Here is a 56347-nt window from a genome sequence, read left to right as displayed (position 1 = left end):
ACGACGACGACGGATGCGGTCTCCGGCGGCCATGCGGTGAGCCAGGAGCATCGCCTCGTCCAGGAGGATATCGAGCGCGACGATGCCGGCATGGCAACCTCCTGACAGCAGCTCATCCCGAACATCGTGGCATTCATTCGGGCCGCAGGAACTACCCGCATGTGCGGATCGTCCTCGAGGTCCCGCTCGGCGAATTGCCGAGGCCTTCGACAAGCTGGCAAAGCACGGACTACGGGAGAAGCCTGTTGCGCGATCGGCTCGGCATCCCGACGCCGAGCGGACCCGCTGCTGATCGGCGGCCGCGTAACCACACCAGCGGCAGATCCCGGAACGCCCGCCGAGCGCCGCAGCCGATCTCCGCCAACGCCCCTCACCGGCTCCGCCTCGGCACATGCGGCGGCCTCGCGACGAGTCGAATCCGACCACCGGCTGGAACGGGAAGCGGCCGACGCGATGGACGGCATGATCGGCGAGGTGCGCAAGGCGCTGATGCAGGCGGCCGATCTGCGCGATGCTGCGGCACGGCTTGCCTGGAATTGTCACCCGACGATCTCGCGGAAGCCATGGCGCGGCAGGCGCTTGCCCATCTGGCGGGCCAGGCGTCGCCATCGACGACCTCAAGGGGCGGTCATGAATAGCGGGCCGCTGGCGCTTCGCCGCGTCGAGGTAAGGCGAAGCGGGCAGGGCGCTAAATCGGCCCACGGCCTTGAAGCGGCTTCGAAATCGATTGCAGTCTGATCGGGAGGATGGCGGCAGCGGGTATCCGCTCGATCTGCCGTTCGACGAAGCTATAGCCTATTTCCGTCACGAAAGTCTCCATCCCGACGCAAAGCTGGCGGACGTCTGGGATGCGGCGCATTCCAAGATGTTCATGGTCGCCGGCGCCATCCGAGTGGCGCTCGTCGATGACTTCAGGGCATCGATCGAGAAGGCGACGCGCACGACGCTCGAGGAGTTTCACGGACTTCGACCAGATCGAAAACGCACGGCTGGTCCTACAAGGGCGAACTCGGCTGCACGCGAACGATCTTCGAACCAATCTTGCGACCGCCTATGCCGCCGGCCGCTATGCCCAGATGACCGAGCCGATACGCTCGCGACGTTATTGGCAATATCGCCATTCCGGCGCACTTCATCCGCGCCGCAGCACAAGGCATGGGACGAAAAGATCTATCCGGCCGACGATCCGTTCTGGGTGACGGCCTATCCGCCGAACGGGTTCCGGTGCGGCTGCCATCATTCCGATTTCTCGGGCGCGGTTGAAGCGCCTGGGCAAAACGGTCCCGATCGTGCGCCGGATCTCGACCAGCTGGGCACCGATCAGCCGCTCAGCGTCGATCCATCCTTCGCCTACAATCCCAGCATGGCCTGGCTGAAACAGACGGCGCCTGGTCCGAAGGCGGTTTCCGCAACCAGGCCAATGTTGCCGCCTTTGTCAGGTCGGCGCTGAAGGGCAAATGGCCCGGACCGGGTCCTGGACGCCGGTTGCCGTCGTCGAAGACGATCTCGACGCCTCAGTCAATGCCGGCGACGATTGCGCTGACAGCGGATCGTATCCGCACGGATGCGGACAAATCCGCGGCTGATGTTTTCGCCACGATCCGAGGCGGCTGCTGAAGAAGGGCGCCCGCATCCGGACAGCGGAGGATGGCAGGTGACTGTCACGGGTCGCGTCGATGGCGGTGCCCTGGACGATGGCAATGCGGCGATCCGGACGGTGATCGGCGCTGGCTCGTCTTATCTCCCTCAAGAAGGCGCGTCGATGAGTGGCGCTCCATTTCCGTCACGATCCAGGACCGCGCCGTCCAGGAGGCGTTCCGGACGCTTGCCTTCCATGGGCAATACAACCGGTCGTGGCGGCGATCGGAACGAACTGGTCGCCTCGACGCATAGCGCTCGTCACCCAGACCGATCCGGAGGGCAATGCCTGCCGACTTTGAACACCGCCTATGCTGCCACCAAGCGCAACACCCGCATCCACTGAAAGCGGGCGTCTGCGCGGCAGCATCAACGCCCAGGCAGGGCAGGACGAGGTGCGTGTCGGCACGAACGGTCATCTATGCTCGCGTCCACCAGGAAGGCGACGATCGTGCCGAAGAGGATGCCTCGGCGCTGGTCTTCTTCATCGGCGGCGATCTCATCGAAGGCCAAGAGCGTCACCTTGCCCGCCCGCCCCTACCTCGGGATATCTGCCGAGGACGAAACATCGGTCGCAGAGATCGTCTTCTCTTCGTCGAGCGCTATCTCCCCGCTGATACGACATGAGCCGCACATGCCGCCCGCCGTGGCGGGCTGATCTGATCACGCGGCGCATGGCACTTTCCGGCCATGCAAACAGCGATCAACTCCTTCCTCCTGCCGATGGGCGTCGACGAGGCCGAACAGGGACCGCCAGAATGGGTTCACCTCATTCCGGCAGGTGTATTCCTCCGGCTCGGACGGTCGCGGACCCTATGAGGTCACATCGCCGGCCGGTGTATCGCCGCCTCCATTCTGCCTGGTCGCCAGCTCCCGATCGACATCAACCACGCCATCGATCATCTGGCGCCGGAGGGAAACCAACACCGGCAGTTGCCTGGATCGTTGCGCTGAAGCGCCCGAGGATGGCATTTGGGGAAATGTCGAGTGGACACCGGAAGGCCGATGGATCGGATCTCCAAAAGCTACGGCTACCTGTCGCCGGTCTTCGTCCACCCAAGGATGCGCCACACCAGGTCATTCGGCTGCTGCGTGCCGCCGCACCAACAATCGGAACCTCACTCTCACCGCACTCCATAACCATAGCCAGGAGGCTGTAATGCTTGAACAGTTGCGGAGGCGCTTGGCCTTCCGGAAAGCGACGGAGGCCAGGTTCTGGCGGCCGTCGCATCCGCCCATCAGGCCCAGCAAGAACGCTCGGCACATACCGCCCTGATCGGCAAGATCGTTGAAGCCGTTGATCTGCCGACCGGCACGTCCGGCGACGCGCTTGTCACGGCGCTGCAGTCGCGCGGCAAGGTCACGGCTGCCGAGGCGGAAAACCCCGAGCTGAAGACGACGGTCACTTCGCTGCAGAGCCAGCTCACCACCCGAATCTCGACCCATGCCCGCGACAAGGCGGTCTCGGTGGTCGAGGAGGCCGTCAAGGCCGGCAAGATCGTGCCGGCGCTGAAGGATCACATGATCGCCCGCCACATGAAGGACCCGGCAGAGGTCGAGAAGGAGATCGCTCTCCTGCCGTCGATCAATGCCGGCGGCCTTGGCGGACATCGCGAGCCGGAAGCCGGCGCTGCATTGGCTGCCGAAGACAAGCAGATCGCCGCCATGATGGGCATCGACGAAAAAGACCTTCGCCGATCGCTCCAAGGCGCTCCACGGAAAGGATCTCTGACATGGCTGCGACCGACGACATCCGCTCGAAGAAGAAACCCGGCCTCGGCCGCCGTTATGGCTATCCGGTTCTCGGCGGCCAGAAGATCTACGGTGGCACCGCCGTGGGCATCACCGCCGACAAGTACGCCGTGCCAGCGGGCCATGCGTCTGCCGTCAAGCTGATCGGCTTTGCCGAGGAGCGAGCCGATAACAGCGGCGGCGCCACCGGCGACCTGTACGTGACCGTCGAGAAGGACGTCCGGCTGATCCCGCTCGCCGGTGCTGCCGTCTCGAATATCGGCGCCACCGTCTACGCCTCGGCCGACGACACCTTCACGCTGACGGCCGGCTCGCTTCTGGCACTCGGCACCATCGACGCCATCGACGCGGACGGCGTCTGGCTCGCAACCCTCTGAGGATTGACCATGGATATCAACGCCAGCACGCTGCGCGCCATCTATACCGGGCTTTCGACCGCCTTCAATCAGCGGTTCGCTTCGATCTCGCCGCTCTACACGATGGTGGCAATGCCCGTCCCCTCGACCTCGGCGATCAACGAATATCCGCGCCTGGACGATCTGCCCGGCTTCCGCGAATGGATCGGCGATCGCATGATCCATGATCTTGGCGCGCTGACTTACACCATCCGCAACAAGACCTTCGAGAAGACGATCGCCATCAAGCGTGAACAGATCGAGGATGATCAGCTTGGCATCTTCACGCCGGTCGCCGGACAGATGGGCCAGGATGCTGCCGAATTCCCGGATCTTCTCTGCTGGCCGCTCTTCAAGACCGGCGAGACGCTGAAGTGCTACGACGGCCAGTATTTCTTCGACACGGACCATCCCGGCTACAACGAGCAGGGCAATCAGATCTCTGTTGCCAACTTCACAGATGGCGCCGGTCCCGCCTGGTACCTGGTCGATGATGCTCAGGCAGTGAAGCCCTTGGTGTATCAGACCCGTCGTCCCTTCGTTCTTACCCCGATGCAGTCGCCTGACGATCCAAACGTCTTTTACCAGGGCAAATTCGTCTGGGGCGTCGATGGGCGCTCAAATGCCGGCCTCGGTCTCTGGCAGACCGCCTACAAATCGAAGGCGACGCTGAACGAAGCGAACCTCTCGGCGGCGCTGACTGCGATGAGCACGATCCGCCGCCGCTCCGGCCAGGTGCTGAACATCTCCGCCAAGAAGCTGCTCGTGCCGCCGGCGCTGGAAATCACCGCACGCAAACTGGTCGAAGCGGAACTGACCAATGGCGGCGAGACCAACGTCATGGCCCGCATGGTGTCGGTCGTGAAGGTTCCCTACCTCGCCTGACCTCCCCCAGGGGCAGGTCTCGCGTCCCCTTGCCGTCGCCGGCGCACCTCCCCGCCGGCGACGGGTCTCCGGAAAACGGCTGATCCGAGCCGCTTTCTCGAAACCCGAAAGGACGAAGCATGAGCGCGAAGAAATTCCAGATCATCTGCACCTCGCCTGGCATGCGCCGCAATGGCATCGCCCATCCGGCGACCGCCTTCTACGACGCCGGCCGCTGGAGCGAGGCCGAGATCAAGGCCTTCAATGCAGACCCGAACTTTACCGTGCGGGAACTCGAGGACGGCGAGAGCACCACGACCGAGGCGGACTTTGAGGCGCGCGTGAAGGCCGAGGTGGACAGTCGTCTCCAGGCCAAGGCCGAGGATCTGCAGAAGGCCTTTGATCAGGCTGTCAGCGACAAGGCGGCTGAAAAGGCGACCGAGCTGCAGGCGAAGATCGATGACCTGCAGGCCAAGCTCGACGCCGCCACGAAGGCCGCAGCCGAGAAGCCGGCCACGGAGAAGCCGGCGGCCAAGAAATAGGCCGCTTCGAACAAGGATCACAAATGTACGCCACCGTCACCGACATGATTGCCCGCTTCGGCGAGACGCACATGATCCGGCTCTCCCGGCCGGAGGACCGCACGGCCGAGACGGTGGACGCGGTGAAGATCGAGCAGGCACTCAGTGACGTCTCTGCTGTGATCGACGGCTATATCCGTGGCCGCTACCTGGTGCCGATCGCGACGCCGCCGGCGGAGATCGTCCGCGCTTCCTGTGTTCTGGCCCGCTACGAGCTGGCCCAGGGGGAGCACATGGAGCCCTCCGAAGAGATGAGCAAGGCGCGCAAGGAAACGATTACCTGGCTGGAGAACATCGCCAAGGAGCTGATCAATCTCGACGTGCCGGCGGCCCTGCCTGCCGGTCCGGCCGTCGGCTCCGGTCCCCGCATGTCCGATCGGTCGCGCATCATGTCGCTCGACAGCCTGCGAGGCTTCTGATGGCGCTGACCCTGCAACACACTAACATCCGCAAGATGGAGCCGCTGATCACCGAACGGCTGCGGCTCGCTTTCCCGGAAAAGACTTTTGCGATCGAGCGCGTGCCGCAGGTCATGACCGTCAAGGAATTCGAACGCCTGGCGCGTCTCTCCCCCTTCATCGGCATTGCCTGGGTGGGTTTCCGGGCCGATGCCAGCAGCGGCCGTCTGTTGGCCGGCCGGATGCTCTGGCGGCTGATCCTCATCTTCAAGGCTTCAAGCGGCCTTGAAACCCGCTTCAAAGGTGACGTGAAGGGGATCGGGCTGGACGCCATGGGCGACGTCGCGATTGCCCTCATGCATGGCTGGACACTACCCGACACGGGATCTGCATCGGTGACCGGCGCCAACAGCGTGATTGCCGACGGCTGGAGCGACGAGGCGGTCGTGATCGCCCAGGTGGATTTCGAGATCCAGTGCACGGCGCATCCGGGCAAGCTCGATCTGATCACGCCTGACGATTTCCGTGCGCTGTCGATCGACTGGATGGTCGAGCCCGATCCTGACGCCGTGCCCGTATCCGACACCCTCACCCTGGACGATGCCCCATGATGAAATTCCTCCAACCCGCACCGGGCCGCACAGTCCATCTGCCGGATGGGACCGAAATCCCGACAACCGGCATGGACATCGAGGACAGCCTGTTTCGCCGCCGGCGCCTGGCCGATGGCGATCTGATCGAGGCCGAACGGCCGACCGAAGCGCCGGCGCTTGAAGCCGAGCCGGACACCGAAACGGGCGAGGCCGAGGCCGTCGCCAAGACCAAGCCCAAAGGAGGCAAATGACAATGGATTTCGACGAAATCCCCTATGACTGGTTGGAGCCCGGCACCTTCCTGGAAGTGAAGCCGAACTACCGCAATGCCGGCGTCTTCGCCTGGCCGGAAAAGGCAATGATCGCTGGCCAGAAGCTGGCGGCCGGAACGCTTGCTCCCGGCCAGATCATCGAAGTGACACGCGCTGCCGAAGGCGACGTGCTCTTCGGCCGTGGCTCGGTCGGCGCCAAGATGGTGAAGGCCTTCCGCGACGCCAACAAGGTCACGCCGCTTTATGTTACGGCGCTTGCCGATGCCGAAGGCGCGGTCAAATCGACCGGCACCTTTACCTTCGTCGGAGCAGCCTCCTCGGCTGTCGTGCTGCGCTTCCGCATCGGTGGACGCCAGGTGCGCTTTACCGCGCTGACCTCCGACAACGTGACAGCGATGGCAACCAAGCTTGCCGCCGCGATCAACGCGGATCTCGACATGGAAGTGACCGCCGCGTCGGCTGCCGGCGTCGTTACCTGCACGGCGCGTCACGGTGGCGAGGTCGGCAACGAGATCGACCTGCGCGTCGATACCGACGTCCAGCCGGTGCCCTCGGGCCTCACGATCACCGTCGCCGCCATGGCGGGCGGCGCCGGCAATCCGTCGGTCCAGTCGGTGCTCGATCTGCTGACCAACACCTGGATCACCAAGCTTGTGACGCCCTGGGCGGATGCCACCAATCTCGGCCTGCTCGCGACCTGGTTGACCGCGCGCTACACGGCGATGTCGAAACTCGATTGCCATGGCTTCACCTTCAAGCGTGGTACGTTCGGGGAACTGTCCACCTTCGGCAATCTCACCAATTGCCCCTTCCTCACCTGCGGCGGCATGAAGGCTTCGCCGACGCCGGCCTATACGATTGCGGCGACCGCCATGGCGACTGCCGCCTTCCACCTCACCAACGATCCGGCGCGCCAGCTCCGGTCACTGGTGCTGCCGGGCGTGATGGCGCCGGCGGCGGCTGACCAGTTTACGGATGAAGAAAAGAACCTGCTGCTCAATCGCGGGATCTCGACCTTCGATCATCTGTCGGACGGCACGACCACGATCAGCCGCATGATCACGACCTACAAGACGTCCAACCTCGGCGCTGCCGATCGTGCCTGGCTCGACATCATGGTTCCGGCAACGCTGTCGCGCATCCGCTATGACTGGGCGCTCTACGTCTCGCTGATGTATCCGCGCTCCAAGCTGGTCGATGACGACGACGTCGCCGCCCTGGTGCGTCGTGATGACGACGACACCGATCCGGGCACAGCGGTCGTTACGCCCGGCCGCATGCATGCGTCCTGGGGCGCGCGCTGCAAGCTCTACGGCGAAAAGGTCTGGATCGAGGACGTCTCGCGCACCATCAAGGAAAGCGTTTTTGCGCGATCGGAGGACGACAGTAACCGGCTGGAAAGCCGCCAGCAGATCAAAGTTGTCGGCAACCTGATGGTGCTTGCCGGCTCGCTTGAATTCCAGGTCTAGGAGGTCTGACCCATGACACAGGTTCTGGGCATCATCGACATCGTCTGGCGCGGCCGGACGATCCCTGTCGAAAAAGGTGCCACCATCCGCCTCGGCGGCATCAAGAACACCGGCGTTACCTATGGACGCACGGTCGGCCGCGCCGGCGAATTCCAGGGTTCGGAAGTCAATGCGACGACCAACCTGCAGCGCGGCCAGCGGGCGACCGACCTCTTCGACGAGACGGAGGGCGAATTGCAGGTGCGCTGCGATACCGGCCAGACCTTCGTCATCAATGACGCCTTCCTGGAAGGCGATCGACCAGTGATCACCGGCGGCGAAGGCGGCAAGATCCCGCTCAAATGGATGGGCGGCGTGGCCGAGGAGATCCTCGCATGACGAAGATCGGGCGCACTACCCATATCGATCTGGACGAGGATGCCTTGGCCGAAATGTCCAAGGTCTCCAGCGACGATGACATCGTCAACGAGGATAATGAACTCGACGATGATGACGTCGTCGATGAAGATGCCGGCGACCTCGACAAACTGCCGAGACGCGCGACTGTCAACGCGGACGGCACGGTCACCCTGCCGCTCCTCTATCCGAAGATCGTCGCCAGCAGGAAGGACGGCAAGGTGCGCGAACGAGAGTTCAAGCAGCTCACCTTCCATCGACTGACCGGCGCCGATCAGCGGGCGATTGCCGCCGCCAGCGAGGAGATGATGAACGTGGTCGCCTTCGCGCAATCGACCAAGATCAGCCAGGCGGTGATGAACAAGCTGTTCGACAAGATGGACGCCGCCGACATCGCCGACTGCGGGCGGGTGCTGAATTCTTTTTTGACGAGTGGCCGCAAAACTGGCCGGTGATGATTGGCGCGCTCGCCGATGGTACCGGCTTCTCGGCCGCCGAGATCGACAGCTTCGACGCCCGCACGCTGACCTACTGGTGGAACATGGTGATGGCCTGGCGCCAGGAAGTGGCAAGGCTCAACACCCCCTGACGAGATCATGCCCGCCGATGCGGGCATGATCGTTTTTTCGCGCGCGCGATAGCTTGGCGGCTATCTTCGAACGAGGCGCGCCTATGTCCAATCGCAATATGGCCTTGGACGTCATCGTCCGGCTGAAGGATCTGCTCACAGGTCCGCTTCGCCGCCTGCGTTCGACGCTCGACGGCATAGCCGGCATGGCCCGCAAGATCGGTCTCGTCGGCGGCGCGGTTGCCGCCATCTCCTTCATGGGACCGATCCAGGAAGCGGCCGCGTTCCAGCAACAGCTCCTCGACATTGCCGGCACATCCAATCTCGTCGGCAAGGCGGCCTTCGATCTCGTCGAGAAATCGAAGGCGCAATACGAGGACCTCGCGCTCAAAGTTGGGCAGTATTCCGACGTGATTGCCAAAGGCGCGGGCCAGATGGTCGCCGCCGGGCTTGATCCTGGCTTGGTCGATGCATCGCTGTTGAGTATCGGGAAAGCGAGCAAGGCCGCCAATGCTGACTTCGGCGACATGGCCGCCGTCGCAACCTCCATGCTGCAGACGCTAAAGCTGCCGGCAGACCAGTTGGATGATGCTCTTGCCGGCCTCATTGTTGCCGGCAAGGAAGGCGCCTTCGAACTCAAGGACATGGCGAAGTACTTCCCGACGCTGACCGGCCAGATGGCAAAGCTGGGCGTGACGGGACGCGAGGCCGCAACGCAGCTCGGCACGATGCTGCAGATTGCCCGTAAGGGGACGGCAGATCCTGCCGAGGCTGCGAACAATCTCAACAACTTCCTGTCGAAGATCACCTCCCCTGAAACGGTGAAAAACTTCAAGAAGATGAATGTCGATATCCTGAAGGTCATGCAGAACGCAGCTATTCAGGGGATTAACCCGATCGAGGCGGTCGTCCAGAAGATTTCCAAGCTCACCGGTGTGTCCGGCAAAGAGATCGAGGGCATGCTCAAGAAGGCCGAGGCTAACGGGTTCAAGGGTGCTGACGCTCTCGAAGAAGTGCGAAAGCAGCTTGAGGCGATCTATGGTGCCGGCAAGCTGGGTGAGCTGTTCTCCGATATGCAGGTGATGGGTTTCCTGATCCCGATGCTCGCGAACATCGACGAGTACAAGCGGATCAAGGAAGAGGTCGCAAACGCCACGGGCGCGATGAGTGACGCAGACTTCGAAACCCAGATGAAGAGCTTGAACACGCAGCTTATCACCTTCAACGAGATCGGCACGCAGGCCGGACGCGAGGTCGGCTTTGCTTTCGGCTCCTGGCTCCCGATGATCAACGAAAACCTCTCCTCGCTTCTGAAGTGGCTGCGAGAAACCGACAAGGCAACCGGCGGCATGGTGCGCCAGGCGCTTTCACTCGCTGGTGCCGGCGTCATCGCCGCTGCCGGCATCGGTGCGCTTGGGCTGATCCTGCCGGTGATCGGCGCGGGTCTTTCGGCGCTGGCCGCCCTCGTCAGCCCGGTTGGCATCGCACTCGCGGCCATCGCAGCCGGAGCCTATCTCGTCTACCGCAACTGGTCGACCGTCAGCCCGCGTCTGTCGCGCATCTGGGACAGCATCAAGTCCGGTTTTTCCGCCTTTGGAGCCTTGGCCTTAGACATTGGCCGCCGCGTCGTGACCGCCGGCCAGGAGATGGTTGATCGCTACGGTCCTGCCGTCATGAATGGAATTGGCAAAGCCTGGGATTGGGCCTCCTCCGCGGCGGTTTCGGCATGGTCGGTTATTTCTGATACCGGCGCCAAATTGGTCACCGCCGGTCAGGAGGTGGCGGATCGTTATGGTCCTGCCGTCATGAATGGAATTGGCAAAGCCTGGGATTGGGCCTCTTCCGCAGCGGTTTCGGCATGGTCGGTTATTTCTGATACCGGCGCCAAGTTGATCACCGCCGGCCAGGAGATGGTGGGTCGTTATGGCCCTATCCTCAAGGAAGGCATGGGCGCGGCCCTAACGGACGTGTCTGCGGGGTGGGAGAACCTGAAGAAGCTGTTGAGCGGCTTCTCAGAAGGATTGGCCTTCGATGTCGATCTCTCCGGCCTGACGATCGACAGTGCCAAGATCGCTGCTTTCGAGGCCTTGGATGTCGCGCTTAAGGGGATCCGGGCAGGCTGGCAGGCGCTGAAGGATTTCGGGTCTGGTTTCGCGCCTTATCTGGCGCCGATCGGAGAAAACCTCGGCGGCTCCGTCAAGGCGATCATAGAGATCGGCAGCGGCATGCTGCGTCTTGCCCGCGCCCTCGGCTCACTCATCAACATTGACATGTCCAAGGCGGATGGCATCGCCAAGTGGATCGGTGGCTTCGCGGGAGGGACGATCGAGGTAGCAAGCTTCACCCTGCGCACCTTTTATGAAGCTCTTGCTGATCTGGTAACTGTTGTCGCTGACCTGGCCGAAGGCAAGCGCAGCCTCGAAAGCCTTGTTCCAAAAGGCATAGCCGATGCATGGCGAGACGGTTCACAAGCGGTCAATGACTTTCTGACGGCAATCCGGGCGATGCCGGCTGACTTCTATAACGCAGGCATCGACGCCGGTCAGAAGATGGTTGATGGCGTCAAGGGCAAGGTCGATGAACTCGTTGAATGGTTCAAGGCGCTTCCCACTCGCATCATCGGCGCGGTCGGAAAGATCGACTTTGGAAACCTGATCAGCTGGCCAAGTCTGCCCTCATGGCTCGGTGGCGGGACGCCGGGAGCGGCAAACGATAACGCGCGGGTGCCAAACGCTATCGCTGCGGCCCAGGCACCGATGCCGGCACAAGCCCCGCCGCAAACCCTCAACGTCAGCACACAGGCAACCGTCAAGGTCGAAGGTCCCGGCCGTGTGGTCGAGCAGGAGACGAACGTCTCCTCGCCGTCACCCAACGTCAACACGGGCCGTGTCATCGGGAGGAACTGATGATCCTCGACAGCCTCAATGCGCTGCCCGGTTGCCTTCCTGGCCGATATCGCGGCATCGAGATCGCGATCGTCGACACATCCTCCGAGGTCGGCCGTCGTGTCCTGGAATACCTGTTCCCCGGCGTCGATCAGGCGGCGTATGACGATTTCGGGGTGCTCCCCTCGATCGTCAGCATTGAGGCCTTCATCCTGGCCGATGATTACCGTGCAAAGGCAAAGCGCCTTCAAGCCGTCTTCGAAACGCCTGGCGCCGGGCTGCTGATCCATCCCTGGCTTGGCCCCATGTCGGTCATCCTGGAGGAACCGGCGCGGATATCGTTCTCATCGCGCGAGCTGCGCATGGTGCGCATCAGCGCCCGGTTCAAGCGGCGCGGTGTCTCGTTCGGCTCGCTGTCTGCCGGCGGATTTTCCGCTCTCCTGTCGGCTCTCTCCTCCATGATCGGTGCGACATCGTCACTGATCGCGGCTGTTCGATCAAACTCTGTTGCCGCATCGGTGCGCCGGTCGAGCCGGATTGCCACCTCGACCCTATCGTCGCTTCAGACACCGCGCGGTTCGGTCTCGGCCGTCAGCACCATGCGTGCAGGCCTTGCAGCCTCGGCGCCGGAAACACCGGCGGCGCTCGACACATGGTGGCTGACGGCAACGGCGGTCCTGCAAGTGGTGACAGAGGAACCAGCCGTCGCATCCGCTATCGCGGCACAAAGCAGCCCGTCGCCGCAAAGCCTCACAGAGATCGGCATGCTGCTTTCCGATCGGCTCCTGACCGAGGCGAACGCGGCGCCGGCACTTGCCGACAAAGTCCTGCTCGTTGGCATGGCCGCTCATGTGCTTGGCTCTGGCGGCTGGCAGATCCCTTACGCGGAATATGCCAGCAGCCAGGAGGCGCTGACCGTTCGTGCTGCAGTTTCGGATCGCGCCGGTCGTCTGGTCGAGCAGCTGGAAGAGATCGGCGAAACCAGCCTTCAGGCCGAGACCAGCGTGCTGATCCGTGCGGCAAACGATGCCACGGCCGCCGCCATGGCCTACCTCAACGAGGTCATCGGCGAGCTGCCGGCAGTGATGACGTTCCGCCCGGGCCGGCCGCTCGACGCCTGGGCTCTGGCGCAACACATTGCCGGCAATGATCCGGCGCGCCTGGAGGAGGTCTATGCCGATATCGTTGCGCGCAACAGTCCGCGCCATCCCTCCTATCTCGACACCGCTTCGATTGAAGTTCGGGAGCTGACCTGATGGCAAAAAGCATCCGCTTCTTCATCGAAGGCACGGAACACAATCAGTGGCTTTCCTGTGAGGTAAGCCGGGATCTGAAGGATTTTTCCGGCGCATTCTCCTTTACCTTTCGCGACGGTGCCCGCTCATCCTTATCCCTGCCATTCGCCACAGCCCCGCTGTTTTCGATTACCGGCCCTCTCCTGAAGCTCAGGCCGGGGCCAACCGTCACAATCAAGATCGGTCGCCGCACAGTGCTGAAAGGATGGATCGACAAGGTGGAGCCGGACATCGGTGACGGCCAAGCGAGCGTTACCATCTCCGGACGCGACGTGGCGAATGATTTGATCGATTGCGCCGCAATGGCCGATCAGGCCGAATATGCCAATGTAAAGCTGGAAGACGCCGTCGCACGGATAGCCAAACCCTATGGCCTGACAGTCCGCAGCGAGATCGATACCGGCGAGCCCTTCGCCCGCTATTCGATCGATCTGGCCGAGACGGCCTTTTCCGCCATCGAGAAGGGTGCGCGCTCCCGCCATGCGCTGGTGCTCTCGGATGGCATCGGCGGCATCGTCATCACCCAGACCGGCAAGACCAGAGCGCCAGCAGCCCTCACCCTGCCGGGCAACGTATTGCGGTCTCGCGGCACCTTCGATTACAGCGGCCGTCATTCGGACACCACCGTGCGAGGCCAATCGGAAGGCGCGGCGAAAGCCCGTGGTGAGGCCCGCCTCGACGCGACGGCAGAGCCGATCGGCGCCGAGGATCGACAGGACGGTGACGGCAGCGCCACGACGCGTGAGCGACGTGGCATCGCGGCAACGGGACGCGCGGTGGATGACGAGATCACCCGCCATCGCCCGGTCGTGCATCTGGCCCGCTCTCAGGCAGACGGCACCTCTACCCAGGCCGAGGCGGAACGGCGCATGCGCACGGCCCGCGGCGAAAGCGAGGAGTTCACACTGACCGTCAAAGGCCATGAGGTCGGCGGCCAGCTATGGACCGTCAATCAGCTGGTCGAGGTGAGCGATGCCTATCTCGATGTCTACCGCGACCTGTTGATCTCGCGTGTCGGCTGGATCGAGGACTATTCCGGCTGCGTCACGGATATCACCGTCTGCAGCCCGGAGGCCTTCGATGCCGAACCGGTCGGCAATCGTCGCAAGAACCGGAAGGGCAAGAAGGCTGGCAAGACACCGGCAACAACAACTCTTGACGGCACGGCGGAGGCCCTATGAGCAAGGAGATCTTCGACAAGCTGCGAGGCATGATCCGCCGCGTTTCCATCAAGTCGGTCGACGACAGCGGCGAGATGCAGACCGCAACCGTTGAAGTGGCGGACGGCATTGAGCGGAAAAATGTCGAAGTCTGGCAACCTTATGGCCTCGTCGGCGTGCCGGACACCGATGGCGCGATCAGTTTGGCCATCGCGATCGGTGGCGATGAAGGCGATATGTGGGTGCTGCCGCCTTCCAATCCATCGCAGCGCATGGGCGGACTAAGGAAGGGCGACGTCGGCGTCGCCAACAAGGCCGGAGACCGGGTCATCGTCGGCGCTGACGGCAAGATCGCGGTGAAGGCTGCCGTCGAGGCGGACATCTCGGTCGGCGGTGTATCGTTCAAGGTTGACGCGGCCGGCGTTCACGTCACCGGCGGCGGGATCTGGCACGATGGCGTGCGGATCGACAAGACGCATCGGCACGGGGCTGTGGTGCGCGGCGGCGAAGAGACCGATCCGCCGATCGAGTAGCGCCCGCGACGGCGGGCATGATCAGGTCCGCGCGCGCGCGATAGCGTGGCGCCCATGTTCATCGACCTTGGCCTCACCTTTGATCCACTCACCCGCCGTTGCGATCTCACGCTCGGCGAGGATTTTGACCTTGTGCTCGATACGTCGTCGGTCCCGGCGATGCTGGTGACGGCAGGTCTAGATCGGCGCGCCGATCCGGATGACGAACTGCCGGAGGGGCGCACGCAGTTTCTGGCGCCGGCGAGCTTCTCCGAGCGACGGGGCGGCATCATCGACGCGCTCTCGCCGATCGGCAGGCCCGGTGGATGCAAGATGTGGCTGCTCGACCGGGCAAAACAAACCGAGGCAACCCGCCAACTCGCCGAATACTGGCTGCAGGAAGGCTTCGCCTGGGTAGAACAAGAGACTGGCGAACCAGCGACGATCGAGGTGGATTGGGTCCGGGAGCACACGCTGGGCTACCGCATTCAGGTGGATGACGAGACGCTGTCTCTGACCAAGAGGGTGGCGGACTGATGCCCTGGCCAATCGATACCGCCTCGACCATTTTTGGACGCATGGCCTCGCGCGTCGAACAACGCATTCTAACGCTTGCCCAGGCGCGTGGCCTTGCCGTTACCCTTGCCAAGGTCTCGCTCGCTGTGCGCTCTGCCCAGGGTGTCATTGCCAATCTTTTGTCGCCGATCGCCGGCGAGATCCGCAACGTGCATGAACATCAGGCCTGGTGGGGGCGGCAGTACATGCCGGACAGCGCCGATGATGAGGAGATGATCCTCCGGCATGCCAACATCTGGGGCGTCGAGGGTCGTGCCGCCATCAAGGCGCTTGGCGATGTGATGTTCGAGGGCGCCGCAGGAACCGTCCTGGCCTCCGGCATTCCGTTGACGGCCGGCAATGGGCAGGCCTATGTGACGACGGCCGGCGGGACGATCCCAGGCGGTGGCGCGATCACCCTCTCGGCCGAGGCGGTAACGGCAGGTGCCGGGGGCAACCTGGCCGCCGGCATTGTGCTGTCAACGGATGCTGTAATCGACGGTGTGACCCGCGTCTCGGTCGCCAATCCGTTCTCGGGTGGCGCCGATGCGGAAACGCCGGCCGAGATCCAGGTCGCCTATTTACGCCGCATCCGCACGCCGCCGATGGGCGGTGCTGCACAGGACTATTCGGCATGGGTGGCTGAGGTGGCCGATGTCTATGCCGTGAAGCCCGTCGAGGACTGGATCGGTCGCGGATCCGTTGGCGTCGTGGTTGCGCTTGCCAATGCCGATGGGACGCCGCGCACTCCGACCACGCCGGAGCTTGAGACGATTGGCGCTCATCTGGGGCTGATCGGCAGTCAGACCGGTGTGAGGCCGGTGACAGCAAGGACGATCCCGGTTGCCGCAAGCCTTGCCGACATCCCGATTTCGGTCCGTCTGCGGCCGGACACGTCCGTCACAAGGGCGGCGGTCTCGGCAGCATATCAGCGCTTCATCCTGACCATTGGTGACGAGGACGATGATCAGAACACGTCGCCGATCGGTGCCTTGATCGAACCCTCGCGCATCTCCGAGGCGATCTCCTCATCGTCTGGCGAATATGCCCATGACCTGACGTCGCCAGCCGCACCCTTCACGCTCGACAGGGCCGCATGCCCGGTCGCCGGCGCCATCACCTGGCTGGATTGAGAGGGATTTGAAGCATGGCCAGAACTGTTTCGAATATCCTTCAAAGCCTGATCGGCAAGATTATGCCAGGCTGGGCGCTCGGCGTCCGCGACGGATTGATTGACGCCATTCTCGAAGGGGTCGCTGTTGCACTGAAGGAAGCGGAAGATCAGGCCGAGGCGCTGATGCGCGAGACCGATCCAAGATCCGCCAATAATCTGCTGACGGATTTTGAGCGGTGCTTAGGCCCGGACCCCTGCGGCCGTGACAAGGCGGCCCTGACCATCGAGCAGCGTCGGCGGTTGGCCCATCAGCGCTGGACGGCACGCGGCGGCCAGTCGATCCCCTTTTTCATTTCACTAGCACGCGCGCTCGGCGTCGAGATCACGATCGATGAGTTCTGGCCGTCCAGGGCGGGAGGTTTGCGAGCAGGCCAACGCCTGCGACCAGAGGGCTGCCAGTTCACCTGGCGGGTCAACATTCCGGGCCTCGTCACCGTGACGAATTTCCGCGCGGGCGTGTCCCGTGCCGGCCAGCGGCTCGGCACCTTCGAGCTGTCGTCGATCGAATGCGAGATCCGGCGCCTGAAGCCCGCCCACACACACGTTGTTTTCAATTACGGAGAGGCATGATGGATCGCGTCAACGGCGCAGGCACGGTTGATATCGGCGCTGGCCGCAGAGGCTTCCGCGACGAGGACCTCGAAACGGGCATCTTCGGAACGGAGGTGACGGCACTCTGGCTGAACAGCATCCAGGAAGAGATCCTGCGGATCGTCTCCGAAGCGGGCCTCGCCCCCAACGCCGGCGACTGGTCGCAGCTCTACCAGGCCCTGAAGATCCTCGGCCTTAACGGCGGCTCGCGCGCGCGCCGATGGATGGCGGTCAACTCCGTTTCGCTGTCCAGCGCGCCCGGTTCGCCGGCCGAGGGCGATGCCTATCTCATCCCCCCTGGTGCCACCGGCATTTGGGCCGGAAACGAGGGCAAGATCGCGGAATGGACAGGCGCATCCTGGTCCTATCTGACCACGCCAAACGGCCACGCCGTCAGCATTCCGGACGGCCGCGTCTTTGAGAAAGTCGGCGGCAGTTATGGTGAGATGCTGGCGACAGAAAGCCGCTCAGGTCTGGTCGAGCTGGCAACTGTCGCCGAGGCACTTGCAGGTGCCGACGTCTTGCGCGCCGTGACCTCGGCCGGACTGTCCGCAGCGATTGCGGCCATCATGCCGCCGCGCCCGAACCTCTGCCCCAATGGCGGCTTTGAGGATGGCCTGACTGGTATCAACATCCTCAAGTCCGGCGTTGGCGCCTGGAACGGACAGATCGTTGATAATGATTGGGGGCGGTCGATCTCTCTGACCGTTGGTTCCAGCGGCACCTATGTCGTTCTGTGGCCAAAGTTTCCGGTCAACGCCGGCATAACCTACACGGTCTCCGGAGACGCGGTTCTGCTCGCTGCTGGCGGCACGGTCGGATTTGATCTGGAGTGGACCGACGCGTCGAACACGGTCATCTCCTACGTTGCCCCGAAGCCGCGCGCTCCAGGTGATTTCGATGACAGTGCATCCGGCCGCCAAAGCATGGCGGTTTCCGGCATCGCGCCGGCCGGTGCGGTCTCGGCACGGGTGCGCTGTGTCTTCTTCGATGCGGTCGATCCCGTGGCGATGTATGCCCGCTACGCCAAGGTCGAGAGAGGAAATCTGCCGGCCACCGCATACACGTCGCGCGCCAAGCAATCTGCCATTGCCGGCAACGGATACATCGATTTTACCGGTGGTCTGACCATGCAGTGGGGGACAGGCTGGACGGCAGACGGCACGGCCCTCATCAGCTTTCCGAAGGCGTTTTCCGCCCAGCCCTACGTCTCCGTCGGCTGGGATATTGGCGCCAGCACCTGGACGACCGCGAACGCATCCTTCGTGGGTGCCGGTGACACCACGCCCACCACGGCGGTGATCCGATCGGTCAACTGGACCGGCTCGGCGATGCGACTGCACTCGGCCAACTTCTCCTTCATCGCACTTGGTCCGACCTGACAGAGGTAATCGGAATGTTGAACGATCCCGCAAAATTCTATTTCGCCCCCTCGACCCGGGGGTTTTACATCGACGCTCAGGCAAGTCCCGAGGATGCCGTCGAGATCACACAGGCGCAGCATGCGGAATTCCTCGGCGTCCTCAATGCCGGGGGCAGTGTGCAGACGATCGACGGCGAGCTCGTTGCCGTCCCACGCGGCGTGTCGTTTGCAGACCAGCAGGCCGACAAGCTCCGGCTGATCGAGGCCAAGGCGAACGATCTCCTGAACGGCGGCTATGCGACCGCCGGCCTGCACGTCGCTCTGACCGACGCCTCCCGTGCGGATCTGACCGCGATGGCGACCACGGCCGGCTTTGCGGTGTCCGGCGTGGTGCCCTGGCCGGAAAGCTATCAGCTGGGCTGGATCTCGATCGAGAACGTTAGAATTCCGCTGCCGACACCTGAGGAGGGCATCCTGCTCGCGGCCGCCATCGGTGATTTTTATGCGCGCATCAAGCAGCACGCCCGCTCGCTCAAGGATGCGGCCAACCTTGCTGAAGACGCAGACGACCTCGCTGAAATCGATATCGAAAGCGGATGGCCTGGGAGCGAACTTTAATGGCATTTCGTCCCAGATCAGCCCTGGCGTCCTGTCCGCTGTATGGCACATCAGCAGCGTTTCGCTTGACGAATCAGTCGTCCGGATGTTCGGGTGGTTTGGAACAGTTGTATTCACTACTCGTTAACTCACCCTGACTGATATTTGTGGCCAGTAGCACGTCAGGGACAAAAGAATGGAAAATCTGGTCGTGAACATCTTGTATTCGTCATTTTTGGCTTTGGTATGCTTCTTGTTCTTGGCCAACGTCATAATGCTGGCATTGCGGCTAACGCATCATGCGGATTTGGCGAGGAGGCTTGCAGAACGGCTTCGACCGTTTCTTGTCTATTTTCGTCTCGGCGGCCTACCGGACGATCACTTCTCTCCCAAAGCGTAGTTTCCCATTTCACACATCAGAGCATGAGAGAGCCCCGTGGCGTCAGTATTCCCGTTCGTCGGCGAACTAGGTCCGTATTGGCTCGGATTTCTGGGAAGCGTAGCGGTTGAAGTGAGCGCCGTTGCATCAGCATGCGGGCGATCTAACGGATCTCTTCCGAAACGGTATAAAAGTATCCCCTATATCGTGACGCGCACGCTGCTCGCATTCATTGCAGGAACCATACCCGTAATGCTGGAGGCCGCAAACGCGCTCAACGCGTTCATGCTGGGAGCTAGCGCGCCTCTGGTTATCGACAAAATGCAGCGGGGTGTGCTCCCATCATCTCCGTCCGACGGGGGAAGCTAGTCCCCGAACACCCTGCATGAACGCCCTAACGGGCTGCGAGGACGCTTCATCCTACCTTTGAATGCCGCTTGAGAGGTGTTTGAGACGTTCTCGAAGTTCGACATCAAGGAGGTGTACTGCAGCTACTCGATCCAGGGCGAAGGACGTGAAAGAGGCATAATAGCAGGCGGCAGAATGTGGATAGCATCCACATTTTTTTGACACGACCTCCGGAAAAGGAAAAATTCCGGATCTTGCTGTCAAAATTCCGGAAATCCGCGTCCGGCTACAATTGTGCCATTTTTATGTGTGGCTGAGTGGTAGCGGGGGGCGGACTTGAACCGCCGACCTTGGGGTTATGAATCCCACGCTCTAACCACCTGAGCTACCCCGCCACACCGCGCTTCGGTCCGCTTTCAAAAGCGTCTCCGTCCGGCGCGATGGGGGGCTTATAGAGTGATGCTCCGGCCAAAGTCAAGCACGCTTGCGTCAAAAAACTGTCGCTTTTCCGCAAGCTTGAACAGCACCGGTGTTACGCCGCGACCGGCGCCGACAGAAGCGCCTTCAGCGAGGCTTCCGCATCCGCTGCCCGTTCCGAGCGCTCGATGAAACCGCCGCCCCAGACGCGCGCATCCGCACCTTCCGCCGAATAGAGCACACAGGCTTGGCCCGGTGCCACGCCCGCTTCGCCGATCGCGAGATCGACATAGATGCCCTTCTCGTCGGCAAAAAGCGTCGCCGGTGTCGGCGGGCGGGTGGAACGAACCTTGGCGAAGCAAGCAAAACCTGCCGCCGCATCCTCACTGAGCGCCCGATCGCCGAGCCAGTTCATGTCGCGCAGGTAAACACGGTGCGTATCGAGCGCTTCCTTCGGCCCGACGATCACCCGGCGCGAGCGGGCGTCGAGATAGACGACATAAAGCGGCTCGCCGGTCGCAACCCCCAGCCCCTTCCGCTGGCCGATCGTGTAATGCACGATGCCTTCGTGGCGGCCAAGCACACGGCCATCCAGATGCACGATCTCGCCAGCGAGCGCCGCATTCGGCTTCACCTTGTTGATGATATCGGCATATTTGCCCTGCGGCACGAAACAGATGTCCTGGCTGTCGGCCTTCTTGGCCACGACGAGGCCCATCTCCTCGGCAAGCAGCCGCACCTCCGCCTTCGACATGCCGCCGAGCGGAAACCGCAGATAGTCGATCTGCTCCTGGGTGGTGGCGAACAAGAACCAGCTCTGGTCACGATCGGCATCGATCGGACGGTAGAGCGCGCGGCGGTTCGGATTGTCGGCGGACGGATTGCGGCTCGAGCGGATATAGTGGCCGGTCGCCAGCGCATCGGCGCCCAGCTCGCGGGCGGTTGCCAGAAGATCGGCGAACTTGACCGTCTGGTTGCAGGCAACACACGGCACCGGCGTTTCGCCCATGGCATAGGCTTCGGCAAAGGGATTGATCACCGTTTCGCGGAACCGCTTTTCGTAGTCCAGCACATAATGCGGGATGCCGAGCGTTTCCGAGACGCGGCGCGCATCCTCGATGTCCTGGCCGGCGCAGCAGGAGCCGGCGCGATGGACAGCCGCGCCATGATCGTAAAGCTGCAGGGTGATGCCGAGCACGTCATAACCCTGACGTTTCAGGAGCCCGGCCACGACGGAGGAATCCACGCCGCCCGACATGGCGACGACGATGCGCGTATCTTCCGGCTTCTTGTCAAAATCCAGCGTATTCACAGGAACTCTCTCGCTCGACATTGCCCTGGCGACAGATGGCGCCGGCTCAAGCTCATTCTCATCGGCGGGATCGTCCGCCCTTCATCTGAACCGGGGATATAGAAAGGACACGGCCAAAACGCAAGGTTTTCGGCGCCCCGCCCTTCGAGCGCTGATCACGACTGCATCACCCGCGCCGCGCCATCGCCGAGCGCTGCCGTGCGCACGTCCTGTCCCTCCGCGCTTTCCGCCCGCACCTTCGGCAGCGAGGCCGGGTAATCCTGCTGGATGAAGGCGATCAGTTTTTCGCGCACCTCGCAGCGCAGGTCAAACGCCTTGCCGGCATCGCTGGCGGAAACGAGAATGCGCACCTCCATGACGTTTTCGCGGAAATCGGTCACCGCGACATTGACGACCTGCCGATCCCAGAGCGAGGAAGCGGCGGCGATTTCCTCGACCTTGCGGCGGACATCTGCGACGGGAATGGTGTAATCCAGATAGATCATCACGGTTCCGATCAGGGCAGCCCCCTCGCGCGTCCAGTTCTGGAACGGCTTTTCGATGAAATAACCGAGCGGCAGGATGAGGCGGCGCCAGTCCCAGAGCTTCACCACCACATAGGTCGAGGTGATTTCCTCCACCTTGCCCCACTCGCCTTCCACCAAAAGCGCGTCATCGATGCGGATCGGCTGGGTGATCGCAAGCTGGATGCCGGCGAACAGGTTCTTCAAAACCGGTTGAAGTGCCAGACCGAGCACGATACCGGCGACACCGGCGGACGCCATCAGCGAAACGCCATACTGGCGCACCGCCGGAAAGGTCATCAGCGCCGCCGACAGCGTAAACGCGATGATCAGCGTTGCGGCCACCCGCTCCATGATCCGCGACTGCGTGACATGTTTGCGCGCCAAGAGATTGTCTTCCGCATCGAGCTTGAAACGCCTCAGATAGACGGTGGTCCAGATATGCAGCGTGGTGCGCGACATCCAGCCGATGAGCACGATGAAACAGAGCAGCAGGATGTGGCGCAGAATGCCGGTCTCGCTGTCGTTCAGCGGCGCAATGGAGACGGCCGGCACCATGACCCAGGTGACCACGGCCAGCCGGAGCGGCCGTTCCGTCCGCGACACCAGCGAGCGCCAGAAAAGATCGCGATTGGCCACGATGCGGGTCAGAAGCCGAAAGGCGAAGCGGTGGATCAGCCAGCCGACAAAAACGGCGGCAATGAGCGTCATCATGCTCAGCAGCCAATTGGGCAGCCAGCGGATCACCATCTCGATATAATATTCCAGAGGTTGTTCCATGCTGCAGCAGTTAGGGTGCGGTGCGGCAAGGAAAAGGGAAACCGGCTGACAAAAGGGTGAAGACGACAGCAACCGCCGCGCCAGAAGACCGTTTGGCAGGGCAAGGAGACCCACTTGATGACCGACGATACCCATGACCTCGCCCGCTTCCTCGCCGCCCAGCAGCCGGTTTACGATCAGGCGCTCCAGGAATTGCGCGATGGGCGAAAACGCTCCCACTGGATGTGGTTCATCTTTCCGCAAATCGAGGGGCTTGGCCATTCGGCGATGGCAGAGCGTTATGCGATCTCCGGTCGGGCGGAGGCGGAGGCCTACCTCGCCCACCCGCTGCTTGGGGCGCGGCTGAGGGACTGCACCGAGGCCATGCTGACCCACAAGGACCGCTCGGCCCATGCCATTCTGGGCTCGCCGGACGATCTGAAGTTCCGTTCTTCGATGACACTGTTCGACGCGGTCAGCAAAAAGGGCTCAGCCTTTGGCCAAGCCCTTCTGCAGTTTTATGACGGGGAACCGGACGACGCGACGCTCGCCCGGCTCGGATAACATCAATCGGTACCCTGGATGGCGGAGAGAATCCACTGACCGCCGGGATTGCGCACGAAGGTCCAGATCTCGGTGCTTTCGCTGGGGACCTCGGCATTGCCCTGCACCAGCTTGCCGGTATTGCGGTGGCGCATCACGTCGATGCTTTCGTAACGCAGCGCGACGGTGGCGAATTCCTTGCCGTCTTCACGCCAGGCTTCCGCCAGATCACCCTGCAGAAGCTTGACATCCTTCACGTCGTTGCGCAGGCCCTGGGTGGCGTTTTCGCCCAGTTCTTCCGCAAGATAGGACATGGCTTCCGGCGTGGCGAGAGCGCGCAGCTTGGCATAGTCCTCCGCGCCATAGGCGGTCTGCACTTCGGTCAGCAGGCGCTCGAAGGAATCAAGATCCGCCGAGGTGATGCCGATCTCGTCAGTCACGCCCGGCGCGCGCGGCTTGGACGCGGCGGCTGCCGCAGCACCCCCGGCCATCGACCCCATCTGCGGGATCTTGAAACCGGCGCCCTGTGCGTTCGGTGCCTGATAGGCATTGCGCCCCATACCGTTGGCCGACTGGGTTGCCGGCTGCGAACGACGAGCAAACAGGCGCATCAGCAGGAAGATGGCGCCGCCGATCAGAAGCATCTGGAACAACAGGCCAAACATGCCGGCAAGGCCGCCAAAGCCGTGGCCCATCAGCATGCCGAACAGGCCACCGAGAAAGAGGCCGCCGAGAATGCCGCCAGCAAGACCGCCGAACAGGCCGCGGCGCTGCTGCGGCTGGGCTGTCTGCGGACGCGCTGCGTTCTGCGCTGCCGGACTGGTCGCCTGGTTCGGCGTCATCGTGCGCTGGATCGGGGCCGCCGGAGCCGGCGCGGTGCTGGTGGCGGGCGGCGCGGAAAAGGTGCGCGTGCCACGGCTGCCGAAACCGCTTGAGCCGGCGCGGCGAGCCTCGGCAAAATCAACGGCAGCAAGAGACACGACCAAGCCGATGGCCAACACCGATGCGACGTGCTTGAAGCGCCGAAGCGTCGAAAACATTTCTTTCTCCTCACAGTTCCGCTTTTCGCGGGTTATGGCTCCCATATAGCGATCAACGGTTGACGCTTTTAGAGGTTCGACCCGATTTTTCGGTGTTATGAGAAAAATTGACCGGAAATGACGACATCCGACACGAAAAAGCCCGGTGCGAGGTCTCGCACCGGGCTTTTCTCTTGTCAGTCTTGGAAAATCAGGCTCAGTCGACGTTGAAGGTGAGCGGCTTTGCCTGCTTGATCGCCGGATTTGCGGTCAGCTGGTCGAGAACCGCCTTGTCCACCATGCCGTCGACGTAAAGCAGCGCGATCGCGTCGCCGCCTTCCTTTTCGCGGCCGAGCTGGAAGTTGGCGATGTTGACGCCGGCATTGCCGAGCGTGGTGCCCATGAAGCCGATCATGCCCGGAACGTCGGTGTTGGAGATGTAGATCATGTTCTGACCGACATCGGCATCCATGTTGATGCCCTTGATCTGGATGAAGCGCGGCTTGCCGTCGGAGAAGACGGTACCGGCCACCGAGCGCGTCTGCTTTTCGGTCGTCACCGTCAGCTTGATGTAGCCATCATAAACGCCGGTCTTGTCGCGCTTGACCTCGGAGAGCACGATGCCCTTTTCCTTGATCATGATCGGCGCGGAAACCATGTTCACATCCGACACCTGATTGCGGATGAGGCCGGCGAGCAGCGCCGAGGTGAGCGCCTTGGTGTTCATGGTGGCGGTGACGCCATCGTAAAGGATCTCGATCGCCTTGATCGGGTTCTCCGTCACCTGGCCGGCAAACGAGCCCAAAACATCCGCCAGACGGATGAACGGCTTCAGGATCGGCGCCTCTTCCGCGGTGATCGACGGCATGTTGATGGCGTTGGAAACGGCACCCTTGACGAGGTAGTCCGACATCTGCTCGGCCACCTGCAGCGCCACATTTTCCTGGGCTTCCGTGGTCGAAGCGCCAAGATGCGGGGTGCAGACGACGTTCGGCAGGCCGAAGAGCGGGCTTTCCTTGGCAGGCTCGACCTCGAACACGTCGAAACCGGCACCGGCCACATGGCCGGACTTGATGGCTTCGGCAAGCGCTGCCTCATCGACCAGACCGCCTCGGGCGCAGTTGATGATGCGCACGCCCGGCTTCGTCTTGGCAAGCGCTTCCTTGGAGAGGATGCCGCGCGTCTTGTCGGTCATCGGCACGTGCAGCGTGATGAAGTCGGCCTTCGCCAGCAGCTCGTCCAGCTCGACCTTGGTGACGCCCATTTCCTGGGCGCGCTCGGCCGAGAGGAAGGGGTCATAGGCCAGAACGTGCATCTTAAGCCCGATGGCGCGCGAGCAGACGATGGAGCCGATATTGCCGGCGCCAATGACGCCGAGCGTCTTGCCGGTGATTTCGACACCCATGAACTTCGACTTTTCCCACTTGCCGGCCTGGGTCGAGACGTCGGCTGCCGGGATCTGGCGGGCAACGGCAAACATCAGCGCGATGGCATGTTCGGCAGTCGTGATGGAATTGCCGAACGGCGTGTTCATCACGATGATACCGCGCTTCGACGCAGCCGGAATGTCGACATTGTCGACCCCGATGCCGGCGCGGCCGATCACCTTCAGGTTGGTGGCGGCAGCGATCAGCTTTTCCGTCGCCTTGGTGGCGGAGCGGATGGCAAGACCATCGTAATTGGCGATGATTTCGGCCAGCTTGTCCTTGTCCTTGCCAAGCTGCGGCTGGAAATCGACTTCAACACCGCGATCGCGGAAGATCTGGACGGCGGTTTCCGACAGTTCGTCGGACACGAGAACGCGAGGTGCCACGAGAGGCCTCCTTCAGAAGAGTTCAAGCAAAAAGGGTTCAGTCTGTATCGGGAAAGCGGCTTCGCCTGTCGGGGCGAAGCCGGACGCATCGGCGCTGTTTACGCGGCGGCCTTGGCGAGTGCTGCCTTCTGGGTCTCGAAAGCCCAGGTCAGCCACGGCATGACGGCCTGCATGTCGGCGGTCTCGATCGTTGCACCGGCCCAGATGCGAAGGCCGGACGGCGCATCGCGATAGGCGCCGATGTCGAGCGCAACATTTTCCTTTTCCAGAAGGGCAACGACGCCCTTGGCAAAGTTAGCCTGCGCATCCGCGTCCAGAGCCGTCACCTCGGGATCAACGATCTTCAGGCACACGGAGGTATTGGAGCGGGTGGCCGGATCGACCGCCAGGTTGGCGATCCAGTCATTGGCGTCGACGAAATCGAAGATGACCTTGGCATTGGCGTCAGCGCGGGCGATCAGGGCCTCAAGACCACCGATCGACTTTGCCCAGTTCAGCGCATCGATATAGTCCTCGACGCAGAGCATGGAGGGCGTATTGATGGTCTCGCCGACGAAGATGCCCTCGATCAGCTTGCCGCCAGAGGTCATGCGGAAAATCTTCGGCAGCGGCCAGGCCGGAACATAGGTCGTCAGGCGCTCGACGGCACGCGGGCTGAGGATGATCACGCCGTGACCGCCCTCACCGCCCAGAACCTTCTGCCAGGAGAAGGTGACGACGTCGAGCTTGGAGAAATCCATGTCCTGCGCGAAAGCGGCCGAGGTGGCGTCGCAGATCGTCAGGCCCTTGCGGTCGGCAGGGATGAAGTCAGCATTCGGCACCCGCACGCCAGAGGTGGTGCCGTTCCAGGTGAAGACGACGTCACGGTCGAAATCAACCTGGGTCAGGTCCGGCAGCAGGCCGTAATCGGCATTGAACTTGCGGACATCAGCAAGCTTCAGCTGCTTCACCACATCGGTGACCCAGCCGGCGCCAAAGCTTTCCCAGGAAAGCATGTCCACGCCACGTTCGCCGAGCAGCGACCACATGGCCATTTCCACGGCGCCCGTATCGGAGGCCGGCACGATGCCGATGCGGTAATCCGCCGGCACGTTCAGAATTTCGCGGGTAAGATCGATGGCCTGCTTCAGCTTCGTCTTGCCGACCTTGGCGCGGTGCGATCGACCGAGCGGGGCATCAGCAAGGGCGTCGAGCGTCCAACCGGGGCGCTTCGAGCAAGGGCCAGAAGAAAAATGGGTATTGTTCGGACGTACGTCCGGCTTCGCGATGGTCGCCATCTTGGCTATCCTTCCAGATAGAAAGCCCTTCGTTGGGGAAGGGTGTCCCGCCGTCGGTGTTAGTGGAACACGCCGATTTGGTCAAGTCGCAACTGGAACCGCAAATGTCTTTTTTGCGCGGCCCAGCAGGCGGAGAAAAACTTGACCTGAATCAACAACAATTGACGCCAGAATTCTATGATCAGGTATCGGCTGTGAGAACACCGAGCCCGGCACGACGCGCTGAAAGGATATCCCGGCAGCAGGCGACGTGCAGACGCAATCCCATGACGAAATGATTTCCAACGCACAAGGATAACCCACCATGGCCATGCACACCACATTCACCACAGAGCCGAAAACAACAGAAAACGGACGCCTCTACCTGCCGTTTCTTGCCGGTTTCTACGAGAAGTTCGCCCAGCCCTTCGCCTGGACTGCCTTTCGTGTCGCGATCGGCGGCATGCTGATGATCGAAGGCTATCCGAAGATCATGGCTCCGATGGCGCAGGTCGGTTTCGTCGAGAACCTTGGCTTCCATCCGGGCTGGCTGTGGTCGCCGACGCTGGCCGCCATGCAGTTTTTCGGCGGCGCCCTGATCGCGCTTGGCCTCTTCACCCGCCCGATTGCGCTGGCAAACGCTGTGATGCTGGCAATCACCTTGTGGTTCCACTTCGCCTTCCCTTATGGGCACGCTTTCCTGACCAATGAGGGCATTGCGGCACTGAAGGGCGGCAGTGAATTCTTCACCCCGGAAGCGACAAAACGCCTGATGGACGGCGGAACCAAGTTCCTGGAGCAGGTACAGACAAAAGCGGAACTGGCCTCGCTTTTCTGGTGCGGCGGCGCCTTCTTTTTCGCCGCTTTCGGCGGCGGTTACTGGTCGATGGACAAGCTTTTCATGAAACGCGAGTTCTGAACCGCTGACGCATCGACGACAAACGCAAAAGGCCGCCCGAAACACTCCGGGCGGCCTTTCTGCTGTCTGGCAGAATCTTACTTGTAGACGATCGGAGCCGGTGGCGGCTCTTCCGGAACGTAAGGGGTCGCGCAACCGCCGAAGCTGTAGCGGGCACCGATACGGGCCTCATGCACATCAAAGCCCTTGTCATAACCGGGGCCGCCGTTCTGGGCGTAACCGAACATGTCGCCGCCCTGGACGTGGCGATAACGGTAACCGACATCGGCCTTCAGATTGCAGGTCACGTCGATCGTCGCACCGGCCATCAAGGCATAGGTGAAACGCCAGCTGCCCTTGCCGTCATGCTCGACGGTGGCGTCGCAACCCGCGCCGCTGTCGGCGCAGGAGGTATTGCGCAGCTTGTCCCACTTGACATAGGTGCCGCCGATACCGCCGCCGACATAAGGCGTGACATAACCATAGGTGCCGAGATCGACATAAGCATTGGCCAGCAGGCTGTAGGCGCGCATGCTGGACGTATCGCGCGAGGTGCAGGGACCAACGCAAGCGCCGAACGAAGCGCCGCTGCCCTTGGTGGAGCCCTCGAAATCGGTCTTGTTCAGGTAGTCGAAGGTCAGGTCGGTGCGCAGGTAGCTGTTGACCTGGTAACCAACACCGACGCCGAGCGTCAGGCCGTCACGCAGCTTGGCGGTATGGAAATCCGTCTTGGAACCGGTGTAATTGCCCTGGTAAAAATTGGCGCCGTCAAAATCGGTAAATCCATAGCCGATATCGCCGCGCAGGTACCAGCCGCTCGACGACTGCTGGACAACCACTTCCGGGACATCGGTATAAACCGGTTCCGGCTGCGGCTGATATAAGTCTGCCGAGTGTGCCGCGCTTGCTGCCAATGCAATGGCAAGCGCGCCCATCAAGGTCTTTTTCATGGCTCCTACTCCAGGTTCGAAATGTGCGCGCACGTAGCGTCGGTCTTCCTTAAATCTGGACATGATCATTAACGATAAAGGTTAAGGAGCACTTAAGGATAACAACCCGTAAAGGTTGAATGACAACCTCTTCGACAGGCACAAAAAAGGCCCGCACGCAGCGGGCCTTGAGGAAGACTGAGGGTGTGGCCGAAAATCAGGCGGCGGTGCGCACATTCGAGATCGCACCGACGAGATCGCCGACGATGCGTTCGATCTGGGCGCGGTCATCGCCTTCCGCCATCACGCGGATGAGTGGCTCCGTGCCGGAAGGACGGATGACGAGGCGGCCCTTTGCGCCGAGTTCGGCTTCCGCGCTTTCGATCGCCTGTCGCACGATGATGTCTTCGAGCGGCTTGCCGCCACCGATCCGCACATTGCGCAGCAGCTGCGGCACAGGCTCGAACCGGCGGCACACTTCGCTGACGGAGAGCCCCAGCCGCTTGACGCGGGCGAGAATCTGCAGCGCCGCCACCAGGCCGTCACCCGTCGTGCCAAAATCGGACAGGACGATATGGCCGGACTGTTCGCCGCCGACGTTGAAATCGTGGTTGCGCATATGCTCGACCACATAACGGTCGCCAACCTTGGTGCGCGCCAAGCTCAAGCCCCTGCCCTGCAGGAAACGCTCGAGACCGAGATTGGACATGACGGTTGCGACAATGCCGCCACCGCGCAGCTTTTCATCCTCGGCCCAGCTTTCGGCAATCACCGCCATCAGCTGGTCGCCGTCGATGATGCTGCCGTTTTCGTCGACGATGATCACCCGGTCGGCGTCACCATCGAGCGCGATGCCGATATCGGCACGCACCTCGTGCACCTTGTTGCGCAGCGCCTCCGGGCTCGTCGAACCGCAGTCGAGATTGATGTTGGTGCCGTTTGGCGTGTTGCCGATGGTCACCACATCCGCGCCGAGTTCCCAGAGCGCTGCCGGCGCCACCTTGTAGGCCGCGCCATTGGCGCAATCGATGGCGATGCGCAGCCCGGACAGGGTGACGTCGCGCGGCAGTGTGCGCTTGACGAATTCGATGTAACGATAGATGTCGCCATCAACGCGCTTTGCCCGGCCGATCTCGCTCGGCTTGGCAAGCTGCGAATAAAGATCCTTGTCGAGCAGGTCCTCGATTTCCAGCTCCAGCTCGTCGGACAGCTTGTAGCCATCCGGGCCGAAAAGCTTGATGCCGTTATCGGCAAACGGATTGTGCGAGGCCGAGATCATCACGCCGATATCGGCGCGCAAAGACCGGGTCAACATGGCAACGGCAGGCGTCGGGATCGGGCCGAGCAGGAAAACGTCGAGCCCGGCAGCGGTGAAACCGGCCACCAGCGCATTTTCCAGCATGTAACCGGACAGGCGCGTATCCTTGCCGATGACGACGCGATGACGGTGGTTGCCGCGCCGGAAGATCGTCCCGACCGCGATCCCAACGCGCATGGCGAGATCCGGGGTCATGGGGAAAACGTTCGACTGTCCGCGAATGCCATCCGTGCCAAAGTAACGACGTGCCATACGTGCTCCTTGAGTGCTGCGCGCTCTTCATAGCGCGTCTTGTTTTGACGTCAGCCGGCAGTATCGCGCCAGCATCCATGCTCGCTCTTGCCACAGAAACTCCGGGCGAGCATCTAAATTACCGTCAAAATCGATTATATCCCGTTACCGAAGTCTCAATCTTTGCTGCGAATCGACAACGCTAAAGGCCGCCGGGTTTCCCCGACGGCCTTGTTATGGGTCCCTGAAAGGGCGATCTCAGTGCGGCTGCGGCTCAAGCCCGCTTTCCGGCTCACCGTCGCTCTTCGGCTCGTCCCGCTTCGGGCCGGCCTTCGGCACGGCGGAACCGCGCGCAGTCGGGGTGTCGTCGCCGGCATCGCGGGAGGGCTTTTCACCCCTCAGCAGCGCCTTGATCTCTTCGCCGGAGAGCGTCTCGTATTCGAGCAGGCCTTCGGCCAAGGTGACGAACTCGTCGTGCTTGTCGGTCAGGATCCGGCGCGCCTCGGTGTAGGCCTCATCGATCAGACGACGGACTTCCGTGTCGATCTTCTGGGCGGTCGCTTCCGACACGTTCTTCGACTGCGAGACAGAGTGTCCGAGGAAGACTTCCTGCTGGTTTTCACCATAGGCAACCTGGCCGAGGATGTCGGAGAAACCCCATTGGGTGACCATGGCACGGGCAAGCTTGGTGGCCTGCTCGATGTCCGAGGATGCACCGGACGTGATGTTCTCCTTGCCGAAGGTCAGCTCTTCGGCAACGCGGCCGCCCATCATGATGACGAGGCGGGACACCATCCACTTGTAGCTCATCGAATAGCGGTCGCCTTCCGGCAACTGCATGACCATGCCGAGCGCACGACCGCGCGGAATGATCGTCGCCTTGTGCAGAGGGTCGGCCACCGGCACGTTGAGCGCGGTGATGGCGTGACCGGCTTCGTGATAGGCGGTGAGCTTCTTTTCGGCCTCGGTCATGGCAGAGGAGCGGCGTTCCGCACCCATCATGATCTTGTCCTTGGCGTCTTCGAATTCCGCCATGGTGACAAGCCGCTTGTTGCGGCGCGCGGCCATCAGGGCGGCTTCGTTGACGAGGTTCATCAGGTCCGCACCGGAGAAACCGGGCGTTCCGCGTGCCAGAACCTTGAGATCGACATTCGGTGCCAGCGGCACGTTGCGCGCATGCACCTTGAGGATGCGTTCGCGGCCAACGATATCCGGGTTCGGAACGACGACCTGACGGTCGAAACGGCCGGGACGCAGGAGCGCCGGGTCGAGAACGTCCGGACGGTTCGTTGCGGCGATCAGGATGATGCCTTCATTCGCCTCGAAACCGTCCATCTCGACCAGCAGCTGGTTCAGCGTCTGTTCGCGCTCGTCATTGCCGCCGCCGAGACCGGCACCGCGGTGACGACCGACGGCATCGATTTCGTCGATGAAGATGATGCAGGGCGCGTTCTTCTTGGCCTGTTCGAACATGTCGCGGACGCGGCTTGCGCCGACACCGACGAACATTTCAACGAAGTCCGAACCGGAGATAGTGAAGAAGGGAACATTCGCTTCGCCAGCCACAGAGCGGGCGAGAAGCGTCTTACCGGTACCCGGAGGGCCGACGAGCAGCACACCGCGCGGAATGCGTCCGCCGAGCCGCTGGAACTTCTGCGGGTCGCGCAGGAATTCAACGATTTCTTCGAGGTCTTGCTTGGCTTCGTCGACGCCGGCGACGTCATCGAAAGTGACGCGGCCATGCGCTTCCGTCAGCAGCTTCGCCTTGGACTTGCCAAACCCCATCGCACCGCGCGAGCCGCCCTGCATCTGGCGCATGAAGAACAGCCAGACACCGAGGATGAGAAGCATCGGCAGAAGCGTGCCGATATAACTCAGGAACCCGGAGGAACCGTCGGTCTCCGGACGTGCGGCGATCGTCACGTTCTTCGACTGAAGACGGTCGATCAGACCGTCATCGATGACGGGCGAATAGGTCTGGAAGCCTGCTCCGCTGTCGGTATAGGTCCCCGTGACCCGGTTGCCGGTGACCATGACGTCACGCACCCGGCCGGAATCCACGTCGCGCAGGAACTGCGAATACGGGATTTCCCGTGAGCTCGTTTGTGTGGGCGCCGTCTGGAACATGCTGAACAGAGCGATCAGCAAGAGGGCGATTATCGCCCACAGGGCGAAATTACGAAAGTTTGGCTTCATCGAACTCCCCGGACAATGACGGCCTACTCTCCGGCAGCCGCCTTACTTGCCGTCTAACATAGGATTGAGGCACGGCCTTGCCAAGGCAACGCCGCACAGTCCTTATGTTTTACGCATGAAAACGTTAAGCGGCGATGGTGGAAATTCATCCAGTCCCGCTTGTTTTGCCAGTGATACCGCAAGTTTCAGATCGAATTGCGGCAGGAACCGGTCATAGGGCGCGAGAAGAGGCCGAACCCAGGTGCGTCCGTTTGCCGCCATTTCCTGCGGAATGATGTCCGGAAGCGAGCGATAGGCTTGCAGTGCCAGGCTTCCGGGAAGAGTTGGAAATGCGGCGCTCGCTGCTGCCCGATCCGCCGGGCACGGGCGTATGACGACCTCCCCGTCATTCACGTTCTCAAGGGAGAAGCGGCCGTCCCAGGCAACGGTCCCACCCGCCGCAATGGCAAGCTCGGGCAGGTTGCGGCTCTCGCGCACAAGATAAAGCCGGTCTCGGCGGCGATCGAACACGACCCGGCCCACCGTCATCCGCCCTGGCCTGCCGGTTGCGAGAAAGTCGGCGAGACGCGCCAAGCTGTCACGCGAGGGACCATAGGACCGTCCGCCGATGACCGAGGTAAGCGCGCTCAGCGCGTGCATCCACACGGCCTCGTCGGCCTGGAGCATGTCCGTGAAGAGTTCGGCCGCGACCCCGCGATGCAGCGTCAGATGCTGTTCAAACAGGTGCGCCGCGGCCATGCTCAGGCCTTCGCGCATGGCCGATGCCTTGGAAATCTGCGCGATGTGGCCGCGCACCGCCTCATCATCGAGTGTCAGGCCTGCCCGAATGCGGGCCCGTTCAAAGCGGGGGTCCGTATTGCTCGGGTCCTCGATCCAGCCGATGCCGGCGGTAGACAGGCAGTCCCGGATCGCCTGCCGGCGTGCGGAGAGCAAGGGACGGTGCAGCCAGATGGAACGGTTGACGAGTACAGAAGGCGCCATGCCGGCAAGCCCGATCGACCCCTCGCTGCCGGGTCTTCCGGCGCGCATCAGCACCGTTTCGATCTGGTCGTCCAGCGTATGGCCGGTGACGATGAGGCTCGCCTGCTCCGTCAGAGCGACACGGCAGAGGCGGTCGTAGCGGGCCTCCCGGGCGGCGGCAGAAAGGCCGCTGGCCGGTTTGACCCCCTCCCATCGATCGGTGATGTGACGGATGGCGAGGCTCTGGCAGATACGGGAGACCTCGCGGGCTTCCACCGCAGACTGCGGCCTCAGCGCATGGTCGATCGTCACCGCCAGCAGATCAACAGGAGTTTTGCAGGTCGCCGCGCAACGCTGCAGCAGAAAGAGAAGGCCAAGCGAATCGCTCCCGCCGGAGACGGCGACAAGAATGCGCGCGGGCTTGGCAAGATCCACCAGGAAGCGCTCGATGGCCTCAACCGGCGGAAGCGGCGACGGGGCGTGTGCCTGCGCCGGATCGATCACGTCAGCAGCTCAGCCGCTTTTGTTCGCTCGCAACCTTGCTCAGAACCGGTTTCGAGGCGTTGGGGTAACGTTTGCCCACCTCGCGCAGCGTGGCACAGGCGGTGTCGCGATTGTCCAGGGCGGCGAGCGACATGCCGAGCTTCAGCAACATTTCCGGCGCCTTCGGCGAGGTGCCATAAGCCTGGTGCGCGTTGAGGAAGGTTTTCGCGGCCTCGTTATATTTGCCTTGCGAATATTGCGCTTCGCCCAGCCAGAAATTTGCATCCGCCGCGCGGGCGCTTTTCGGGAAACTCTGCAGGTACTGGGTGAACTCGCTTTCGGCGAGCTTGTAGTCGCCCGAGAGCACATGATTGTAGGCGCCACGATAGGCGTCACTCTCATTGCCGAGAGATGCGGTCTGCTGTTCGGCCGGTTTGGCAGCCGGGCCGAGATCGACACCCGGCAGATCGGAAGAGTTGCGGGCACCGCGGTTGATGCTCGCACCCACCGGCTGGCCGCTCTTGTCGACCTCGAGCGAACCAAGCGTCGCCTGGCCCGGCGCGGTCTGGGTGGTGGACGAAGACGGACGAGAGGCGCTCGCCACCGGCGGCGCGCTCTCGATGATCGCTCCTACCTGGTCGCTACTGTTTTTTTTTGAGCCGGCTGCCGGAGCGGCAGCGACTGAGGGAGCCGAAGCGCTTCCCGTCTGGCTCTTTTCGAGCTCCTGGAAGCGGAATTCGTTATCCTCTTGGGTCTTGCGCATCTGCTCCTGCATCTGCAGCAGCTGGAAGCTCATTTCCTCGACGCGTCCGTTCAGCTGGCGGATTTCTTCCTGCAGCTGCTGAATGCGCACCGCATCACCGGCGCTTTGCGTGCGCACAACGGGCGCCTGCTGCTGCGCAACCGGCCGCTGGCCGCCCTGGAAGACGTCCGACAGGGTAAAGGCCGAAGCCGTTCCACCGGTTGCGGCAAACCCCAGCACCGTTGCCAAGACAAATCTGTTCATGTCCTTCGTCCTGCTCATCTTGAAGCTGCTCCCTTAAAGTGCAGACAGATGGTCCTTCAAACACCCGGCAGAAGAATAACCACGTTGACCCATCAACAATAGGCCAAGTTCGGCCAAACTATGAAGACGGCATGTCGTGGTGAAAAGAAAAAGGCGACCATCGGCCGCCTTTCCATCTGCCATCGGCGGCTGATCAGGAACCGGCGCCACCGAGAACGGTGACGGCGCGGCGGTTCTGCGACCAGCACGAGATGTCGTCGCAAACAGCGACCGGGCGCTCCTTGCCGTAGGAAATGGTGCGCATGCGGTTGGCCGGAACGCCACGCGATGCGAGGTAATCGCGGGTCGCTGCGGCGCGGCGTGCACCGAGTGCCAGGTTGTATTCGCGCGTGCCGCGTTCGTCGGCATGGCCTTCGACGGTGATCGCATAGTTCGGGTAGCGCATCAGCCACTGGGCCTGACGGTCAAGCGTCTGCTGGGCGTCTGCACGGATCGACGAGGAATCGGTGTCGAAGAAAATACGGTCGCCGACGTTAACGGTGAAGTCCTGAGACGAACCCGGGGTCGCGGCACCGGCGCCAAGGCCGAGCTCGCCGGCACTGTTCGGCATGTTCTTCTTGTTGGCGCAGCCAGCCAGTGCAAGAGCAAGCGTCAGTGCGATAACGGCCGGATTGCGGGCCAGGTTCTGCATGCGGCTCATCGCCGGGGTATGGTTGCGGCTCATCGCCGGTCTCTCCTTGATCACAAATAGGAAGCAGTGTCTGGTGTTTTATCGTTTCCGGACTGTATGCTTTCCTGGTTAACCCATTCCCAACCATCATGGTTAACAGGACGTGAAGATCAGCTATCATGCCGAATTCTCAGGAGAATGCGGCATGACCATGGCACAAGGCCAGATTGTTGCCCTTATTCAAGCAGCGGCGACCAGGCCGGATCCGATCCGAAGGCCGGGGTCTTGACCAGCTGCTCGTTGTAACCGGTCAGATCGATCGAATAGAGCTGCGGGCCACCGGCACCGGCGGCCTGACGGAAGAACATCAGGACGCGGCCGTTCGGTGCCCAGGTCGGGCCTTCATTGTGGAAACCGCTCGTCAGGATACGTTCGCCAGACCCGTCCGGCTTCATCACGCCGATCGAGAACTTGCCGCCCGACTGCTTGGTGAAGGCAATCAGATCGCCGCGCGGCGACCAGACCGGCGTCGAATAGGCACCGTCGCCGAAGGAGATGCGCGTCTGGCCCGTCCCGTCGGCATTCATCACGTAAAGCTGCTGACGCCCGCCGCGGTCGCTTTCGAAGACGATGCGGGCACCATCCGGCGAATAGGAGGGCGACGTGTCGATCGCCGCCGTGCTGGTCAGCCGGGTCGTCGTGCGCGAACGCAGGTCCATCGTATAGATGTTCGAGTTGCCGTCCTGCTGCAGGCTCATGATGACCTTCTGGCCATCCGGCGAAAAGCGCGGCGAAAAGGTCATGCCGGGGAAGTTGCCGACCACCTCGCGCTGCCCGGTCTCCAACTGGAGCAGGTAGACACGCGGCTGCTGGCCCTCGAAGGACATGTAGGTCACTTCCTGACGGTTCGGCGAAAAGCGCGGCGTCAGAACGATGTTCTTGGCATCCGTCAGCATGCGGACGTTAAAACCGTCCTGGTCCATGATGGCGAGCTGGCGCTGGCGGGCGGTCTTCGGACCGCTTTCGGACACGAAGACGACGCGGGTATCGAAATAACCCTTCTCGCCGGTGATCTTTTCATAGATCGCGTCGGCGATGATGTGCGCCACGCGACGCCAGTTTTCCGGCTGGGTGAAGAACTGCTGGCCGGTCATCTGCTGGCCGGCAAAACTGTCCCACAGACGGAATTCGGCGCGAAGACGGCCATCGGCCTCACGCGTCACACGACCGGTCACCAGTGCCTGGGCGTTGATGGCCTTCCAGTCCTCGAACCGGGGCATCTGGTTGGGATCGGTGATCTTCTGGATGAAGGCCGCCTTGTTGATCGGCGCAAACAGGCCCGACCGCTGCAGATCGGCGGCAATGACGCTCGATACCTGCGCACCGAGGTCTCCGTTGGACTGGAAGTCCGTGATCGCGATCGGCAGCGGCTGAACGTTGCCCTTGTTGATGTTGATCACGACTTCGGCCTTGGCCGGGGTCACGACCGCAGTGGCGGTCAGCATGCTCGCCGCCACCATCACGGCACGGAGAAGATAACTTTTGATCATTGAGACAAGCCTTTCAGCTTTGCACGGATATTGAGGCGAGGCTTTCGGATCGGACGGTTTTTCATCGTTCCAAAACCTCCCAGCTTAAAGAGCGAATTCGGAAGGATCGAAGTTCAGGACCAGAACATTCCATCCCTTTTCGCCCTCATATTTCTCGGGCGGCAAATTCTTCAATGGGGCGGATTTGAAGAGCGCGCGGCGCGTGCTGCTTTCGACCGCCCGACGCGTGCCTTCCGGTCCCCCGGTTGCGGTGACTTCCGGCTGGCCGACGATATTGCCGGCCTGGTCCAGCTCAACGCGGATGCGCACGCGCACTTCCTGCACGCCGGTCAGGCCCGCCACCAGCGACCAGTTGCCCTGGATCTGGCCCTTGACGGAATCGATTTCCGTGGCGCTGAGGCCGACGCCGATGGTCTTCTTGTCGCCACGCGAGGCGACTTCCGTCGAGCGCTTCGCGCCGCCGCCGGCCGCTTCCTGCTTGTTGAGCATGGTGGCGATCTCATCGGCGTTGAAGTCGCTCTGCTGCGAAGAAGCGGCCTTGGCGACCTCCTGCTTCTTGTCCGACACCTTCTTGTCCGGCGTCTTTTCGGCAGCCTTGGCATCCGGTTTCTGCTCGGCCGGCTTTTCCGCAGGCTTGGCTTCCTGCGGCTTCGGCGGCTCGGGCTTCGGGCGGGCAGCCGGTATCGGAGCGGCATCGGGAAGGGGAATTTCCTCGGCCTGCTTCTCGACGGGTTTGGGTTCCGGCTGTGGTTCAGGTTTCGGCGTTGGCGGCGTGATCTCCGGCTTCGGCTGCGGCAGGGCTGCAACCTCCTGCGGCTTCTCGACCGTCTCTTCCGGCGCGATGTCCTTCACCTGATTGTTTTCGTTGGTCGGGTTGGGCAGCGGCTTTTCGACCTTGGGAGGGGCCGCCGCAACCTCGGTTTCCACCGGACGCTTGGCAGGAGTCGGCGGGTTCTTCAGGTCTATATCGTTGTCGCCGGCATTCTCGGCATTCTCGACGACCTTCTGGTTCTTGGTTTCCTTCGGCGCCGGTTTTTCGGTTTTCGGGGCGTTCTGTTCGCCCTTCTGCGTCTGGGTGATCGACTCGACGGGCACGATATCGACCGGCAGCGCATCGACCGGCGCGACCTCGAACGAGGCCGGCGCGCTGAGGGACAGAAGCGCCCAGCTCAGCACGAGCGTATGCATAACCAGCGATGTGCCGAGACTAGTCTTCATGTCGACCCGTCAATTCTGCGTTTCCTGCAGCGTCACAAGACCGATATTCTTGAAGCCCGCTGCGGAGATGCGCGCCATGACCTTCATGACGACGCCATAGGCGGCAGCCGTATCGCCGCGTACATAGATGCGTTCGTTGTAACCGGTCGTGGCAATGGCCTCGAGCTTCGGCACCACCTCGTCCAGCTGGATCGGGGTTTCCTGCAGATAGATCTGGCCTTCCGGATTGACGGATACCGTGATCGGCTGCGTATCGGAATTCATCGCCTTCGCCTGCGTTTCCGGCAGGTCGATCGGCACGCCGACCGTCATCATCGGTGCGGCGACCATGAAGATGATCAGCAGCACGAGCATGACGTCGACGAGCGGGGTCACGTTGATTTCGCTGATCGCCCCGCCGCGGCCACGGCCGCCACGACGGCGCCGGCCGCCCCCCGAGCCCTTCGATCCTCCTGCAGACATACCCATGATACGCTCTCCTGGATCTCGACGGGTTTACTGGGCAGCCTGGCGCGGCTGCAGCTTCTCGTCGATCTGGCGCGACAGGATGGCCGAGAACTCGTCGGCAAATCCTTCCATGCGCGACGACAGCTTTCCGGCATCGCCCATGAACTTGTTGTAGGCCATGACGGCCGGAATAGCCGCAACGAGACCGATGGCAGTTGCCAGAAGCGCTTCGGCAATACCCGGCGCCACGACGGCGAGGTTGGTGGATTTCGAACCGGCAATCGCCTGGAAGGAGGTCATGATACCGACGACCGTACCGAAGAGACCGATGAAGGGACCGGCCGAACCGATGGTGGCGAGCGACGGAAGACGCGCCTCATAGGTTTCGCTCTCACGGGCAATCGTCACATCCATGGCGCGGTCGATGCGCATCTGGAGGCCGATCGGCGAACGCGCACCGCGCTCGAAGCTCTTTTTCCATTCGCGCATGGCCGCCACGAAGATCGCCGCAAGACCGCTATTCTGGCGTTCGGCCAGCGTCCGGTACAGCTCCTCAAGCGACTGTCCCGACCAGAAGACCTGTTCGAACTGGTCGAACTGACGTTTTGCCTTGGCAAAGGTCATGTACTTGTCGATGACGATCGCCCAGGTCCAGACCGATGCGCCGATCAACCCGATCATGACCAGCTTTACGATCAAGCCGGCCTGCATGAACAGAGACCAGAGGCTCACCGAGCTCGCCGCAGCTGCCAAATCCGCGTGTTCCATCTACCCACTACCCCGAATCAAATTACCCGGCACGTACCAATACGGACCGGTTCGCCAGTTCTCATCCAGAAGACGCGACTTGCGCAGAATTGCCCGTTTGCCTGAGATTTCAGCCTGCTTCTGACCGTTAAATTTGGTCAAACGAAGGCGTGCACCGCACAAACGCTATGGCAGCCAGTAAGACAATATTATGGTTAAGGATGTATTGATGCGCAGGGCCAATTGATGGCCCCTCCCCCTACTGCCGGCTTGCCAGCGCCGCATCGCCATCAAGGGGTAGCCAGTATTTTGCCGCCGTCGCACCCCGTTCGATGACCACGTGATTGTTGGCGAAGATGCGATAGGGCTGGCTCCATTCGCCATCCGGCCATTGTACCCGGACCACCGCCCGCTCGTTGACCCCGAGCCCGAGATGCACGAAACCCGCCTGCCCCGACACATGACCGCCGCCGACCGACACCGTGCGGGTGATCGTGCGGGTGCCGATCCTGACATTGATCTTGGCTCCGACCGCAAACGGGTTCACCTTGCCATTGTCGAGGGCGATTTTCGTCCAGTTGCCGAGCGGCCGGTGACCCCAGTCGGTGCGCGCCCCGAGATTGCGCAGAAGACTTGCCGGCGCCATGCGGTTGACGATGACGATGTCGAGCATCCCGTCATTGTTGAAATCATCGACCGCCGCCCCGCGGCTGCGGGCCCGATCAGCAAGGCCGGCCGCCAGCCCCTCTTCGTGAAAAATGCCGTCAAAATCGCCGAGCAGAAGGTTGTTCGGATCCTCGGACGCGAATTCCGGCATGGCCTCAACATTGCCCTTGGCGATGAAGAGATCGATGTTGGTGTCGTTGTTGACGTCGGCGAACTGTGCATGCCAGCCGGTCGATGGTTTCACGTCGGACCCGGTGTAAGGCCGGTGGGCCGTCGCCTGCCGCTCGAATGCGATGTCGCGATAGGTCGGCCGGTCTTCCTCCGCATCATCGTCCAGCGTCTGCAGCTTCGTGTCGCCCATCGAGGTCAGCGCGTAATCCGGCCGGCCATCGCCATTGAGATCCGCTTCCGCAATGCCCATGCCCCAGATGGTGAGCGGCTTCCAGCCCTGCCCCGCCGAATAGAGCTTTGGCGCCCGGGCGGCCGGGACGGCCCACAACTGCTCCTGACCGCCGCGATAATATTGGCGGTCATTGGTAATGCGCAGATCCCGCTCGCCGGTATTGTTCCAGTCGGTGAACAGCATGGAGAGCGCGCAGTAACCCGGTTCGAGCGACAAAGGCTCACCGTAATCGGCCGTTTCGCCCGGCCGCGGCCGCATCAACACGTTCGGCGCGCAGGTGCCGAACGGGGTGCCGGGCGCGGAGCGATCGACATAGTTGCCGAAGGCGAGTGTCGGAAACAGCTGTTCCGGCTCCCAGGTGGCGGCAAAGGCGGTGGTCCATTCACGCCCACCTTCGAAGGCGAGGCTGCGATTGGCCTTCTCGAACCGGCAGCCCCCCTTGCCGCGCAGCACAAGATTTTCACCGAGCCGCAGGACGACGAGATCCAGGATCCGATCATTGTCGATGTCGAGCGGATAGGCGCCGAGGACTTTCTCCAGGTCCTTCGGATCGATGCCGGCGTCCGTCTTCTCGAAGCGCAGCGCGCCGCCGGTGGGCGAATGGTTGACGTAGAAGGCGGCTGCGCTGCTGCCGCCGGCCAGAAACAGGTCCGGTTTGCGATCGCTGTTGCAGTCGAAACTCGCGACCCCGCCGCCGACGAAATATTCCCACGGCCCCATATAGCGATGGTCGATGCCCGCCGATGTCGCTTCCTCCTGGAAGTGCGGCACGTCCATCAGAAAAGGCGCCTTGCCCTCCGCGGCCGCTGTCATGGCGGAAAGGTTCAGAGCGTAGAACGTGACGAGAATGGACGAAAACTTCATGGCCCGATCACCAGGGTCTTGAGGAAAGCGATAATGGCCTGGCGGTCGACCTCTTCCGCCGCCTGATAGGCGTCGCTGGCCGCCCTTCCGGACCCGCCATGCGCGCGGATGATCTCGTCCAGCGTCGTCATGTCGTTGCGGTGGCCATAAGGCGGGGTCGAGGCAACACCCCAGAGTTCCGCCGTCATGAAGATGTTGCGGTCGACGAAACGCTGCGCCATCAGCTCGTTGCCGAGCGTCTCGCGACCGCCATCCGTCATCACATGCCGCTTCAGGTCGCCGAAGAGCGGCACCAGAACCTCGCCCTTTTCGTTGCGCGGCAAGATCTTTGCCCAGGCGAACAGGTTGAGATCGTAGATGGCGGGCTCGCGCACCTGCCGGTCGTTCAGCGTGCCGGCCACATCGAAGGGACCTGGATCGGCAAAGCTCAAGGACGAGAGCGGCAGGCTCGGTTTGTGGCAGACCGCGCAGCCCAGCGTGTCGAAGGCCTTCGCGCCGCGTTCGGCCATCTGTTGCCATCTGGCATCCTGAGGCGCCGCCTGTTGCGGCGCGTAAAGGGTCGCCTGCCAGGCGACGAGCGCCGAGACATCGCCGTCGGAGATCTCGTCGGGCTTTTCGTCGCCATCGAAATCCGGGGTGCCGGTCCAGCGAGCCCCGAAACGTTCGCGTGCTTCCATGCCATGATGATGGTTCAGCGCATTGACCGTGAATTGGCGCAGCGAGGTCATGACCCCCTTCTGGCTGAAGGGGCGGATGACGAGATCCATGTCGATGCCGTCGAGTTCGCGCATGTCCACCATGCCGTCCGGGGAGACGGTCAGGAAACCGTAATCGATGCCCTTCGAGACAAGCCGGACGCGCACGGTTTCGCCCCGCCGCGCCGCCTCGCTTCGCGCCTCGGACCGCTGCCGGTGCAGATCCTCGGTGATTTCGCGTGCCAGAAGTTCGATCAGGCCGGCGCCGAACAGGGAATTCGTGCCGCGCTCATTGGAGAACTGCGGATCGGTGGAATCGAAATCCGCGCTTTCAAAACCCTCCGAGACGAAAACATTGGTGACGAATTCGCCGGCACCGCCGGGAAACGGCAGGTTATGACAGCCGGAACAGCCATTGGCATCCATGCCGGCCGTGCGGGAAAATTCGCCCGCCGCCGGCGGGTGTTTGCGGCGGGTGGGCACGATCGCCTGCGTGGCAAAGGGGCGGCCATTGCCGTCGAGGCTGGTGAAGCGCGCGGCAAACAGCTTTTCACCGATCGATGTCAGACGCGCGAGGTGTTCGGCACTCAAGAGACCGGAGACCTCAGGCCCTGCCTGACCGATCTCCGGTGTCCGTTCCTCCCACGGCTCGGCAGCCAGAACCGGGTTGCCCGCCAGTGCACACAACACCACGGCAACCGCGCGACAGAGTGCGTGCGGCATGAATTCGTCCTCCCTGCTCCTTGATACAGCAGGCAGAGCGAACTGTCAGCCGTCCGTTCAACCGGCGAGGAAGGAGGAAGCGATGGTTTCCGGCAGACGGCGCGGACGACCATGCTTGTTGATGACGGCAATGACGACCTTCGCGGCAATCAGCAGTGTCTCGCCGCGGCGGATTTCCTGCGTCAGCACCATCTTCGCGCCGCCGGCCTTTTCCGTCCGGGTCAGGACGGTGAGGATATCATCCATGCGTGCCGGCGCCTTGAAGTCGATCTCCATGCGGTGCACGACAAAAACCAGCCCTTCGTCATCGACCGACAGAAGCGCGCTCTGCTCGCAGCCGAGACACCGAAGGTAATCCGTGCGACCACGCTCCAGGAAATGCAGGTAGCGGGCATGGTAGACGAGGCCGGAGAAATCCGTGTCCTCGTAATAGACCCGTTGCACAAGGCGGTGGCCGCCATCAACAAGGTCACCGGACAGGGAAACGGAAAAATCCGACATAAGATCCGACATGGGCACGCCACCAGCTTCTGATATCAAAGGCGGGTGCATGGCCCGCGTCCCTGTCATACTGACGACAGGGACGGTTGCAAGCCTTCCCGTTGAGGCAGGGCAAAAGGCTCAGCGAGGCGGCTTGATATCGAGATTACGATCGTCCCAGACGAGATGGCGCGGCGTTTCAGGCAGCGCCTCGATCTCGCCGGCGATGAAATAGGGCGGATTGTCGAGGGCGGTGAGCGCAGCCGTCGTCGCCTCGACCCATTTGAACTCCAGGTCGTTGTTGCCGTCCTGCACGCGGTGGATGATCCCCTCCGGCGCGAACGGAAAACTCTCCGGGATCTGCATCAGGTAATAAAGGCCGAGTTCGTGCCAGTCGCGCCCTTCGTAGTGGAAAAAATTCTCCACCATCCAGAGCAGCCGCTCCACCTGAACCTCGACGCCAAGCTCCTCCACCATTTCCCGCTTCAGTGTCTCTTCCGACGTCTCGCCGATCTCCGCACCGCCGCCGGGAAAGGTCCAGAAGCTCTCATGCGTTGCCCGGTGCACCAGAACGTGGCCGTTGCGGAAACCGAGCCCGGCAATCCGCATCTGAAAGGTGCGCTTCGGCTTCGTTTTGATGCGGATGCGGGTTCCCATGTCATGCTCCGAGTTCGATCATCAGGATTTCAGGCCAGTTGCCGATGCGCATCGGCAGCGAAGAGCAGCCAAGCCCGCGCGAGACGATGAGATCGCCTGCAGATTTGCGGAACAGACCCGCCGGATAAAGCGCGGAACCGTAAGACGCATTGACGGGTCGCCAGCCGAACAGGTTGACCTGGCCGCCATGTGTGTGTCCCGACAGGGTGAGGCTGACACGCGGATTGGGATTGAGGAAGACATCCGGCTCATGCGCCATCATGATCACCGGCGCATCGTCTGTGACCTGCGAGAGCGTCCCGGCAAGATCGTCCACGCCGGTATCATAACCGTGCCCATATCGGGCAAGCAAGGCGATCTGGTCGCCGAGACCCGCCAGCCAAAAGGCACGCCCGTCCTTTTCCAGCCGGAGCGCCTGATTGACGAGAACGGAGACGCCAGCGGCTTGCATTGCCTGCCTGACAACCGGTTCCCGCGTCGGATCACGCTGAAAGGCACTGTCGGACCAGTAATCGTGGTTGCCGAGCACCGCATGCACGCCAAGCGGCGCATGGAGCGCGCCGAGCGGCTTCGACCAATCCTCAAGCGCGATCGGCTCGGCCAGCTTGTGGATGCCCGGCATGTAATCCCCGAGCAGCAGGATCATGTCGGCCTCAAGCGCTTGGGCCTGCGCGCAGATGCTTGCGACACGTCGCCCATCCATCCACGGCCGGCAGGCATGGATATCGGCAATCACGCAGATCTTCAGCGAAAGGCCCGGCGTCCAGCGTTTTGGCGTCAGCCGATAGCTCTCGATGCGCGGCTTGGCAAAGGCCTCAAGAAACGGAAAGGCCACCGTGCCGACAGCGGCAACGAAGCCGCCCGCCAGCAGCTTCAACAGCGAACGACGTGTGAGCACTCAGTCGTCCTCGCTGAACAGACGGAATTGCGCCGCCTCCAGATCCTTTGGCGGCTGCAGCCCGAGGTGCCGCCAGGCGGTTGCCGTCAGCACGCGCCCGCGCGGGGTGCGCTGAATGAACCCCTGCTGGATCATGTAGGGCTCGATGATGTCCTCGATCGCATCGCGTGGTTCCGAAAGACCCGCGGCAATCGTCTCGATCCCCACCGGGCCCCCGCCGAAATTGACGGCGATCATGCTGAGATAGCGTTTGTCGAGCTGATCGAGGCCGGCATGGTCGACGTGCAGGCGGGTCAGCGCCTCATCGGCGATCTCCTTCGTCACCGCTTCGGCCCGCGCCACCTCGGCAAAATCGCGCACGCGGCGCAACAGCCGGCCGGCAATACGCGGCGTGCCGCGCGCGCGGCGGGCGATCTCGCGAGCGCCGGCATCGGTCATGCCGAGCCCCATCAGCCGCGCACCGCGCCGCACGATTAGTTCCAGCTCATCGACGGTATAAAAGTTCAGCCGCACCGGAATGCCGAAACGGTCGCGCAACGGTGTCGTCAGCAGGCCGAGACGCGTGGTGGCGGCAACCAGGGTGAACTTTGACAGGTCGATTTTCACAGAGCGCGCCGCCGGGCCCTCGCCGATGATGAGATCGAGCTGGAAATCCTCCATGGCCGGATAGAGGATTTCCTCAACCGCCGGGTTCAGCCGGTGGATCTCGTCAATGAACAGCACATCGCGTTCTTCGAGATTGGTGAGAAGCGCCGCAAGATCCCCGGCTTTCGCGATCACCGGCCCGGAGGTGGAGCGGAAATTGACGCCGAGTTCCTTGGCCATGATCTGCGCCAGCGTCGTCTTGCCAAGACCGGGAGGACCGACGAACAGCACATGGTCCAGCGCCTCGCCGCGGTTCTTTGCCGCCTCGATGAAGACCTTCAGATTGGCGCGCGCCTCCGCCTGGCCGGTAAACTCGTCCAGCGTCTGCGGGCGCAGCGCCGCATCAAGATCTTCGCCCTTTTTTTCCGGCGACAGGATGGGATTGGGTAAGGTCATGCGAGCAATTCCATGCCGGGGACTCGCTCCGCGGCTTTTTTATCCAACGTCATGGTGGTCCGGCATCCTAACTCCCGGTTCTTCAGAGCTATATAGATATCTGCGAACTCTTCGGTCGAACGATCCATTTCATCGAGGGCCAGCTCGATCAGGTTTTCGTCTTCCATGACAAGATTGTCGGAATCAAGAAACCCCGACAGGATCAGCTTCAACTCCTCCCGCGACATCTTGAGACGCCGGCGGGCGGTCCAGATGAATTCGAGCAGGACCGCGCTGTTGATGAAGCCCGGCTCCTCTGGCGTCAGGCTCTCCACCCAGGCCGTCACAAGCCTCGATTGCGTTTCGTCATCCTGACAGACGAGGCGCAACAGAATGTTAGTGTCTATGCCGATCATTCGGATCGCATCACATGCTCGGACACCGCCTCGCCGACGGCGTCATCCATGTCTTCAAGACTGAGAGGTGCCATGCCGGGGCGATGCAGGATGCCGGCCAGATCGCTCAGGCGTTTGTTCTTGGCCTTCAGACTGACCTTGCCGTCCTGAACGACGTAGCGGATCCGGTCTCCCGGTTTCAGCTTCAGCAACTCTCGAACTTCGGCCGGCACCGTCGTCTGCCCCTTGGAGGTCATGGTTCCGTAAAAGACATTCATCGCACCGATCTCCTTACTCTGTGAGATTAGTAAGGAGAGAATGAAAAGGCAAGGAAATCACCGCGAGAGCTCCTTCAAACCCAGCCGGATCAGCTTGGCGCTGTCGGCCCCTTCCCCGGCAATTTTCAGTGCGGCAGCCACGGCATTGGCGGCCTGGTCGCGCGAATAGCCGAGGTTGGTGAGCGCGGAAACGGCATCGGCAACCGGTGCGGCAGCGACCCCCTCGCCCAGCTCCTGCTTCAAGCCGATGGTGCCACTCGCCTCGCCCGCAAAGGCCGGGGCACGGTTCTTCAGTTCGGTCACGATGCGCATCGCAACCTTCGGACCGACCCCCGGCGCGCGGGAGACAGCCGCCCGGTCCTGCAGGGCGATAGAATTAGCCAGCTCGGACGGCGTCAGCGTCGAGAGCACGGCCAGCGCCACCTTCGCGCCGACGCCCTGTACGCTCTGCAGCAGATTGAACCATTCCCGCTCCAAGGCGCTCATGAAGCCGAACAGCTTCAACTGGTCCTCGCGCACATAGGTCTCGATGAACAGGATCACCGCCTCGCCCACCGATCCGATGCGCGACAGCGTGCGGGACGAACAATGGGCGACGTAACAGACGCCATGCACATCCACCAGAACATAGTCCTCACCGATCTCGTCGATGGTGCCTTTGAGTTTGCCGATCATGAAAGGGGTCCAAGCCTTAAAGCGGATGGGTTTCAGGAGAGATAAGGGGCACGTCGGGAAAGTAGGCGCGGTAGCCTTTCGGATCGCGCGTCAGGATTGCATATCCGCTGATCGCCGCATGCGCTCCGATGAGGAAATCAGGCAGCACGCGATCCTTCGCTCCACCAGCAGCACGATATACACGAAAGGCGGCACCGGCTGCGAATGCGGCAGACCATGGCAGGCTCTCACGATGAAACTCGTCGGGCGGCAAGAGCCGATCCACCTCATCGATATCTCGGTAGCGAACAGAAAACTCGGCATAGATGACCGGGTTGATCACAAGCGGTTCGCGCCCGGCAATCTTCATCAGACAGCTTCGCGACCAGCCGTACCAGGCCGGATCCCGAACGGCCAGATCCACCAGCACATTCGTATCAACCAGAACCGCCAAGATTATCGGTCCCGCGTCAGACGCATCAGGGCATCTGCATCGACATCCTGCGCGCCCGACCCTTCAAGCCGGTCGAGGGTCTCAATGAACCTGGCAAGGCGGTCCCGTTCTGCCTCGGGGTGAACCATCTGCTTGGGGGCAAGCGTCAGCCTGCCATTCTCGATTGCGAAGACGACCTCGGAATTGGGCGCAATGCCCACCATCTCGCGAAGATCGCGGGGTATCGTTACCTGACCTTTGGACGTCACACGCATTGACCGGCTCCCTTTCCAGTAAGAAATATCCTTACCGGGAGAACAAGTCAAGAACATCTATGCGGAAGCCAGCACCTGGCGCATGCGGTGGCCGCCGCGATTGTGGGCGTGGCAGATGGCAATCGCGAGCGCATCGGCGGCGTCGTTGCCCTTGAACTCCACCTTCGGCATCAGGATCTTCAGCATCATGTGGATCTGCTGCTTTTCGCCGTGGCCGACACCGATCACCGCCTTCTTCACGGCATTCGGTGCATATTCGGCGACCGGAAGCCCGGCGCGAGCCGGCACCAGCATCACCACGCCGCGCGCCTGGCCAAGCTTCAGGGTCGCAACCGCATCCTTGTTGACGAAGGTCTGCTCGACCGCCGCCTCGTCGGGTTGATAGCTATGCACCACCTCCGCCAGTCCGTCGTGCAGCTGGCACAGGCGCGAGGCAAGATCCATGTCGCCATCCGAGGTCACCGTACCGGAGGCGACGAATTTCAGGCTGTTGCCCAAGGTCTCGATGATGCCCCAGCCGGTGCGGCGCAGGCCGGGGTCGATACCGATGATCCGAATCGTGTTGCTCATGACCGCAATCCTACTCTGTTTGCCGCCACCCGGGCCAGCGGCGATGTGAACAAAAACGAAACAAAGCCGCACGAGCGTTAACCAAGTCTTAAAGTTACCAATTCGGACCTCACCCGTACCGTTAAACGAAGGCAACCGGCACGGCCGAATCGCATTAGGGGTTCCCAGGAACCAAGATTGGAGGTCATCATGATGATGTTCACCCGCTTGAAGATCCGGCCGATCGAGACGATCCTGTTGTTCGTCGCGTTCAATCTCGTGGCTGTTCTCCTCATCGCCGTTAAGGCCATGCGGATGTCGCCTGAGATCCTGGGCTTCAGCATCCTCGCGGCTTTGTCCGCATGCGCAGCAATGGGCATGATCGCATTGACGATCGATATGCCCCTGAGGCGCCTTGCGCGCGATGCGCAGGCATCACAGCGGGCAGGATCCACCCCTCACGAGGGCCCCGAGTCCAGGCGGCGCGACGAAATCGGCGTGCTCGCACGCGCCCTGATGCGTCCGCAGCCGGCTCTGCCCGAAACGCCGGCACAACCGGACGAGACGCTGCGCCGCATCGATGAGACGCTGCGGCGCCTGTCGAACGGCGATCTCAATTGCCAGATCCAGGAGGAGTTCGAGGGACCGTTCGAAGCCCTGCGGATGCGCGTCAACCGGCTGGCGGCCATGCTCAACGTCAACCTCTATGCGATGCGGGAAAACAGCGCTGTGCTGAAGGAACAGGCCCGCAGCAGCCAGGGTGACCTTGCCGTCATCGGCGACCGCATCACCAACGCCATTCCGACGGCAAAGAAGGCCTCGACCGCGCTCGACGTGCTGCAGCGCTCCGCGCGGCTCCGCCACGATGACGCTGAATTCATTGCCCGCCGGGTGGATGCGCTCGGCGGTACGGACAGGCAATTGACGGAAACCGCAAACTCCCTTCGCGACGCCGGCGATGGCGCCAGCCGGTCGCTCGACCGCCTGACCGAACTGGCCCATGCGGTCGGCGATCTGGCCATTCAGGCAGAACAGCTGTCCGTCGTCCTGCAGGACGAGGCGCGGCAGGGGGAAGATCCCGCGAAAAGCGATGGCGGCGAACCCGTGCGGCTCACCCGTGCGCTGGCCGATTCCAGCATGCAGACGGCCCGGAACCTGCTGCGTCAGTGCCGGGAAACGGAGCAGCATGTTGCAGAAAGCAACCGGGCGCTATTGCGCCTGGAGCGCTCGGCGGTGCAGGTCGGTTCGGCAATCGCCGAGCTGAAGGAACCGGCAGAGCGGCTTGCCCGCAATGCGGATCTCGAAATGCAGCGCCTGTCGCTCGCGCATCTGGCGGCGGCGGAAACCGACAACGTGTTGGCCCGTTCGCTGGACATCGTCCAGGCGAGTGAAGGTGCGCTGATCCGTATGATGAGCGAGGTCAGTGCTGTCGAGACGCGGCTTGCGGCCTTCCAGTTCGCGGCACCGGCACAGTCTGGCCGGACAAGAGCCGGCGAAAAGCCGAACCTGCGCTGCATTACCTGATCAGGCGCCAACAGGTGAGCCGAAGGGCCGGGTCTCGGAAATCGAGACCCGGCCCTTCGTTTTCGTCGTCGAATGACTACATGGCAGTCAACACACCGTCGATGATGAACCGAACACGCAAAGCAGTGCCATGATCCCCTTTTCTCTTCTCGATCTCTCTCCCATTCCCGACGGCGCGGATGCAAGCCAGGCGCTCGACCACTCACGCCGGCTGGCGCAGACGGCCGAGGAACAGGGTTACAAACGCGTCTGGCTGGCCGAACATCACGGCATGCCCGGCATTGCCAGTGCCGCGACCGCCGTCGTCATCGGCCACATCGGGGCCGCCACCAAACGCATCCGCATCGGCTCCGGCGGCATCATGCTGCCCAACCACTCGCCGCTGGTGATTGCAGAACAGTTCGGCACGCTGGAAGCGCTGTTTCCGGGTCGTGTCGATCTGGGTCTTGGCCGCGCGCCAGGAACGGACATGCGCACCGCACGCGCGCTGCGCCGCAACCTGGAGGCCGGTGCCGAGAATTTTCCGCATGATATCGTCGAACTCCAGCAGCTTCTCGGCGCGCCACGCGAGGACCAGGCGATCCTCGCCGTGCCCGGCATGAATGCGAAGGTGCCGATCTGGCTGCTCGGCTCCAGCCTCTACAGCGCACATCTGGCCGCAGCGCTGGGCCTTCCTTATGCGTTCGCCTCGCATTTTGCGCCCGATATGCTGCTCGATGCGCTGGCGATCTATCGGGAGCGCTTCCAGCCGTCCGACCAGCTGGACAAACCTTACGTGATTGCCGGCCTGATGGGCGTTGCAGCAGAAACGGACGAGGAGGCGCAGTATCATTTCACCTCGGCGCAGCAGCAATTCGTCAATCTGCGACGCAATGTCCGGGGTCGCTTCCCGCGGCCGGTCGAGAGCATGGATGGCTTCTGGACCGATATGGAACGCATCAACGTGGAACACACGTTGCGTTATGCGGCCGTCGGTTCATCGGAGACAGTGCGACAGAAGTTGGAGGATTTCGTCGCCGCTACCGGCGCGGACGAGCTGATCATCTCGATGCCCGTTCACGACATCGAGGCCCGTCTGCGCTCCGTGGAACGGTTTGCCTCTCTGCCGCTCATGCAGAAGATCCAGTAGCGCCCCCGAACCCTCATGATCCCGGACGGCCACGGGATGAACAGGCTCAGCTGGCGGCAGGCCAGCTGAGATAATAATAGCTGTCGCCCACCATGCCGAAATAGGCGCTGTTGCCGGTCGCCTTGTCGGTATAGCTGCCATCCTCGTTCAGCGCATATTTGCCGCCGCTTTCGCGGCTGAGATGATCCCGCAGATAGGAGCTCCATTCGGATGTCTCCATCGTCGTTGCCGTATTCGCCGTTACGTCCTCGGCCTCGACATCCCAGGCGGTGATCGTCTCGCCCTTCTGCGCGTCGGTCACCGTCAGCGTGCCCGCCTCCAGGGCGGCGAGCATGGCTTCGGCCTGCGCCTTGGTCGACGACGTCTCCGTCATTTCCTCCAGCTTCGCCTTCAAACCCTTCATGAAGGAGGTGCTTTCGATGTCGTCGGAGACAGTCTCTTCCGACGTCTCGTCGGTATCCGAGGACGTGGTCCCGGTCAGGTAATCGGCCAGCGTATAGGTCGAACTGTCACTGCTATCGTCTTCGGAAGTATCGACGCCGTATTGCGCCAGAATACTGCTGGCGGAACTCTCGCTGCTGTCTTCCTGGGAGGTTCTGGCCTCCTCTTCCTTCATGATGCGCAGCGTGGTCTGCATGGACCAGAGCCGGGTCGAATCAAGGGCGGACACCATGGATATCTCCTGAAAATGAGGGGTCACGATCCCGCTGGGGGAGATGGAATCGGACAAGGGCTCAAATGCAGGACGAGGCTGCCACAGCTGGCATGCCCCAGGCTTGCCCGGAACCTCCGCGGTCAGAGCAGCCGGATGATCGCCGTGGCGACGATGAGAAGCGAGACCGCAATCATCAGCGGACGGACCGGCAGGTGCTTGACGAGCACCGCCCCCACCGGTGCGGCCAGGACGCCGCCGACGATAAGGCCTGCAGCCGAACTCAGCTGCGTCCAGCCAAGCGTCAGGATGAAGGTGAGCGAAATCACCATGGTAACCGCAAATTCGGTGAAATTCGTCGAACCGATCACCGTCTTGGCATCATGGCCACGTCCGAGAAGCGTGCTGGTGACGACGGGCCCCCAGCCACCGCCGCCGATCGAATCCATCAGGCCGCCAAAACCGCCGACATAAGGAATGATCCAGTCGCTGACGTCACGCGGCCACCGTGGACGAAAGGCCTTGTAGAGGATGTAGAGGCCAATGCAGATCAGGTAGACGGAAATGAACGGCGAGATCACCGAACCGTCCAGGCTGGACAGGAGATAGGCGCCAATCGCGCCGCCCAGCATGCCGGCAGGCGCCAGCCGCGCCACAAGCCGCCAGTCCACATTGCGGTGATAGGCATGCGAAAGGCCGGAGGCGGCCGTCGTAAAACATTCCGTCACATGCGTCATGGCACTTGCGACAGCGGGCGGCACGCCAACCGACAGCAACGCTGTCGTGCAAAGCACACCGAAGGCCATGCCCAGCGCCCCGTCGACGATCTGCGCGAAGAACCCGATGGCGACGAAAGCGAGAAAATCGGAATTCAGAAATTCGGGCATTCGCGCTGCTCCTGTTGACGACACTGAAAGAGCTACCCGAAACAGAAGAGCCGAAAAAGGAACCGAAATCTATTCCTATCGCCCGAAACGAAAAACGCCGTCCCGAGAACCGGGCCGGCGTCATCCATAAAAACCTTGCGAAAGCGGACCGATCAGGCCGAAAGCTTTGCCATCACCTCGTCCGATACCTCGAAGTTCGAATAGACGGTCTGCACGTCGTCATCGTCTTCCAGGCTGTCGATCAGCTTCATCAGCGACTGCGCCTTTTCCTCATCGACCGGAACCGTGTTCTGCGGCTTCCAGACGGCCTTGACGGTTTCCGCTTCGCCGAGCGTGGCTTCGAGCGCCTTGGACACTTCGCCGATGCTCTCAAAACCGCAGATGATCGTATGGCTGTCTTCGTCGGAGATCACGTCGTCGGCACCGGCCTCGATCGCCGCTTCCATGACGGCATCGGCACTACCCGCCGAAAGCTTGTAGACGATTTCGCCGACGTGGTCGAAGGAGAAGGACACCGAGCCGGTTTCGCCCAGAGCGCCACCGGCCTTGGTGAAGATCGAACGGATGTTGGAGGCGGTGCGGTTGCGGTTGTCGCTCAGCGCCTCGACGATGACGGCAACGCCACCCGGGCCGTAACCTTCGTAACGGATCGCGTCATAGCTTTCGGCATCGGCGCCGGAGGCCTTTTTGATCGCGCGGTCGATGTTGTCCTTCGGCATGGACTGAGCCTTGGCGTTCTGGATTGCCAGGCGCAGGGCCGCGTTCATGGTAGGATCAGGCAGACCGGCCTTGGCGGCGACGGTGATTTCGCGTGCAAGCTTGGAGAACATCTTCGACCGGATCGAATCCTGCCGACCCTTGCGGTGCATGATGTTCTTGAACTGTGAATGGCCAGCCATGGCACCCCTTCATCGCGTAATATGTCTGGAATGGGCGGCTTATAGGCACGAAACGGCAGCCGTTCAAGAAAAAAGCGGCTGCCCGCCGCCTGCGCCCATGCGGAACAAAGGCCATGGGCGGGCGTTTTCTCCGCGACCCATTCATCAGGAAAGGATTGCCAATGGTCAGTCTGACAGAAGCACGTGAAGCCCCCGCCCGGCAGCTTTGGAGCGAGATCGATGCGGTTCACGCCGGCATGCTCGGGATCGAGGGCTCGTCGATGCACATGCAGCCGATGGCCCCGCATGCCGATCCCAAGACGAACACGGTCTGGTTCTTCAGCCGCAACGACACCGATCTGGTGCAGGCGATCCGGCCCGGCACCCGCGCGCATTTCTGCGTGGTCGGCAAGGATCACGACTATCACGCCTGTCTGGCGGGTGTGATCGAGGTGCGCAAGGATTCCGCCAAGATCGATGAATACTGGAGCGCCGTCACCGCCGCCTGGTACGAACACGGCAAGACCGACCCGCATTTGACGCTTCTGGCGCTGCATGTGGACGATGCCGAGATCTGGGCCTCGACCGACAGCAGCCTGAAGTTCGGCTGGGAAATCGCGAAAGCCAACATGAACGAGGAAAAAATGCCGGATGTCGGCGTCAAGCAGCACCTGACCTTCGCCTGACGCGATACCGTCGCTCCGTCTCGCCGATGGTCTCAGAGCCCCGGCGGGACGACAATCTGCGGCTTGCGCGGCAGGCTGCGCATCGACACCGTCATCGTGTCCGACTGTCCGTAGACGATGTCGAACCGCCCGTCGAACATCGCCAGGAACCGGTCGAGCGGCGGCCCACCGCGATGCATCGGCAGGATCAGCGAGGACCGGAGCCGCTGCACCACCCGGCTCATGCTGTCGGCTCCCATCGTCAGCCCGCCATCCGTCGGCACCATCAGGATGTCGAGGCGGCCGATCTCGGTATAGTGGTCGTCCGTCAGTTCATGATGCAGATGGCCGAGATGCCCGATGCAGAGACCCGCAATCTCGAAGATGAAGATCGAGTTGCCGTTTTCCTCGAAGCCGCCATAGGACCGGATATCGGTCGCGACATTCCGGATATAGGCGTCACCCACCATCACGTTGTGCACGGCCTTCTCGCCCGGAACATCGCTCCAGCCCGGCAGCACATGCTCGATGCCCGCATCGGGGTTGAGGGTGTAATGCGTCGAATGCGCCTTGTTCATCGTGATGACGTCGGGCAGAAGGGAGGTGCGGTGGACGCCGGAATAATCCGTCGCGATCACAATGCCCTCCGGGCTCTCGATCTGATAGGTCGAGTGACCGACGAAGGTGATCGTCACGTCTTCCTTGAGCTGACGTTGCGCCAGTTGAACCGGTTTGAAGCTTGCGAAGGTGACCTTGGGAATGGCCTCGGCGATGGCCTGGCACTGACTGACCGGCATCTGGGCCGACTGGGCCAGCGCAAGCCCTGCCGACCACACCGTTGAAACGACAGCGAATGCGACAGTCCGCAGCATCATGCCACTCCCTTGTCTCTCCTGTGCAGGAAGGATGGGGCAGCAGAGGGAGAGCGTAAAGCGCGAACTTGCGCCCTGCGCCTCACAATCTTGTCATTGTCGGGTAAAGCCGCCTCAGCGCGCCTCGCCGTCCGCCGGTGCGCGCGGATCAAGCATCAGGCTTTCAGGCGTTGCCAGCGGCGCGGTGGCGGTCGGAGCGGTCGTGTAATTGTCCTTGTCGGCCGTTGCAATCGCCGGCCGGATCCGGCTGCGCAGGATGGCATGGACAACGACGGCCACATGCGCAACCGCCGTGACGGCAAACAGCGCATGCGCCCCGAAATGCGTCATCACCGGTCCGCCGATCGTCGGACCGATGATCGTGCCGATGCCGAAGAGCAAAAGCAGGCCGCCGGAAATCTTGACGAAGTCCTCCGGCGCCGCGAAGTCGTTCGCATGCGCCACCGCGATCGGATAAAGCGCATTGGCCGCCGCACCGTAGACGGCAACCAGCACGATGATGACATAGACATTCATCGGCTCGAACAGAACGAGCAGCACAGCAGCGATGGCCGACAGCGCCGACAGCGCCGCAAGCACGTAACGGCGGTCCATGCGGTCCGACAGCCGGCCGGCGGGAAACTGCATGATCGCCCCGGCAAAGATGGTGATCGACACCATGACGGCGATCGTGCCCTGGTGCATGCCGGC

59 protein-coding genes, 1 tRNA gene and 1 pseudogene (1 of these 61 only partly in view) are annotated in these 56347 nt (G+C 62.3%); 28 read left to right on the top strand and 33 right to left on the bottom strand.

Annotation, left to right across the window (positions count from 1 at the left end; genetic code table 11):
- The first annotated feature begins 453 nt into the window (after window positions 1-453).
- From OU993_RS12295 to OU993_RS12185, 23 genes and pseudogenes are all read left to right on the top strand, one after another.
- Entirely contained in the window at window positions 454-738 is a 285-nt protein-coding gene (locus OU993_RS12295) for a hypothetical protein (protein WP_268157416.1), read from the top strand.
- Window positions 707-1450 (top strand): phage head morphogenesis protein, encoded by a 744-nt coding sequence (locus OU993_RS12290; protein WP_268157414.1) that lies wholly within the window; start codon window positions 707-709, stop codon window positions 1448-1450. Before OU993_RS12295 ends, OU993_RS12290 begins: the two co-directional genes overlap by 32 nt.
- A gap of 609 nt (window positions 1451-2059) precedes the next feature.
- Complete coding sequence (locus OU993_RS12285; protein ID WP_326493832.1) at window positions 2060-2296, top strand: phage virion morphogenesis protein; 237 nt, start codon at window positions 2060-2062, stop codon at window positions 2294-2296.
- 557 nt (window positions 2297-2853) lie between these two features.
- A pseudogene (locus OU993_RS28875) lies at window positions 2854-3270 on the top strand (phage protease); the annotation flags it as partial.
- 101 nt (window positions 3271-3371) lie between these two features.
- Window positions 3372-3767 (top strand): hypothetical protein, encoded by a 396-nt coding sequence (locus OU993_RS12275; RefSeq protein WP_268157411.1) that lies wholly within the window; start codon window positions 3372-3374, stop codon window positions 3765-3767.
- Between the two features lie 9 nt (window positions 3768-3776).
- Complete coding sequence (locus OU993_RS12270) at window positions 3777-4670, top strand: Mu-like prophage major head subunit gpT family protein (protein ID WP_268157409.1); 894 nt, start codon at window positions 3777-3779, stop codon at window positions 4668-4670.
- A gap of 119 nt (window positions 4671-4789) precedes the next feature.
- Entirely contained in the window at window positions 4790-5191 is a 402-nt protein-coding gene (locus OU993_RS12265; RefSeq protein ID WP_268157407.1) for a hypothetical protein, read from the top strand.
- A gap of 23 nt (window positions 5192-5214) precedes the next feature.
- A complete protein-coding gene (locus OU993_RS12260; protein WP_268157406.1) occupies window positions 5215-5649 on the top strand; it encodes a gp436 family protein in 435 nt (144 codons plus the stop codon).
- Window positions 5649-6239 carry a hypothetical protein gene (locus tag OU993_RS12255; RefSeq protein WP_268157404.1) on the top strand — a complete coding sequence of 197 codons (591 nt, stop codon included), beginning with the start codon at window positions 5649-5651 and terminating at the stop codon, window positions 6237-6239. The genes OU993_RS12260 and OU993_RS12255 overlap by 1 nt, the downstream gene beginning before the upstream one ends.
- Window positions 6236-6472 (top strand): DUF2635 domain-containing protein, encoded by a 237-nt coding sequence (locus tag OU993_RS12250; RefSeq protein ID WP_268157402.1) that lies wholly within the window; start codon window positions 6236-6238, stop codon window positions 6470-6472. The genes OU993_RS12255 and OU993_RS12250 overlap by 4 nt, the downstream gene beginning before the upstream one ends.
- A 2-nt stretch (window positions 6473-6474) precedes the next feature.
- Window positions 6475-7962 carry a phage tail sheath subtilisin-like domain-containing protein gene (locus tag OU993_RS12245; protein WP_268157400.1) on the top strand — a complete coding sequence of 496 codons (1488 nt, stop codon included), beginning with the start codon at window positions 6475-6477 and terminating at the stop codon, window positions 7960-7962.
- Window positions 7963-7974: 12 nt separating this feature from the next.
- A complete protein-coding gene (locus tag OU993_RS12240) occupies window positions 7975-8340 on the top strand; it encodes a phage tail tube protein (RefSeq protein WP_268157398.1) in 366 nt (121 codons plus the stop codon).
- A complete protein-coding gene (locus OU993_RS12235; protein ID WP_268157396.1) occupies window positions 8337-8813 on the top strand; it encodes a hypothetical protein in 477 nt (158 codons plus the stop codon). Before OU993_RS12240 ends, OU993_RS12235 begins: the two co-directional genes overlap by 4 nt.
- On the top strand, window positions 8813-8947 hold the full coding sequence (locus tag OU993_RS12230) for a hypothetical protein (protein ID WP_268157394.1): 135 nt from the start codon (window positions 8813-8815) through the stop codon (window positions 8945-8947). Before OU993_RS12235 ends, OU993_RS12230 begins: the two co-directional genes overlap by 1 nt.
- Window positions 8948-9030: 83 nt before the next feature.
- Window positions 9031-11832, top strand: coding sequence for a phage tail tape measure protein (locus tag OU993_RS12225; RefSeq protein ID WP_268157392.1), 2802 nt, complete (start codon window positions 9031-9033; stop codon window positions 11830-11832).
- The gene (locus OU993_RS12220) at window positions 11832-13067 is read left to right on the top strand and encodes a DNA circularization N-terminal domain-containing protein (protein ID WP_268157390.1); all 1236 of its coding nucleotides are present in this window, start codon (window positions 11832-11834) and stop codon (window positions 13065-13067) included. The genes OU993_RS12225 and OU993_RS12220 overlap by 1 nt, the downstream gene beginning before the upstream one ends.
- Entirely contained in the window at window positions 13067-14287 is a 1221-nt protein-coding gene (locus OU993_RS12215; protein WP_268157388.1) for a phage baseplate assembly protein, read from the top strand. Before OU993_RS12220 ends, OU993_RS12215 begins: the two co-directional genes overlap by 1 nt.
- On the top strand, window positions 14284-14799 hold the full coding sequence (locus OU993_RS12210; RefSeq protein WP_268157387.1) for a phage baseplate assembly protein domain-containing protein: 516 nt from the start codon (window positions 14284-14286) through the stop codon (window positions 14797-14799). Before OU993_RS12215 ends, OU993_RS12210 begins: the two co-directional genes overlap by 4 nt.
- 54 nt (window positions 14800-14853) lie before the next feature.
- Window positions 14854-15315 (top strand): phage GP46 family protein, encoded by a 462-nt coding sequence (locus OU993_RS12205; RefSeq protein ID WP_268157385.1) that lies wholly within the window; start codon window positions 14854-14856, stop codon window positions 15313-15315.
- The gene (locus OU993_RS12200; RefSeq protein WP_268157383.1) at window positions 15315-16466 is read left to right on the top strand and encodes a baseplate J/gp47 family protein; all 1152 of its coding nucleotides are present in this window, start codon (window positions 15315-15317) and stop codon (window positions 16464-16466) included. The genes OU993_RS12205 and OU993_RS12200 overlap by 1 nt, the downstream gene beginning before the upstream one ends.
- Window positions 16467-16480: 14 nt before the next feature.
- Window positions 16481-17077 (top strand): YmfQ family protein, encoded by a 597-nt coding sequence (locus OU993_RS12195; protein WP_268157381.1) that lies wholly within the window; start codon window positions 16481-16483, stop codon window positions 17075-17077.
- Complete coding sequence (locus OU993_RS12190; protein WP_268157379.1) at window positions 17074-18480, top strand: DUF2793 domain-containing protein; 1407 nt, start codon at window positions 17074-17076, stop codon at window positions 18478-18480. Before OU993_RS12195 ends, OU993_RS12190 begins: the two co-directional genes overlap by 4 nt.
- Before the next feature lie 14 nt (window positions 18481-18494).
- Window positions 18495-19079 carry a DUF4376 domain-containing protein gene (locus tag OU993_RS12185; RefSeq protein WP_268157377.1) on the top strand — a complete coding sequence of 195 codons (585 nt, stop codon included), beginning with the start codon at window positions 18495-18497 and terminating at the stop codon, window positions 19077-19079.
- Window positions 19080-20103: 1024 nt separating this feature from the next.
- Here OU993_RS12185 and OU993_RS12180 read toward each other — a convergent pair.
- From OU993_RS12180 to OU993_RS12170, 3 genes are all read right to left on the bottom strand, one after another.
- A tRNA-Met gene (locus OU993_RS12180) sits at window positions 20104-20180 on the bottom strand.
- Window positions 20181-20317: 137 nt separating this feature from the next.
- Window positions 20318-21514, bottom strand: coding sequence for a tRNA 2-thiouridine(34) synthase MnmA (gene mnmA / locus OU993_RS12175; protein WP_268157375.1), 1197 nt, complete (start codon window positions 21512-21514; stop codon window positions 20318-20320).
- Window positions 21515-21669: 155 nt separating this feature from the next.
- Window positions 21670-22797, bottom strand: a complete 1128-nt coding sequence (locus tag OU993_RS12170; protein ID WP_268157373.1) for a mechanosensitive ion channel family protein — start codon at window positions 22795-22797, stop codon at window positions 21670-21672.
- A gap of 117 nt (window positions 22798-22914) precedes the next feature.
- On the opposite strand from OU993_RS12170, the gene OU993_RS12165 reads away from it, so the two are divergent.
- Window positions 22915-23340: a DUF1810 domain-containing protein gene (locus OU993_RS12165; protein ID WP_268157371.1), complete on the top strand. Its 426-nt coding sequence runs from the start codon at window positions 22915-22917 to the stop codon at window positions 23338-23340.
- A gap of 2 nt (window positions 23341-23342) precedes the next feature.
- Here the strand turns inward: OU993_RS12165 and OU993_RS12160 are convergent, their stop codons facing one another.
- The 3 genes from OU993_RS12160 to OU993_RS12150 all read right to left on the bottom strand — a co-directional run bounded on the left by OU993_RS12160 (window position 23343) and on the right by OU993_RS12150 (window position 27428).
- A complete protein-coding gene (locus tag OU993_RS12160; protein WP_268157370.1) occupies window positions 23343-24359 on the bottom strand; it encodes a Tim44 domain-containing protein in 1017 nt (338 codons plus the stop codon).
- Window positions 24360-24555: 196 nt separating this feature from the next.
- Entirely contained in the window at window positions 24556-26151 is a 1596-nt protein-coding gene (gene serA, locus OU993_RS12155) for a phosphoglycerate dehydrogenase (protein ID WP_268157368.1), read from the bottom strand.
- A 98-nt stretch (window positions 26152-26249) separates the two neighbouring features.
- Window positions 26250-27428, bottom strand: a complete 1179-nt coding sequence (locus OU993_RS12150) for a phosphoserine transaminase (protein ID WP_268157365.1) — start codon at window positions 27426-27428, stop codon at window positions 26250-26252.
- Window positions 27429-27732: 304 nt separating this feature from the next.
- Here OU993_RS12150 and OU993_RS12145 point away from each other — a divergent pair, with 304 nt between their 5' ends.
- Window positions 27733-28326: a DoxX family protein gene (locus OU993_RS12145; protein WP_268157363.1), complete on the top strand. Its 594-nt coding sequence runs from the start codon at window positions 27733-27735 to the stop codon at window positions 28324-28326.
- Window positions 28327-28403: 77 nt separating this feature from the next.
- Here OU993_RS12145 and OU993_RS12140 read toward each other — a convergent pair whose 3' ends face one another.
- From OU993_RS12140 to ruvC, 22 genes are all read right to left on the bottom strand, one after another.
- Window positions 28404-29255 (bottom strand): outer membrane protein, encoded by an 852-nt coding sequence (locus OU993_RS12140; protein ID WP_268157361.1) that lies wholly within the window; start codon window positions 29253-29255, stop codon window positions 28404-28406.
- A gap of 196 nt (window positions 29256-29451) precedes the next feature.
- Complete coding sequence (gene glmM, locus OU993_RS12135) at window positions 29452-30804, bottom strand: phosphoglucosamine mutase (RefSeq protein WP_268157359.1); 1353 nt, start codon at window positions 30802-30804, stop codon at window positions 29452-29454.
- A gap of 237 nt (window positions 30805-31041) precedes the next feature.
- The gene (gene ftsH / locus OU993_RS12130) at window positions 31042-32979 is read right to left on the bottom strand and encodes an ATP-dependent zinc metalloprotease FtsH (RefSeq protein WP_268157357.1); all 1938 of its coding nucleotides are present in this window, start codon (window positions 32977-32979) and stop codon (window positions 31042-31044) included.
- A 102-nt stretch (window positions 32980-33081) separates the two neighbouring features.
- Entirely contained in the window at window positions 33082-34443 is a 1362-nt protein-coding gene (gene tilS / locus OU993_RS12125; RefSeq protein WP_268157356.1) for a tRNA lysidine(34) synthetase TilS, read from the bottom strand.
- A 1-nt stretch (window position 34444) separates the two neighbouring features.
- A complete protein-coding gene (gene ybgF, locus OU993_RS12120) occupies window positions 34445-35428 on the bottom strand; it encodes a tol-pal system protein YbgF (RefSeq protein WP_268157355.1) in 984 nt (327 codons plus the stop codon).
- A gap of 193 nt (window positions 35429-35621) precedes the next feature.
- Complete coding sequence (pal, locus tag OU993_RS12115; protein ID WP_268157353.1) at window positions 35622-36152, bottom strand: peptidoglycan-associated lipoprotein Pal; 531 nt, start codon at window positions 36150-36152, stop codon at window positions 35622-35624.
- 182 nt (window positions 36153-36334) lie between these two features.
- Window positions 36335-37648: a Tol-Pal system beta propeller repeat protein TolB gene (tolB, locus tag OU993_RS12110; RefSeq protein ID WP_268157352.1), complete on the bottom strand. Its 1314-nt coding sequence runs from the start codon at window positions 37646-37648 to the stop codon at window positions 36335-36337.
- A gap of 84 nt (window positions 37649-37732) precedes the next feature.
- Entirely contained in the window at window positions 37733-38866 is a 1134-nt protein-coding gene (locus OU993_RS12105; protein ID WP_268157350.1) for a cell envelope integrity protein TolA, read from the bottom strand.
- 9 nt (window positions 38867-38875) lie between these two features.
- The gene (tolR, locus tag OU993_RS12100; protein WP_268157348.1) at window positions 38876-39334 is read right to left on the bottom strand and encodes a protein TolR; all 459 of its coding nucleotides are present in this window, start codon (window positions 39332-39334) and stop codon (window positions 38876-38878) included.
- Between the two features lie 27 nt (window positions 39335-39361).
- Window positions 39362-40081 (bottom strand): protein TolQ, encoded by a 720-nt coding sequence (gene tolQ, locus OU993_RS12095; RefSeq protein ID WP_268157346.1) that lies wholly within the window; start codon window positions 40079-40081, stop codon window positions 39362-39364.
- Window positions 40082-40319: 238 nt separating this feature from the next.
- Window positions 40320-41993: a CRTAC1 family protein gene (locus OU993_RS12090; RefSeq protein WP_268157345.1), complete on the bottom strand. Its 1674-nt coding sequence runs from the start codon at window positions 41991-41993 to the stop codon at window positions 40320-40322.
- Window positions 41990-43411 (bottom strand): hypothetical protein, encoded by a 1422-nt coding sequence (locus tag OU993_RS12085; protein WP_268157342.1) that lies wholly within the window; start codon window positions 43409-43411, stop codon window positions 41990-41992. Before OU993_RS12085 ends, OU993_RS12090 begins: the two co-directional genes overlap by 4 nt.
- Before the next feature lie 57 nt (window positions 43412-43468).
- On the bottom strand, window positions 43469-43912 hold the full coding sequence (gene ybgC / locus OU993_RS12080; RefSeq protein ID WP_268157704.1) for a tol-pal system-associated acyl-CoA thioesterase: 444 nt from the start codon (window positions 43910-43912) through the stop codon (window positions 43469-43471).
- Window positions 43913-44032: 120 nt separating this feature from the next.
- A complete protein-coding gene (locus OU993_RS12075) occupies window positions 44033-44548 on the bottom strand; it encodes an NUDIX hydrolase (protein ID WP_268157340.1) in 516 nt (171 codons plus the stop codon).
- A 1-nt stretch (window position 44549) separates the two neighbouring features.
- A complete protein-coding gene (locus tag OU993_RS12070; RefSeq protein WP_268157338.1) occupies window positions 44550-45446 on the bottom strand; it encodes a metallophosphoesterase in 897 nt (298 codons plus the stop codon).
- Window positions 45447-46487: a Holliday junction branch migration DNA helicase RuvB gene (ruvB, locus tag OU993_RS12065; protein WP_268157336.1), complete on the bottom strand. Its 1041-nt coding sequence runs from the start codon at window positions 46485-46487 to the stop codon at window positions 45447-45449. It abuts the gene before it with no gap.
- Window positions 46484-46882, bottom strand: coding sequence for a PIN domain-containing protein (locus OU993_RS12060; RefSeq protein ID WP_268157334.1), 399 nt, complete (start codon window positions 46880-46882; stop codon window positions 46484-46486). The genes ruvB and OU993_RS12060 overlap by 4 nt, the downstream gene beginning before the upstream one ends.
- A complete protein-coding gene (locus tag OU993_RS12055) occupies window positions 46879-47139 on the bottom strand; it encodes an AbrB/MazE/SpoVT family DNA-binding domain-containing protein (RefSeq protein ID WP_268157332.1) in 261 nt (86 codons plus the stop codon). Before OU993_RS12055 ends, OU993_RS12060 begins: the two co-directional genes overlap by 4 nt.
- A gap of 57 nt (window positions 47140-47196) precedes the next feature.
- Window positions 47197-47814 (bottom strand): Holliday junction branch migration protein RuvA, encoded by a 618-nt coding sequence (gene ruvA / locus OU993_RS12050; protein WP_268157329.1) that lies wholly within the window; start codon window positions 47812-47814, stop codon window positions 47197-47199.
- A gap of 16 nt (window positions 47815-47830) precedes the next feature.
- A complete protein-coding gene (locus OU993_RS12045) occupies window positions 47831-48247 on the bottom strand; it encodes a type II toxin-antitoxin system VapC family toxin (protein ID WP_268157328.1) in 417 nt (138 codons plus the stop codon).
- Between the two features lie 2 nt (window positions 48248-48249).
- Window positions 48250-48501 carry an AbrB/MazE/SpoVT family DNA-binding domain-containing protein gene (locus OU993_RS12040; protein WP_268157326.1) on the bottom strand — a complete coding sequence of 84 codons (252 nt, stop codon included), beginning with the start codon at window positions 48499-48501 and terminating at the stop codon, window positions 48250-48252.
- A gap of 57 nt (window positions 48502-48558) precedes the next feature.
- Complete coding sequence (gene ruvC / locus OU993_RS12035) at window positions 48559-49071, bottom strand: crossover junction endodeoxyribonuclease RuvC (protein WP_268157324.1); 513 nt, start codon at window positions 49069-49071, stop codon at window positions 48559-48561.
- 189 nt (window positions 49072-49260) lie between these two features.
- Here ruvC and OU993_RS12030 point away from each other — a divergent pair, with 189 nt between their 5' ends.
- Window positions 49261-50574: a hypothetical protein gene (locus tag OU993_RS12030; RefSeq protein ID WP_268157323.1), complete on the top strand. Its 1314-nt coding sequence runs from the start codon at window positions 49261-49263 to the stop codon at window positions 50572-50574.
- 130 nt (window positions 50575-50704) lie between these two features.
- Window positions 50705-51703: an LLM class flavin-dependent oxidoreductase gene (locus tag OU993_RS12025; RefSeq protein ID WP_268157320.1), complete on the top strand. Its 999-nt coding sequence runs from the start codon at window positions 50705-50707 to the stop codon at window positions 51701-51703.
- Window positions 51704-51749: 46 nt separating this feature from the next.
- Here the strand turns inward: OU993_RS12025 and OU993_RS12020 are convergent, their stop codons facing one another.
- The 3 genes from OU993_RS12020 to OU993_RS12010 form a co-directional block, all read right to left on the bottom strand.
- Entirely contained in the window at window positions 51750-52376 is a 627-nt protein-coding gene (locus OU993_RS12020; protein WP_268157318.1) for a hypothetical protein, read from the bottom strand.
- Between the two features lie 122 nt (window positions 52377-52498).
- Window positions 52499-53242, bottom strand: a complete 744-nt coding sequence (locus tag OU993_RS12015) for a sulfite exporter TauE/SafE family protein (protein WP_268157316.1) — start codon at window positions 53240-53242, stop codon at window positions 52499-52501.
- A 152-nt stretch (window positions 53243-53394) separates the two neighbouring features.
- Window positions 53395-54141, bottom strand: a complete 747-nt coding sequence (locus tag OU993_RS12010) for a YebC/PmpR family DNA-binding transcriptional regulator (RefSeq protein WP_268157314.1) — start codon at window positions 54139-54141, stop codon at window positions 53395-53397.
- A gap of 161 nt (window positions 54142-54302) precedes the next feature.
- Here OU993_RS12010 and OU993_RS12005 point away from each other — a divergent pair, with 161 nt between their 5' ends.
- Complete coding sequence (locus tag OU993_RS12005; RefSeq protein ID WP_268157312.1) at window positions 54303-54806, top strand: pyridoxamine 5'-phosphate oxidase family protein; 504 nt, start codon at window positions 54303-54305, stop codon at window positions 54804-54806.
- Window positions 54807-54838: 32 nt separating this feature from the next.
- On the opposite strand, the gene OU993_RS12000 is transcribed toward OU993_RS12005, so the two are convergent.
- Both OU993_RS12000 and OU993_RS11995 read right to left on the bottom strand, forming a co-directional pair.
- On the bottom strand, window positions 54839-55660 hold the full coding sequence (locus tag OU993_RS12000; RefSeq protein ID WP_268157310.1) for an MBL fold metallo-hydrolase: 822 nt from the start codon (window positions 55658-55660) through the stop codon (window positions 54839-54841).
- A 111-nt stretch (window positions 55661-55771) separates the two neighbouring features.
- Window positions 55772-56347 carry the final stretch of an MFS transporter gene (locus OU993_RS11995; protein ID WP_268157308.1) on the bottom strand. Its footprint extends 681 nt past the window's final position, so the window shows 576 of its 1257 coding nt (coding positions 682-1257); the start codon falls outside the window, past its right edge — the gene reads right to left on this strand; the stop codon is at window positions 55772-55774.

The sequence above is a fragment of the Rhizobium sp. SL86 genome (assembly GCF_026672545.1).
In the GTDB taxonomy this organism is placed as follows: Bacteria; Pseudomonadota; Alphaproteobacteria; order Rhizobiales; family Rhizobiaceae; genus Neorhizobium.
This window is presented reverse-complemented; position numbering and strand designations above follow the sequence as displayed.

Bases quoted from the DNA above. Each gene is read 5' to 3' on its own strand.
- OU993_RS12010 (WP_268157314.1), bottom strand. From the start codon at position 54,141: ATGGCTGGCCATTCACAGTTCAAGAACATCATGCACCGCAAGGGTCGG.
- tolR (WP_268157348.1), bottom strand. From the start codon at position 39,334: ATGGGTATGTCTGCAGGAGGATCGAAGGGCTCGGGGGGCGGCCGGCGC.
- OU993_RS12265 (WP_268157407.1), top strand. From the start codon at position 4,790: ATGAGCGCGAAGAAATTCCAGATCATCTGCACCTCGCCTGGCATGCGC.
- OU993_RS12075 (WP_268157340.1), bottom strand. From the start codon at position 44,548: ATGGGAACCCGCATCCGCATCAAAACGAAGCCGAAGCGCACCTTTCAG.
- OU993_RS12215 (WP_268157388.1), top strand. From the start codon at position 13,067: ATGGCAAAAAGCATCCGCTTCTTCATCGAAGGCACGGAACACAATCAG.
- ybgC (WP_268157704.1), bottom strand. From the start codon at position 43,912: ATGTCGGATTTTTCCGTTTCCCTGTCCGGTGACCTTGTTGATGGCGGC.
- OU993_RS12105 (WP_268157350.1), bottom strand. From the start codon at position 38,866: ATGAAGACTAGTCTCGGCACATCGCTGGTTATGCATACGCTCGTGCTG.
- glmM (WP_268157359.1), bottom strand. From the start codon at position 30,804: ATGGCACGTCGTTACTTTGGCACGGATGGCATTCGCGGACAGTCGAAC.
- OU993_RS12260 (WP_268157406.1), top strand. From the start codon at position 5,215: ATGTACGCCACCGTCACCGACATGATTGCCCGCTTCGGCGAGACGCAC.
- OU993_RS12210 (WP_268157387.1), top strand. From the start codon at position 14,284: ATGAGCAAGGAGATCTTCGACAAGCTGCGAGGCATGATCCGCCGCGTT.
- ruvB (WP_268157336.1), bottom strand. From the start codon at position 46,487: ATGACCTTACCCAATCCCATCCTGTCGCCGGAAAAAAAGGGCGAAGAT.
- OU993_RS12255 (WP_268157404.1), top strand. From the start codon at position 5,649: ATGGCGCTGACCCTGCAACACACTAACATCCGCAAGATGGAGCCGCTG.
- OU993_RS12285 (WP_326493832.1), top strand. From the start codon at position 2,060: ATGCTCGCGTCCACCAGGAAGGCGACGATCGTGCCGAAGAGGATGCCT.
- OU993_RS12030 (WP_268157323.1), top strand. From the start codon at position 49,261: ATGATGATGTTCACCCGCTTGAAGATCCGGCCGATCGAGACGATCCTG.
- OU993_RS12025 (WP_268157320.1), top strand. From the start codon at position 50,705: ATGATCCCCTTTTCTCTTCTCGATCTCTCTCCCATTCCCGACGGCGCG.
- OU993_RS12165 (WP_268157371.1), top strand. From the start codon at position 22,915: ATGACCGACGATACCCATGACCTCGCCCGCTTCCTCGCCGCCCAGCAG.
- OU993_RS12060 (WP_268157334.1), bottom strand. From the start codon at position 46,882: ATGATCGGCATAGACACTAACATTCTGTTGCGCCTCGTCTGTCAGGAT.
- OU993_RS12190 (WP_268157379.1), top strand. From the start codon at position 17,074: ATGATGGATCGCGTCAACGGCGCAGGCACGGTTGATATCGGCGCTGGC.
- OU993_RS12085 (WP_268157342.1), bottom strand. From the start codon at position 43,411: ATGCCGCACGCACTCTGTCGCGCGGTTGCCGTGGTGTTGTGTGCACTG.
- OU993_RS12220 (WP_268157390.1), top strand. From the start codon at position 11,832: ATGATCCTCGACAGCCTCAATGCGCTGCCCGGTTGCCTTCCTGGCCGA.
- OU993_RS12170 (WP_268157373.1), bottom strand. From the start codon at position 22,797: ATGGAACAACCTCTGGAATATTATATCGAGATGGTGATCCGCTGGCTG.
- OU993_RS12235 (WP_268157396.1), top strand. From the start codon at position 8,337: ATGACGAAGATCGGGCGCACTACCCATATCGATCTGGACGAGGATGCC.
- OU993_RS12040 (WP_268157326.1), bottom strand. From the start codon at position 48,501: ATGCGTGTGACGTCCAAAGGTCAGGTAACGATACCCCGCGATCTTCGC.
- tolQ (WP_268157346.1), bottom strand. From the start codon at position 40,081: ATGGAACACGCGGATTTGGCAGCTGCGGCGAGCTCGGTGAGCCTCTGG.
- OU993_RS12160 (WP_268157370.1), bottom strand. From the start codon at position 24,359: ATGTTTTCGACGCTTCGGCGCTTCAAGCACGTCGCATCGGTGTTGGCC.
- OU993_RS12020 (WP_268157318.1), bottom strand. From the start codon at position 52,376: ATGGTGTCCGCCCTTGATTCGACCCGGCTCTGGTCCATGCAGACCACG.
- pal (WP_268157353.1), bottom strand. From the start codon at position 36,152: ATGAGCCGCAACCATACCCCGGCGATGAGCCGCATGCAGAACCTGGCC.
- ruvC (WP_268157324.1), bottom strand. From the start codon at position 49,071: ATGAGCAACACGATTCGGATCATCGGTATCGACCCCGGCCTGCGCCGC.
- OU993_RS12000 (WP_268157310.1), bottom strand. From the start codon at position 55,660: ATGATGCTGCGGACTGTCGCATTCGCTGTCGTTTCAACGGTGTGGTCG.
- OU993_RS12140 (WP_268157361.1), bottom strand. From the start codon at position 29,255: ATGAAAAAGACCTTGATGGGCGCGCTTGCCATTGCATTGGCAGCAAGC.
- OU993_RS12205 (WP_268157385.1), top strand. From the start codon at position 14,854: ATGTTCATCGACCTTGGCCTCACCTTTGATCCACTCACCCGCCGTTGC.
- OU993_RS12225 (WP_268157392.1), top strand. From the start codon at position 9,031: ATGTCCAATCGCAATATGGCCTTGGACGTCATCGTCCGGCTGAAGGAT.
- OU993_RS12275 (WP_268157411.1), top strand. From the start codon at position 3,372: ATGGCTGCGACCGACGACATCCGCTCGAAGAAGAAACCCGGCCTCGGC.
- ftsH (WP_268157357.1), bottom strand. From the start codon at position 32,979: ATGAAGCCAAACTTTCGTAATTTCGCCCTGTGGGCGATAATCGCCCTC.
- OU993_RS12005 (WP_268157312.1), top strand. From the start codon at position 54,303: ATGGTCAGTCTGACAGAAGCACGTGAAGCCCCCGCCCGGCAGCTTTGG.
- OU993_RS12015 (WP_268157316.1), bottom strand. From the start codon at position 53,242: ATGCCCGAATTTCTGAATTCCGATTTTCTCGCTTTCGTCGCCATCGGG.
- OU993_RS12195 (WP_268157381.1), top strand. From the start codon at position 16,481: ATGGCCAGAACTGTTTCGAATATCCTTCAAAGCCTGATCGGCAAGATT.
- OU993_RS12240 (WP_268157398.1), top strand. From the start codon at position 7,975: ATGACACAGGTTCTGGGCATCATCGACATCGTCTGGCGCGGCCGGACG.
- OU993_RS12090 (WP_268157345.1), bottom strand. From the start codon at position 41,993: ATGAAGTTTTCGTCCATTCTCGTCACGTTCTACGCTCTGAACCTTTCC.
- OU993_RS12055 (WP_268157332.1), bottom strand. From the start codon at position 47,139: ATGAATGTCTTTTACGGAACCATGACCTCCAAGGGGCAGACGACGGTG.
- OU993_RS12145 (WP_268157363.1), top strand. From the start codon at position 27,733: ATGGCCATGCACACCACATTCACCACAGAGCCGAAAACAACAGAAAAC.
- OU993_RS12295 (WP_268157416.1), top strand. From the start codon at position 454: ATGGACGGCATGATCGGCGAGGTGCGCAAGGCGCTGATGCAGGCGGCC.
- OU993_RS12200 (WP_268157383.1), top strand. From the start codon at position 15,315: ATGCCCTGGCCAATCGATACCGCCTCGACCATTTTTGGACGCATGGCC.
- OU993_RS12270 (WP_268157409.1), top strand. From the start codon at position 3,777: ATGGATATCAACGCCAGCACGCTGCGCGCCATCTATACCGGGCTTTCG.
- tolB (WP_268157352.1), bottom strand. From the start codon at position 37,648: ATGATCAAAAGTTATCTTCTCCGTGCCGTGATGGTGGCGGCGAGCATG.
- OU993_RS12245 (WP_268157400.1), top strand. From the start codon at position 6,475: ATGGATTTCGACGAAATCCCCTATGACTGGTTGGAGCCCGGCACCTTC.
- OU993_RS12150 (WP_268157365.1), bottom strand. From the start codon at position 27,428: ATGGCGACCATCGCGAAGCCGGACGTACGTCCGAACAATACCCATTTT.
- ybgF (WP_268157355.1), bottom strand. From the start codon at position 35,428: ATGAACAGATTTGTCTTGGCAACGGTGCTGGGGTTTGCCGCAACCGGT.
- OU993_RS12250 (WP_268157402.1), top strand. From the start codon at position 6,236: ATGATGAAATTCCTCCAACCCGCACCGGGCCGCACAGTCCATCTGCCG.
- OU993_RS12230 (WP_268157394.1), top strand. From the start codon at position 8,813: ATGATTGGCGCGCTCGCCGATGGTACCGGCTTCTCGGCCGCCGAGATC.
- OU993_RS12185 (WP_268157377.1), top strand. From the start codon at position 18,495: ATGTTGAACGATCCCGCAAAATTCTATTTCGCCCCCTCGACCCGGGGG.
- ruvA (WP_268157329.1), bottom strand. From the start codon at position 47,814: ATGATCGGCAAACTCAAAGGCACCATCGACGAGATCGGTGAGGACTAT.